Raw genomic sequence first — 52,826 nt, 5'->3', positions numbered from 1 at the left:
GGCTACTTCTGACTAAAGTTATAGCGTCTGCCATTTGCGGAACCCCCCCATTACGTAGACTCCTTGGGTCGACTAAAAGCGGCCACGTTCTGTGGCCAACGTCGACACTTGAGCGTCCTGCTCTTCGAAACAGCGCGAGCCGAAAATCCACTTTGTAACGTGTTTTTCTTTGCAAAGGTAGTTGAGGCCGTGCCAGGCGGCATAGAAAACACTACGAAAGCGATCTTTGCTTGAGTAGATGTTGCACTTGTACCCTTGAGTGAAAGCGAAGTAATGGGCCGAAGCATTGGACATACACATAAAAATATTTCAAAATGGCAACATAGAGTTTTTACAATTTATACTCCATTACATAACTGTATTACTTGGTATAAATACTGTAATAACAAGGATTTTATACTTTCTTATCTTATAAAAAAAGTCACCCTTAGTGGGTGACCTTTCTAAATCCTTTAAATTGTTTTTTATCATAAAAGAAATATACGGTCATATAGATGGATGCAAATAATAGAGGTATTGTGAAATATAAAGGTATAAGACGCATTAAACCGAAGATATTTAAGATGAGAGCAAATAAAGGTAAAATAAGCAATAATAAACGCATGGCCAGCACCACCTTTTTAAACTTGATAAGTCTTTCTATCTATGCGAAGCTTACGAAAATAGACGTGCGACAAAATTGTGAATTAATTCACAATTTTATTTTTTATCACGTAAATACTTACTATACTAAGTATAAATTAAACAAAAAATCCCTTTGTTTGACCAAAAACTTTCACTCATCCCCCCCTTATCTAGTAATAAGTAAAGCAAAAGAGTACATGTCATGAAGACAAGTACTCTTTTGCTTTACTTTATTTAGCATATTTCCAAAAGTAGCCGAATTTTACCGGTACTTTTTCAACAAGCTGCTTGAGTTGAAGTTTTTTCATTTCCTTTTCTGTCTTTTCTATCGACCAATCATATACAACCGCTATTTCTTTTGTTCCAACAAAATCATAGTGGGATAAAAAGTCTATCAGCTTTGGTTTTTTTGCTGGTAATGGTTCTTTTTGGAGCATTTGTTTTAATACCTTTACATAAATTTCATATGGATAAATACCAGAAATTTTTAATCCTGCATCATCTTCTGATTCGTTAAAAAAAACCATCGTCGGAATATATTCGACATCCATTTCTTTCGTGAGTTTCAGATCACATTGCAAGGCTTTTTTTGAGGAATGGGAATAAAGATCCCCCTTAAATTCATCAATATCTAAATGAACGGATTTCGCACAACTGATTAATATTTCTTCTTGTGAAATATCTTGTTTATCAAGAAAAGCGTTCTCTTGTAATTTACGTAAAAACCGCTTGCCTGCTTTTTTTCCTTGTAGCTCAGCTGCTTTAATAGCAATGGAAGTAAGCCATGGATAATGAATCGGATTTTCTATCCATAAATCACCATCACAACTCATTCCAGTTCGACTTGCGGTTTTTTCCCACATATCTTTTAATTTACGTGGTTTTTCAAATTTATCTTTATGCAGATTTATTAATTGCCCACTCAAAATGGTCCGAATTGTAAAGAATCTACCATATTCAATGGTGAGTTTTTTAATATATGGTTCCAATGACCAACATTCTGGACAGAGGGGGGGATCAACAAACAAATATATCTCAATGGGTTTCTTTAAAACATCAATAAAGTGATAATGCGCTGTTTGGTTGCGATCTTGATGTTGCCAGGACCCGGCAGAGTTCCAATTCACAATGATTCTCCTTTCTGTTCAGGTGTATTCATCATGTGATTGGCTGTTAATGTAAGCCGATCAAACATTGCACTTCGATAAGGTTCTTTAATATTTGCTTCTTCCAAAGCACCTGCCATACAGGTTAACCAGGCATCTTTTCTTGTTGGAGTGATAGGGAAGCGTAAATGTCGCTTTCTTAACATTGGATGCCCATGTTCTTGTATATATAACGGTGGACCTCCAAAAAAATGAGTTAAAAATTGTTTTTGTTTCCTTGCAACTTCTGTAAAGTCATCAGGAAAAAGTGGAATTAGATCAGGATGTTTAGAAACTCTTGCATAAAAAGCCTCAACTAATTCTTCAATTTTTTGTTGTCCGCCAATCATCTCATATATGGAGCGCACTGAATCTGTCATATCCTTCATACCTTTCATACCATGTCACTAAAGAAGAATATTATTCTTTATGTTACTATATTGTAACAGTGTTTATAGCGAACTAGCAAATTATGTGTTTTGATGATAAAACACCATGTTTAATAAGGGTTTAACTGTTATTATACAGTGTTCACATCCTATATGGATAATCTTTTAAATGTTTAATGACTGATAGAATCGTTCAATTTTATTTGCAGTAGATCGTTTAGGAATTTGGTGCTCATTAAGTATCTCGTTAAAAACTTTGTAGCCATGTTTTTCTTCTTGTGCTTCTAATTCTAATTCATAATCTGTCTGATTATTATATTCACTTTTGTCTAATACAAGTAGCGTATCTTTATAATTTATTTCCATTCGAAAGGTTTTTAACATGCCACCATATTTCAAATCTTTTAAGTGAATTTGTATAGCATTCAGAGCATTTTGAATTTCTGTTTTTGAAATGTAGTTGCCACTTATCCATTCATTCATTTCTGTTTCTGTTAAGTCAGCATGTGTTTCCAATAACCCAGCACCTTTAGGATTGGGTTGTTTTAATGTTAATTGAAAACTTCTGGCTTTTTCTCTAATACGTAATGCTGCATGATGTTTCTTTAGTTGAAAATCATAAGTTTCAAAATAATGATTAATTTGTTCTGTTGTTGTGAACTTATGTGAACGAAAATGATCAGCAAGGTGGTGATATTCCGCTTTGTTTAAAAGATTCTTAAATTCAATCTCAACTTCCTGTGCCACATCTTCAACTCCTTCTTTATCTTAACTGTAAATTATGTTCCTGTGATTTTATCCTGTAAATGATGTCTATTTTATTTTGAAGGATTGTATCTGAAAAATCAAAGAATACGAAATAGCCTATCATTACTTCTTTTTTTTGAAATATGGTAAAATAATCACTGATAAAGATAAATTAGGTGGTGCTTGAAATGAATTGGAGAAATTTCTTGGCTCCATATTCGCAAGTGGTGGAAGAGTTAAAAGTAAAGCTAAAAGAAATGCGATCTCAATTTGAATATGAATCCAGCCATTCACCAATAGAATTTGTAACAGGTAGAGTAAAGCCTGTATCAAGTATTATAGATAAAATGAATCGCAAGAATATACATATGGAAGATATAGAGACAGACTTACAAGATATTGCAGGTGTGAGAGTGGTTTGCCAATTTGTTGATGATATTTATGATATTATGCACCGATTATGTTCTCGTAATGATTTCGAAGTTATCGAAGAAAGAGATTATATAAATCATAAAAAGGAAAGTGGCTATCGTTCTTATCATTTAATTATTTCCTACCCTGTCGAAACCATTCATGGCGAAAGAAAAATAACAGCAGAGATTCAAATTCGGACATTAGCAATGAACTTTTGGGCGACGAATGAGCATACGCTTAATTACAAATATGAAGGGCGAATACCAGTAAAAGTGCAAGATAGATTAAAACGTGCAGCAGAAGCAGCTTTTAAATTGGATGAAGAGATGGCAAAAATAAAAGACGAAATTCAAGATGCTCAAAGGATGTTTAAGACGAATAAACAAATACGCGAGAAATAATGGAGGTATGAACATGCACTATACAATTTTATCCAGAAGTGATCAAAAATCAGAAATGATTAAGGGACGAATGAAAAAATATTTAGATGATTTTGATTTCGTTTTTGATGAGGAGGAACCAGAGCTGATTGTTTCTGTTGGCGGGGGGGATGGGACTTTTTTAGAAGCCTTTCATTCTTATCAGCATCGATTAAAAGATACAGCCTTTATAGGTATACATACGGGACATTTAGGATTTTACGCTGACTGGGTACCGGAAGAAGTAGAAAAATTAATTATCGAAATAGCAAAAAAACCATTTGAAGTAGTGGAATATCCATTATTAGATGTAAAAATTCATTCGAAAAATGGAGAAGGTTATAAGCACTTTTTAGCATTGAATGAAGTGTCGGTTAAATCAAATGAAGGTACAGTAGTAATCGATGTGCATATAAAAGGCGCGCATTTTGAACGATTCAGAGGAGATGGTTTATGTGTTTCAACACCCTCAGGAAGTACTGCATACAATAAAGCGTTAGGTGGTGCAATCATTCATCCTTCTTTAGATGCTCTTCAAATTGCCGAAATGGCATCGATTAATAATCGTGTTTTTCGTACAATTGGATCACCATTAATTTTACCGAAACATCATGTTTGTGAGTTGTTACCGTTATATCAGGATCGCAATTTTTTAATTACGTTAGATCATTATAATGATATTTACGATAATATTGACAGGATTGAATGTCGAGTCTCTGATGAAAAAATTCGCTTTGCTCGATTTAGAGCTTTCCCATTTTGGAAAAGGTTCATGATTCTTTCATATCTGATGAAAGATAAGAGTTGGTGATCAAATTGAAATGGAATGTAAATGAAGAGCATGCGGGTCTGTTATTAAGAGATTATTTAATGAATGTAGTTGGCATTTCAAAACGGTTACTAACTGCAGTTAAATTTGAAGAGGGTAAATTATTAGTCAATGACCAGGAAGTAAATGTCCGTTATACGCTTAAAGAAAACGATCAGATAGAAGTGGTTTTTCCAGCCGAAAAAAGAAGTGAATTATTAGTAGCTGAGGATATACCGATTGATATTGTTTATGAGGATGTCGCATTATTAGTTTTAAATAAGAAAGCTAATATAGTTACGTTACCATCGCGTCTTCATCCATGTCATACTTTGGCAAATGGTGTTATTTATTATTATGATCAACAACAGATAACATATACGGTACATGTTGTCACGAGATTAGATCGTGATACATCAGGGTTACTATTAATAGCTAAAAACCGCTACATTCATTCCATATTATTTCGTGATCAACATCAACATACAATAAATCGAAAATACCAAGCCATTGTTACAGGGCTATTGCAAGAAAAAAAAAGGTACAATATCCTGTCCTATTGAAAGAGATGCAGACTCGATTATTAAACGCACCGTCTCACCACATGGGAAGCGAGCTATTACACATTACCAAGTAAAAGAAGAACTAAACAATGCTTCCTTAGTGGAAGTCAGCTTAGAGACTGGAAGAACCCATCAAATTAGAGTTCATTTTTCAGCTGTTGGGCATCCCTTAATTGGAGATGATCTCTATGGGGGGAGAAACAACGACATTGGGACGTCAAGCACTTCATTGTCATCAATTAGCATTTAACCATCCGTTGACAAAAGAGCGAATGCAGTTTAATATTCCACTCGCAACTGATATAGCACAAGCATGGCAAAGATTAAAGTAACACATATATCGCTTTACAAACTACCAATTCAGAAGGTTAGCTAAACTTTTCTTGTATAAAAGGTTGTTGGGAATGGACACTGACAATGTGCTCTTCTGGTAAACGAAAGGCGCTTAGGCGATTACCAAAAACACAGCCAGTATCAATATTCACGGTATGATTGACAAACCGTGGCTCTAAGACAGGGGGGGTATGCCCGTAAACAATCCAATGACTTCCTTGATAGTGTTGCGCCCAATCTCTGCGGACAGGTCTTCCATCATGTAGTGTTTCTCCAGTTATATCACCATATAGCACAAATGTTTTTACCTTTTTATCATTACGCCCAATATACTTTTCCGGAATACCTGCATGTGCGATAACGGTATCTATTTTATGTATTACCTGATAGAGTGGAGCCTGTTCATATAAAGTGATCATCATCTTTTTTACTATTTCTTGTTCTTGTGTAGAAAGCTCTTGATACTCAGCAATGGTTGTTTCTAACCCATGTTGTGGTATGACTTTATTGCCTAAAAAATAACGATAAAGCTTATCACAGTGATTACCAGGTACATAAAAACCTTGTTTGAGCTCAATAACAACATGGTAAACGAAACGAATAACATCTAATGAACAAGGTCCTCTATCTGCTAAATCTCCTACAAATGCAAGCTGTCGGTTGTCGGGGGTGATAGATATTCCCTTCAGACCATTGATAACCCAACTTCATTAATAAATCCATTAATTCTTGATAACAACCATGAATATCACCGACTATATCTACTTTCATTGTGAAAAACTCCTATCTGCTTCATTTAGTTTTAGGATTCGTCAAACATATAGGTTTTTATACGATAATAAACACTTAATACGATTCCAATCGCAATCATGTAAGTTAATGTCGAACTGCCTCCATAACCAATAAAAGGTAAAGGAAGTCCTGTTACAGGTAACAATTGAATAGACATACCAACATTTTGGAAAATTTGGTAGGTGAACATGCCAATTATACCTGTTACCATATAACTAGCAAACGGATCTTTACTTTTTAGCGCAATAAAAATTAAACGATAAATTAATAGGAAAAAAATAAGAATTAGTATACTTGAACCGAAAAATCCAAATTGTTCTGCAATAGCAGAAAAAATATAATCGGTATGATACTCCGGAATTTTATAGGTCATTTCGAAGTCACCTATTCCTTTTCCAACTAACTGGCCGGAGCCTATTGCTTTCATTGCATTTAGCGTTTGATAGGCACCTTCTTGACTGTAGTCATCAGGAAACAACCATCCTTGAAAGCGTGCTACCACATGTCCTAAATCTTTATCATATAAAAATTCATTTACTTTATCCGGATAGGTTAGATATACATAGATTATGGTGATAAAACTTAATAATACGGTACCAACAATAGTTAAAATGATTCGCCATTTAATACCTGAAACAAGTATCATGCAGGCTGATATAGCAGATAATACCAATACCCCCCCACCAAGGTCGGGTTGTTGCGCAACAAAGAAGATAGGAACAAGTGCTGCAATCGCTATTTTACAAAGTAACCAAAGGTCCATCTTTATCGTGTGTTCTGGATATTTTTCATTATGAGCTACCATAATATGAGCAAGAAAAATGATCAAGAATACTTTCATAAATTCGGCAGGTTGTATTGTTCCAATTCCGGGAAAACTAAACCAGCCCCATGCCCCCCCTTTTACTTCATGAGCTATACCTGGAGGAAAGTGAAAATAAAGCATAATAAGTGAAATTAAACCTATTCCATAAAGTACCCATGATACTTGTCTAAACCGGTCGTAATCAAACATCATAATTACTGCGATAGCTATCGATCCAGCAATATACCATACGATTTGCTTAACATACATATTTTGAAACAATGGATTCTGATCTAAATATGGATCCAACGTATATAAAGTGAACACACTTATAATTGCTAATAAAATAATGATAAATATTAAAGAATAATCTAGTTTTGCATTTGTATTATTTTCTGACATAATAGAACCTTTCTTTTCTTGAAATTTTAGTCTATTCCTAGTATAGAGTATTATTGTTTCTTTGAGAATAAAAAACAATAAGATTCTTTGACTATTTTAACATGTATCAATGATAAGAATGTGTAAAATTAGCGTAATTTTTTTCGGGATATGTTATTCTTTTAACATCCTAAAATAAAAAGACAAAGTGTGACAGGGGGGGCGGAATAGTGGAACATTTAGAAAAACAAGAGAGAATGGAGATGTGGGAAAAAATACAAAAAGCTTTAATAGATGAACAAATTGATCAGTTTAGGGCAGAATTTTTAGAATTGCATCCATATGATCAGGCGAAAATTTTTGAAGAGCAAGATGGGAATATACGTGTTTTAATTTATTCCTACCTTTCCCCAGAAGAAATGGCAGAAGTAATTGAACAGGTAGATCGTGATCTTGTAGATGAATTTATTATTGAAATGATTCCAGCATTTGCTGCAAAAATATTGGAAAACATGTCAACGGATGATGCAGTAGATATTTTAAATGAATTAGATAAAAATAAAGTGGCCAGCTTCTTAACGATTATGGATAAAAAGGCTTCTGATGAAATAAAAGCATTACTTCATTATGAAGAAAAAACTGCCGGCAGTATCATGACAACCGAATTTGTTGTGATTGATATGGAAATGACAGTGAAGGAAGCAATGCAACACCTAAGAAAGGCAGCACCTGAGGCTGAAACAATCTATTATATCTACGTTGTAAATTTTTATAAAAAGTTAGTAGGCGTTATTTCGTTAAGAGATCTAATTATTGCGGAAGGCGATTGGTTGATTCAAGAAGTAATGAGTGAGCGCGTAGTATCTGTACCGGTAGGAGAAGACCAAGAAGATATTGCACAAATGATGCGTGATTATGATTTTTTGGCATTACCTGTTGTCGATTTTCAAGATCACTTACTTGGAATTATTACCGTAGATGATATTATGGACGTTATGGAAGAAGAAGCAAGTGATGACTATTCAAAACTTGCAGGTATATCAGATGTGGAGCGCAGTGGTGATAATGCATTATCTTCTGCTAAAAAGCGTTTGCCATGGTTAATTATATTATTGTTTTTAGGAATGTTAACAGCCAGTGTTATTGGTCGCTTTGAAGAAACCTTAGATAAAGTAGCAATGTTAGCAGTATTTATTCCACTCATAGCAGGTATGGCCGGTAATACAGGTACACAAGCATTAGCTGTAGCGGTTAGAAGCATTTCAACTGGTGAAATGAGGAAAAAAGGAAATATGGCAGTGATTTGGCAGGAAGCAAAAACAGGATTAATTACTGGACTGTCCTGTGGTGTTATTATTACATTATTAATTGCATTTTGGTATAGTGATGTTTTCTTAGGTATCCTTGTAGGTATTTCCATTATGGCCACCCTGCTGGTTTCAACAGTATCTGGTGCGTTTATTCCATTAATTATGTATCGATTTAATATTGATCCGGCCGTGGCATCTGGACCGTTTATTACTACATTAAATGATTTAACATCTATTTTTATATACTTTGGTCTGGCTACCATTTTTATGAACTTTTTAATATAAGGGGGGGAGAGGAGTTGCTGTAACATGGAACAAGGCGAATCTGTCAGTTCATTAGTGATTGTTATCATCGCAGCATTTTTAACACCAATTTTATTACACAGATTCCGGTTGAAAATGATCCCTGTTGTGGTGGCAGAAATTATAATTGGTTTGATAATTGGACAGAGTGGTTTTAACTTAGTGGAGGAGAGTAATTGGTTACAGACTTTATCGACACTTGGCTTCATTTTCTTAATGTTCTTAAGTGGTTTAGAAATAGATTTTTCGATTTTTTCTAATAAAAAAAGTAAAAGTCCAAATAAGTCAACCACTCATATACCGAGTCCTGTATTCTTAGCAAGTATTGTATTTGTGGGTATTTTAATTTTATCGTTTATCTTATCTTATTTATTTGTTATTTTTGGATTCATCGATAATGTGTACCTAATGACATTAATTATCTCGACAATTTCGTTAGGAGTGGTTGTGCCTACATTAAAAGAAGCGCAAGCCATTCAAACTAATGTAGGTCAAACGATTCTTTTGATTGCTGTTATTGCAGATTTAGTCACCATGATTCTATTAGCAGTATTCGTTTCCTTTTATGGGGGGGATGAGTCAGGTAATATGTGGTTGCTGCTGATATTGTTTGGTGTCGGTATATTACTATATTTTGTTGGGAAGTATTTTCGAAACCAATCCTTTATCGAAACGATGTCAAAAGGTACGATTCAAATTGGGACAAGGGCTGTATTTACCTTAATTATATTCCTTGTCGCATTATCTGAATCGGTAGGAGCTGAAAATATATTAGGTGCTTTTTTAGCTGGAGCGTTAGTATCTCTTTTAGCCCCAAATCAAGACTTGGTTCAGAAATTAGATAGCTTTGGTTATGGCTTCCTAATACCAATCTTTTTTGTAATGGTTGGAGTTAATTTGAATCTGTGGGCATTATTTGATGAACCGAAAGTTCTTGCTTTGATTCCACTATTATTTTTAGCTCTGCTTATTTCTAAAGTTTTACCTGTTGCCATCTTGAGAAAATGGTATGACACAAAAACTGTGGTAGCGGCAAGTATGCTGTTAACTTCTACCTTATCGCTAGTAATAGCAGCTGCAACAATCGGGGAACGATTAGAAATTATTACAGCAGAAATGCATGGTGCACTTGTATTAGTTGCAGTGTTATCCTGTATTATTACACCAGCATTTTTCAAAAAATACTATGTGCACCAAAAGGAAACCGGATATCAGCAGTCCGTCTCTTTTATTGGTACAAACCAAGCAACGATTCCGGTAGTTCGTGAATTAGATCCTAAGGAGTTTGAGACGCACCTTTTCCATACTAGACAAGAAAAGATAGAGGATTCACAAAGCAGATCGATTTTTGATATAAATGAATTAGACAGTTATGAAATTGATACACTTGAAGCTGCAGGAGTTTTTAATAATGATATTGTGGTAGTTTCTACAGGAAGTGAAGAAAGAAACGAAGAAATTGCTGCTTATGCCAAGGGAATTGGAGTAGAACGAGTGATTGCCCGAATAGAAATACCAGCTATTGAAAAGCGACTTAATGAAATGGGTGTGGATGTATTCTCAGTTTTATTATCTGCTAAGACGTTATTGAAAGCAATGATTGAAGCACCTAATGTTGTTAATATATTTACCCAGCAAGATAGTGCTCTATATGAGCTAAACATGAATAATTCTAATTATGATGGAACTATTTTAAGGAAATTTCCTTTTACCGGAGATGTGATTATGGTTAGAATCTTCCGGGGGGAATGATTCGATTGTGCCTCATGGTGATACAGAATTACATTTAAACGACCGGTTAATTGTAACAGGATCCTCAGAATATGTAGAGGAACTCCAGCAGCTATTAGAATATGTGTAACAAATATAACGCCCCCCCTTAACAAAGCGTAAAGGGCGTTGTATTATGATTTCGTTTATCTTATATCTAGTTTTCATACATTCTTGAGAAAAATATGATATATTGATCAAAAGGTGAGTGATTTTCATGAAACGAATTATTTTATTTGATGGTGTTTGTAATTTTTGCAGTAGTAGTGTGCAATTTATCATCAAGCGTGATCCACATCAAAAGTTTCAGTTTGCTTCATTGCAAAGTAATATCGGGCAACAACTTGTTGCTAAACATAATGTTCCTGAGGAAATAGATAGTTTGATTTTAATTGAAGGAGATCAATACTATACAGAGTCAACTGCAGCACTAAAAATTGCGAAGTCGTTACATCGATTCTACCCATTATTGTCGATATTTTTGGTTATTCCTAGATTTGTTCGTAATGGTGTCTACCAGATAATCGCTAAAAACCGATATCGTTGGTTTGAAAAAAAAGATCAATGTATGATTCCAAAACCAGAGGATCGAAAACGTTTTATCGAATAAAAAAATGCAGGGACATATCATCTATTTTCTGCCGCAAAGCCAAATGATGTAACGTATTAAGATGCACATAATCTTCCTTTTATGCAATTAAAAAATCCGAACGATAAGCAATTTTTTTAAGAATTCGCATCATCGCTCGGATTTTATTTTTATTCTAGTCTGTTTTTTTATATTTAGCTTCTTTCCCGCTTGCGACGTTTTAATTCATATATCTTCGCTTCAGCTCTAAAAGCTTTAATAACGGAAAAAATAATCAAAATCATAATAATCGCAAATGGAAATGCTGAAATAATCGAAGCAGTCTGTAAGGCAGCCAGTCCACCTTGCCATAACAATACAGCAGCCGTACCTGATTGTACAATACCCCAGATAACTTTCACCTTAATATCTGGATTGAGATCACCGTTTGTCGTTTGCATACCTAAAACAAATGTAGCAGAGTCAGCTGATGTAATAAAGAAAGTACTGATCAATAGTACAGCCAGTACAGCCATTACCATAGTAAATGGAAAGTTTTCTAGTACTGTAAATAAGGCAGCTTCTGATCCAGCATCATTCATAATACTATAAATATCAATACCTTCAACCATTTCTAAATGGATAGCAGAACCTCCAAATACACTAAACCATAATGCACCGAAAATCGTTGGTACTAACAATACACCCGTAACGAACTCACGAACCGTACGTCCACGTGAAACACGAGCAATAAACATACCGACAAATGGTGCCCAGGCAATCCACCAAGCCCAATAGAAAATAGTCCAATCTTCTAACCAATTGGCATTCTCTTTAATAAAAGGAGCCATCCGAAAACTCATTTCAGGAAGATTTGATATATAGGCTCCTAATGTTGATGTGAAGAAATTCATAATAAAGTTAGTCGGGCCTGTAAATAGTAGGAAAAACATCAAAAGTATTGCTAAAATTATATTTGTCGTACTTAGTATTTTAATTCCTCTGTTTAATCCTGTTAAAGCAGATATCATATACAAAACTGTTACAACAGCAATAATAATTAACTGTAAAGATATTGTGTTTGAAATGGTTCCAGAGACAAATTCAATTCCACTGCCAATTTGCTGGGCACCTAAACCTAATGAAGTCGCTACACCAAATACTGTCGCAAAGACAGCAATCACATTAATTAATGTGCCATATCCACCATTCATTCTATCTCCAAATAGCGGCTTCAGTGTACTACTGATCAAACCGGGCTCTTCTTTTCTAAACTGAAAATAGGCTAGTGCTAATGCTAAGGTTGCATAAACAGCCCAAGGATGCAAGCCCCAGTGGAAAAAGCTATGTTGCATCGCAACTCTAGCTGCTTCTACTTCTGTTTCTGTTGGATAAGGAGGTAAGTGCATGTGCCAAATGGGTTCAGCAGCGCCCCCCCAGAATACCAGACCAATTCCCATTCCCGCGCTAAATAACATACCAAACCATGTTAAATAATTGTATTCAGGCTTGTCGCCATCTTTTCCAAGAACAATATTCCCATACTTTGAAGCAATTAGGAAAATTGAAAAAATTAAAAATCCTGTTGTAACTAATAAGTAAAACCAACCAAACCGTGAAACTAGAAAGTCTTGAATAAGGGTAGTTATATTATTCAAGTTCCAGTTTGGTAATATACTTTCATCGATAATTCCCCCCATAATATAAATAAAATAGAAATTGCAAGGGAAATATAAAAGACTTTTGAGACTTTTCTCATCCTAACCATCCTTTCTATAAAATTTTGACATTTTGTGTATAAGTGCACAATATACCTTACCCTTTTTTGTCACAAAGTATTCACTGGATGAAATAACGATAAGAAGTCTATCAAAAAGTGCCAAACAGTATCAAGTGATAAGATTAAAAAAACTCTTCCAACGATGTGTTGGAAGAGTTATGATACGAAACTAATTACATAACGGAGACTGCTGGCAAACAAGTGATTGCACAGAAGCAAGACAAATCAACAGTAATACAAATGCCTGTACGCTCAAGTCCACTGACTTCTTCATTATCAATCTGCTCACAAGGATCGTGTCCGGCTGATTCATCATTGTCGAAAACTAATAATTCAAGCACTGCACAGCAATCTTCATCGTCAATCTCGCTTACACGGAAGATATAGCTATCAAAGCAGTCAAATCGAGCAGGTCCTCCACCTTGTCTACGAACTTCAGCTCCATAGCCTTTAAATGGCTTCCCTTTTTTATCATACAATATGAAAGGTACAGTGTCTAAACCATTTCCAGACACAGGTGATACTAAATCACGAATGGATTGCGCACAGCTTACATCACAATCTTGGTCTACTACATTATCCTGTGCATCTGCAATGGCGCGAACAACATCACATACACAATTTTTTCCTGCATCTTGAATATCATCATTACAATTTCTTCCCATTCTACTACACTCCTTCAGAAAAAAGATTTCGTTAACACTAATAATCTATGTAGGAAGTGTATTTGCGTATAGACAGATGCCTTGTTTTTAGTTAATTGCACATTTTTTTCTCACAAGAGGTGGGCCAATGACATATATATAAATAAGAAGTACCAAAAGGAGGTATGAAGATCGTGGACTACATTCGAATAAATAATGACTTGCCAAAATTATATATAACACAACCAGAGTTTGCTGAACCGACAAGAACGATGCAATCCCATTACCAATCGACAGCCACTTATGAGAAAAAAGAAGAAAACGTAGAACCTGTAAAAGAGTACAAAGTAAATATGGAACAGCTTAGAAAAAAGAAATTTAAAAGAGATGACTTTGGAGGAAAAAGTAACTTATTACGCTTCGATGCCATTCCATGTGCCAAAAGTGAAGTGTGAAATAGTGACAGAGAGAAAGAAACACGTCGGCTTTATTAATGACTATCAAAATAAAATGGTGCTTGTAAAAGTTGCAAGTAAACCAGAACCTATCTCCATTCCAATAGATCATATTAAAGAAATCAATCTGATTGGTTTTTAATAGGAGGCAAGTGGCACTTATACCCACTTGCTGCATAAGATGTAATGATCAATTACATCAGTATATGTTATTTAGAAATAAAGGAGAAATAAAGGAGTGAAAAGAGTGTCAGATAAAAAGAAAGTAATTTATGTGAAAGATTTAGTGATTAAAGCGGATAATGTGCGAATTGAACCAACACGTCGACGTGATCCTTTCTTTGGTGGCCCCCCCGTAATGAAGAAGAGAGAGAAAATTTGACGAAAAATGAAGTTATCGAAGAAGAGGAAGAAAAAGAAGAAAAAGAAGAAAAAGAAGAAAAAGAACAAGAGCAAGAAGTGGAAAATGATAATAAGGATCGTCCCCCCCCATTTTCTTGGATCTAATAAAGTGAAACAGATAGCACCACTCTAAAGAGTGATAAATTAAAATAAGCTATCTGTTTTATTTTTTTATCATTTGCAGGACAAGTAGCAATAGAAGCCAAATATGAAAAATTAGCTGATAAAAATGATTAGATTTTTATAAAAGTGGGTATATACAAATAAAAAGTGAAAGGAGTTAGGTAACAATGGGTTATATAATGCCAATCGAGAATTATCAGTATCAACAGTATCATCAACGCGTTACCCAACAAGAACACGATCCGTTTCCGATTGAAAGGCTGTATCCGATCCAATCTAGTATGTATTACAATCAGGAAAGATCAAAAGAAGAGCCAAGAAAGAATCTTATTCCGCAGACAAAAGTAAGGAATACAAACAAAAGTAAAGACATAGAAAATGAGCATCCAAAACATAAAATATATTCCGAAGTTACTGGAAAAGGGATCAACTTTCAGGCGAAAGTATAGCCATCTGCTGATGCAAGCTGGTTATACTTTTGTGGGAAACCTTCTTTATGTTTATATTTCCAACTAATATTCTTGAACATATAATTTGCCACCTTTTGCATATTCAGCATAAAATACTTCTTTCAGTGAAGTAATTTCCTGTTTCTTAAGTTCTTGATTTAACCATTGCTCATCCTTATCTAGCTCTTTCAGGTTATCGGTAATTAGCTCACCGTCATTTATTAACATAAAAGGCAATACAACCTCTTCAAGAGGAAGATTTAAGTCGTTTTTCACCGGGGGGGGCTGATAAGCTGTTTTCATTAAGACAGAAACGGTACCATCTGTTTCTAAAATGGCGTAATCAACTTCCTGAACAGTAAATACGTCTTTGGAGCGCAACAGATGTAAGAGTTGATTCATATCGAGTTTCCCCTTTTTCATCACCTCTCTCTGTAGTTTTCCCTTATGAATAACGATGGAAGGACGCCCTTCTAAAATCGATCTCGATCTCTTGAATTTTTGTGTAATAATTTCGGTGATATAAAGCAAAATCCCCCCAAACAAGAATGGCAAATCCAATTTCCCTAATTCCAACTTGATCATCATATAACGCATTACCGACTAGTTCCCCCCCGAGAATAAGGGCCGAAATGAAATCGAACGCTGTCAACTGCTTAATCTGTGTTTTTCCTAGTATTTTGGTGAGGACAAATAACATGATAAAACCAAAGATGGTTTCGATAAAAATAGCTCCGTAGTGCATGATTGGTTCTCCTATCTTTATTCCTGTTTTCTATCAGCATAGACAAAAAATATTCATGTCATACCTGTATTTAATGATAAGTAATTTACAAAAAAACGAATGAATGCTTCTTCTTAAATCAGAAAAAGCATTTATTCGTTTATAGTAATGATTTTGTCATTGTTACATGTGGAATACCGGCATCCATAAATTCCCCTGAGATGGTTTGATAGCCAAGATGCAGATAAAATTCCTCTGCATGTGTTTGCCCATTTAATTTTGATTTACCTAGACCTTTTTCTTTCGCTATTTTCTCCATAAAAAAGATAATTTCCTTACCATATCCTTGGCCACGGAATCGATCAAGTATACAGACACGTTCCAATTTGGCATATCCATCCACAAACCGCATTCTACTGGCGGCAACTGGTTCTCCATCTATGTATCCAATAAAATGCATAGCTTCCTTCTCTAGATCGTCAATTTCTAATTCTTTCGGTACTCCTTGTTCTTCTACAAAAACTTGTGTGCGAACATGATACGCATCTTTCATTTCGTTATCAGAATTGATTATTTTGATTTCCATTTTTGTTTACCCCTTATCCGAGCATATTAATTAAAATTTGTTTTAAATCTTTCTGCCAATACGTCCAGGTGTGATTACCTGCAGCTTCCAGATACTGATAGCTCTCCAATGTTCCGTCCAATAATTGATTAAGTCTACGATTTGGTACTAAAAAATCAGAAACTTCACCAGAAGTAGTATGGACTTCTGTTTCTTCCGTGCCAATCGAATGAAAGACTTCCAAATTATGATATAGGTTAGTCTTTGCAGCTTGAGTTAAAACAGTTTCATTAACAAATGGTGATTGCATAATTACTGTATCAAACGTGTTTGGGAACTGGCTGGCAACCATAAAAGCCAAGGTGCCTGCTAAAGAGTCTCCCATCAATGCTCGCTTAATGGGACTAATATGTAAAGTATCTTCCAGAAAGGGTATCGCTTCTTTTACAAGAAACAGAATATATTCATGGTTTCTTTTCCCTTCAGGATGGTATTTGTCGATCCGATCATACTTGTTTTTATAATGAATCCCAGCAAAAATAGTTGATTCAATTTCCATATCATCATGGAGCTGATCACTTAAGGTAGCGACACGCCCAATTTGAAAATAATCATCTCCATCTTGCATCACACACAGCTGATAATCTTTGAAAGGCGTAAAACCTTCTGGAAGATACCATTTTAGTTTTATTTCCTCTTTCAAATAATCGCTTTTTATAATGGCATCTTCCATTGATCCTTTTCGACGCAAATGATCTCCTCCTTTTCATAAAAAAATTGTACCATAATTATCAGTTGATAAGTTAGAAAAAAAGACTGTTTCAATAAGCAACACACTAAAAAGTAAGAATTACACTATAAAGACATAACTTCTATTATTTTAGTATTTTTCGCGAAATAGGAGCGATACTTAAGCTCTGAATGACTAAGGATATTAAGACAGTTGTAAACGTCACTGCTACTACCCATTCACTATTGAAACCATTTGTACTTTTTGTATATAAAGTTAAAATTAAGAACACTGACATCGAACCTTTTAATCCAGCCCAGGAAATCAGAAAGTGATAGGGCCATGATAATGGGTGTATTATTTTTGTAGTCATATATACAATAAGAATTCTCACGAATACCATAAGTATAAAGATAGCGAAAGCATATAGAAAGTATTCGAGCGAAATGTATTCAGTGATTTCTATACCAATTACTAAAAATAAGATCGCAAGAAAGCTGATTTCAACAATGTCCCAAAAGCCATCCAATGATCTTCTAAAATGATCTTCTTTTATTGCACGTCCATATTCATAGGAAATCATCATTCCACTAGCAACCGTGGCCAATACTCCTGAAACATGAATCGCTTCAGCAATTAAAAAAAGATCCATATGCTAAGATGATGCTTAGCATGATTTGATATTGGCGATGGTGAGAATAATGAATGATCTTACTTACTAAATACCCTAATACTAAGCCAATAGTTAGTCCTCCAATTGAAACAAGTAAAAATTCACCTGTGAAAGATAATAGGGTGAAACTCTGCTTCTGATTGGCAATCGAAAACAAAGTAGTAAATAAGACAATACTTGTTCCATCATTAAGCATAGATTCTCCTTCTACTATATCCGCAATTTCGTCATTATGAGTTGCTTGCTTAATGATGGATACAACGGAAACTGGATCAGTTGGTGTTAAAATAGCAGCTACTACTAAAGCACTGGCAAATCCAAGTGGTGCAATAAGCCATGTTAAAGATCCTAACAGAAATACATTTACAATAATTCCGGCAGTAGCTAGCGTGATAATTAATCCAGCGTTTTTACGAAAGTTCTTAATTGGAAACTGATAGGCCGATATAAACAACAAGGCAGGTATGAAGATATGATAAATAATATCCTCCGTGACATTGACTGAGTCAAAGTAAGGGATAAAGGCAAGTCCAATTCCTATTATCACTAAAACGGTTGGGACTGGGAAATTATCCTGTTTTGTATCAATAGTGAAAACAATATAACCGATTAATAATAAAATAATAATTTGTTCAATTGACATTTTGTTCATCCTCCATTTTATTCTGTAGTTAGTTATTCCCGTTTATGTGGAGTGAAAACTATGTATGAATAAATAAAATGAACACATGCTAAGCAAAAAGGATGTGTGCATAGATGAAAAAAATGCGTACTTTTATAGTGTTTGTATGTGTATATTTTACAGTTGCCTCTACAGTTTATGCTGCAGAAAGCCAGACAGCTTTAGTAACGGATGAGTTATACAAAGATATGGAACAATTGAAGTATCCAAAAGTATCGGAAGTAAATAACCGTGAAATGGAAGTAACAATCAATAAGAATTTTCATGAGTATATTAAAGCATCCTATCAAGAATTGAAGGAGAATAAAAAGCAAGCAAATCAACATGGCTTTCAAGCAGATTACCAAACAGCTTATGAAGTGAAGTATAATACTACGCCACGTTTAAGCATTTTAACAAGCAATTACATTTTTAGTGGTGGTGCTCATGGTAATACAATTGTTCAATCGCTTAATTATGATATTGAAGCAGAAAAACGTGTCTACCTGACCGATATTCTGACAACAGAAAAACAAATAAAAGCAGTACGCGATTACGTTTGGGAATATGCGATTGAACGTCCAGATATCTTTTATCCGGATTTAAAAAAGGAAGACATAAAATTAACTAAGGATACTGCATTTTATTTTGTGGATGATGGGATAATACTTGTTTTCCAACAGTATGAAATTGCTCCATATGTATCAGGAAATCAGGAAATTCATATTCCAGCAGAAGTGTATGAGAAAAGCTGAGATTCAGTAAAGATAATGGATAAATAGGCACGTATTAATTTAAAAATAGGTTGAGACAAAAGTGATTGATACAAATAGAATCCGAATGATATGCAAATTCTCCGATTGAATTTGCTATTATTCGGATTTATGGTGGAAAATAATTGATATGTCCCAGCCTCTTTTTGTTGTCTAAAAAGCAGTGAATTTTCTGATATCGGCATATTTTGGTATCGAATTTATAAAATAGGAAAAAAAAGAATAATTAAATACAAGTTTGCTTATAGGATTAATTTGTTATAAAATAGTAAAAAGATATTGTTTTTGCTTGGGTGGAGGCTGTAGCTGATGAATTTCGAAATTATTTTTGTCTTAGGTGTAGTCATCTTAATGATGATTGCGCTAATAAAAGAAATAACTCGACCAGATATGATCGTATTTGGGGGGGTACTGGTTATTTTTTTAGTAACAGGTATTTTAACACCTGAGGAAGCAGTTGCTGGGTTTTCCAATCAAGGAATGTTAACTGTTGCATTATTATTTATTGTGGCTGGAGCAATACAGAAAAGTGGTCTGGTAGATCGAGGCATGGCTCGTGTATTAGGTACACCTAAAACGGAACAACGAACACTGTTTAGACTTTTAGTTCCTATTTCGGGATTTTCAGCATTTTTAAACAATACACCAATAGTTGTAACGTTAACGCCAATTATTCGCAAGTGGTGTAATGAACATAATATATCACCATCAAAGTTCTTAATTCCCTTATCCTATGCTTCTATTTTAGGCGGAATATTGACATTGATGGGTACTTCTACAAATCTGGTTGTACATGGCTTAATGCTTGATCGAGGAATGGAAGGTTATTCTCTTTTTACATTAACAATGGTTAGTTTGCCTGCTTCACTGTTAGGATTAATTTATCTGGTTACCATGGGCTACAAGCTTCTTCCTAATCATAAAGGGTTAACAGAATCATTTAGTGAAAAGAGTAAGGAATATCTAATCGAAGTTGTTATCGATGAAAACTATCCATTTCTAGATAATCCGTATGTTGGAAAGACGGTGGAGGAGGCAGGTCTTCGTAATTTAGAGGGTCTTTATTTAATAGAGATCATAAGAAAAAAAGAGAAGATTTATCCAGTAAAAAATTCCACCAAAATAAAATCAAATGATCGTCTTATTTTTACTGGAATTATTGATAAAATTGCAGAACTGCAAAATAAAAAAGGATTAAGTATAGAAACAGGTACGAACTTAACACTAGATAAGTTGAAAAACGGAACAGGACAATTAGTCGAAGTGGTCGTCTCACATCAATCATCATTGCTACATAAAACAATAAAGGAAACTCAATTCCGTTCTAAATTTGATGCTGGAGTCATGGCGGTACATCGAAATAATGAACGAATAAACAGTAAAATTGGAGATATTTCTTTAAAACCTGGAGATACACTGTTGCTTCTAACCGGACCCGACTTTTATGGAAGAGTGTTATCAACAAATGATTTTTACGTGGTAACACCAATAGAAGAAGATCATCCACTTTTAAATAAAAATGATACAAAGAGATCATGGTTTTCCATTTTAGCCTTAGTATCTATGATTCTATTAGTAAGTTTTGATATATTATCAATGTTTAAAGCAATGAGTGTACTTGTAATCTTGTATTTAGTATTTAAAATCATTTCTCCGGATGAAGCTAAAAAAAATATCCAATTCAATGTGCTGTTACTTATAGCGAGCGCTTTTGGTGTAGGCGAAGCGTTGTTTAAAACAGGTGCTGCTGATTGGGTAGCAAATAAATTAATATTGCTTGCGGACCCATTGGGTGTGCTTGGATTGCTTATTTTCTTATATGCCTTAACAGCTATATTTACTGAAATGATTACAAATAATGCTGCTGCAGTCTTGATGTTTCCAATAGCATTAGAAGCTGCAAATCGGTTAAGTATCGAGCCAATAGCTTTTCTGGTGCTAATTACAATCGCAGCTTCTGCAAGTTTTCTTTCCCCCCCAATTGGTTATCAAACAAATTTAATTGTTTATGGGCCAGGTGGCTATAAATTTTCAGACTATATCAAAGTAGGTTTGCCGCTTAGTTTGATCGTGATGATAACGACAATTGTAATGGTTCATTTCATTTGGATAAGCTGATTTATATATTAAAAATTATATGAAAATGAAGTAGTAATAATCATAGAAAAGTGCAAAGTATAGGATAACCTTTGCGTTTTTCTATGTGTTTTCATTTCTTTAATAAAAAGACAGAAAAGTTTTCGGGTTGCATGAGCGCAGGGGGGGAAATAAACTAATATCAGCAAAAAGTATCCTTGTTTATGAAGATTACAATTAGCTTTAATAGCTGCTTGATATTGAAAAAATTAAAAATATAATAAGTTTATAGGATAGTACCAATAATTTGATAGAATTTAATAAAATAGTATGAAAAGAGATTGACAATTTCATATAAGTTCTCTATATTAATATGTATTGAAGTTTATTTTTCATGATTCCGTAGCTCAGTTGGGAGAGCGCTACCTTGACAGGGTAGAGGTCGCTGGTTCGAGACCAGTCGGAATCATACTAAAACAAAAGCCGTAAACCTTATTGTAAATAGGTTTACGGCTTTTTCATCATATTGAAACACTGAATAAATTTAACTCATGTTAATATCTGATGTAAATTTGACGCAATTAGAAAAGTTTTGATATTTCGTGAATAATTATCCACCACTTCTTTTTGCATTATCATCAGAATTACTAAAAATTAATCTCTTTTAGTGATTATTGTTTTTTAATTTTCCATATTCCAGTTGCATATTCCTGTATTGTTCGGTCACTTGAGAATTTACCGGAATGGGCGATGTTTATTAGACTTTTTGATAGCCATTTGTCTTGGCTACGGTATGCCTGATCGACTAACTGTTGTGTTTCTACATAGCAGTCAAAATCCTTTAAAATGAAGTATGGATCGTTAGTCGAGAGGATATGGTAATAAATATCCTTAAACTCAACATCCTGATGTCCGAATTCTCCATCTCTCAATTGATGCAAAATCTGGCTTATTCTTTCATCATTTTGATAAACTTCATTAGCAACATACTCGCCATTTCTATAATAATTAAATACTTCTTCGGAACGTAATCCGAAAATGAAGATGTTTGGATCACCGACTAGATTTTGATTTCGACATTCGCTCCATCAAGTGTTCCAATCGTTAATGCACCATTCATCATCATTTTCATATTCCCAGTGCCAGATGCTTCTTTACCTGCAGTCGATATTTGTTCACTTAAATCCGCAGCAGGAATGATTTTTTCAGCCAAGGTTACATTATAGTTTTCAAGGAAAACAACTTTCAACTTTCCTTTCAATGAAGCATCGTGATTAACAATCGATGCAACGGTGTTAATTAATTTGATTACTTCTTTTGCAAAGTAATAACCAGGCGCGGCTTGGCACCAAAAATAAACGTTCGAGGTGTAATATCTAATTGCGGATTTCCCTTTAATTCGTTATACAAATAAATGATATGAAAGATATTCAACAATTGTCGTTTGTATTCATGTAGTCTCTTTATTTGCACATCAAAAATGGATTGATCATCAACGGTAATGCCAGTAGCTTTATGAATGTGTCGAGCGAGTTCTTGTTTGTTTTGCTGTTTAATGTGGCCGAGTTTCTCTAACAATGGACGATCCTTAGCATAACGGATTAATTGAGTAAGCTCTCTTGGGCGATCAATCCACCGTGTTCCGATTGTTTCAGTAATTAAACTTGATAATCGTGGGTTAGCCATTAACAGCCAGCGCCGGTGGGTGATTCCGTTTGTTTTATTGTTAAATCGTTTCGGATATAATGTATAAAAATCTTTCATTTCTTGTGTTTTTAAAATTTCCGTATGTAGCTTAGCGACCCCATTCACACTGAAACTTCCAACAATTGCTAGACGGGCCATGTGTATTTGCCCGTCTGCAATTACTGCCATACCAGGAATTTTTTCTCGAAGCTCAGGGTAATCGAACCAAATACCTTGGCAGAAACGTTCATTGATTTCATTAATAATCATGTATAACCGAGGCAAAAGAGACTTAATCATTCCGATTGGCCACTTTTCAAGGGCTTCACTTAAGATTGTGTGATTCGTATAAGCGAAAACCTTGGTTGTAATTTCCCATGCATTATCCCATCCAAAACCTTCTTCATCCATCAAAATCCGCATTAATTCAGGTATAGCAAGGCTCGGATGCGTATCATTAATCTGAATAACAACCTTTTTCGGTAAATGGATCAATGATCGGCGATTACTTGTTTTATAATCGGCAATGATTTTATTCAGGCTAGCAGCGACAAGGAAATATTGCTGCTTAATTCGTAGCTGTTTACCTTCTTCACTCGAATCATCAGGATAAAGAATACCAGAAATTTGTTCAATCGATCTGTTATGCTCTAAGTGCCGATAATAAAGAGATTCTTCATCCGTGTTTAACGGGGCGGTCGAAGAAGCAGGTTCAGCACTCCATAATCGAAGCGTATTGACTACTTCGTTTTCGTAGCCAACAATCGGAACATCATATGGAACAGCAAGTACATTATCTGTATTTTCGAACTTGAATTCCAATGAGCCATCATTTCGTGTAATAGTATGAACATCGCCACCAAATTTGATAAGAACGGTTTCTGTGGCTCTCCTTGTTTCCCAAGGGTAAGGATCCTTCAGCCAATAATCTGGGAGTTCTGTTTGATACCCATTAATGAAGCGTTGCTCAAACATTCCATAACGATATCGGATGCCATATCCATGACCGGGATACTGCAATGATGCCATGGAGTCTAAGAAACAAGCGGCTAACCGACCTAATCCACCGTTACCTAAGCCTGGATCGCGTTCTTCCTTGTACACCTCTACAGGATCATAGCCAAGCTCCATTAATGCTTCGTTACAAATTTTCCACATACCGCTATTTAGTAGATTGCTTTCTAATAGCCGACCGATAAGAAATTCCATTGATAAGTAATACACTTGTTTTGGTTTCTTTTCGTTGTATTTCTCATCTGTTTGTCGCCAATTTGTTTTTGTCTCTTCATTAACTATTGCGCTGATGACATAATACACATCATTATTTGATGCATCCTTCATTGATTTACCATGAAGTTTTTCGGTTTTACTGATGATCTCTTGAACGAGTTCATCAACTGTCCATTTCGTCAATGTCTGTCAGCTCCTTTATTCGCTTTTCATTCACTTACTTGTCTGAGATGTTGCTATCTATCGGTACATCTAGTGACTCATATAGATTAGCATACTCAGTCGCAGAGTCTTTCCAACTGAAGTGACTTTTGTTCACATTTTTGAGAAGGGTAGCCCATTGATCTGAATCTTGATAAATGGATAGCGAATACTTTAGAACATGTAATAATTCATGGGCATTGTAATTGTAAAAGCTAAAGCCATTACCTGTTCCGGTAAGTTCATTATAAGGGGTTATGGTGTCTTTAAGTCCCCCCCCAGTTTCTCTAACAATTGGTACGGTCTTATATTGCAGGGCAATTAGCTGTGACAACCCGCATGGTTCAAATAGGAAGGCATAACAAAGAAATCTGCAGCTGCATAGATTTGTCGTGCAAGTGCTTCATCAAACCCTAAGTAAGTTACCATTTTTTTTGGTTACGTTCCTGTGCATGGTAGAAATAGTTTTCGAATTCGTAGTCTCCTGATCCAAGCAAAACAAATTGAACATTTTCTTGTAAAAATTCATCGAGAATAGCTTGAACTAAATGAAGGCCTTTTTGTTCAACCAAGCGACTTATGATGACATATAACGGTTTTTCAGCATCTACTGGCAATCCGAGTTTTTCTTGCAGCTTCTCTTTGTTCTCATTTTTCTTAACTCTCGAATACTTATAATTCGCTACAATGTGAGGGTCTTTCATTGGATTGTATTCATCGACATCGATCCCATTAATGATACCTGTTACATCTTGGTCTCTTTCGGCTAAAATTGGATAGAGGCCCTCCCCCCCATAGTAAGGTGTTTTAATTTCTTCGGCATAGGATGGACTGACCGTAGTAATTTTGTCGGCATGGAAAATACCACTTTTCATACAATTAAGTAAGCCATTCCACTCCATACCACCGATATGATCATCAGGTAAGTTGAACAATTCACTATAAGTATCCCTCGGTAATAATCCCTGATATTTAATATTGTGAATCGTGAATACTGTTTTCATGTTCTCTACAGGTGCTAAAATTTTTGCGAATGCTACTGCTAAGCCAGCTTGCCAGTCATGACCATGCAAAATATCAGGTTTAAAATCTAAAACCGATAATGCATCAATAACTGCACGACAGAAAAAGACGAACCGTTCACCATCATCGTAATAACCATAGACGCCTCTTCGCCCAAAGTAATAATCATTACCAATAAAATAATAAACGATATCTTGATATGTTAATTGATAGATGCTCGCTTCCTGATTTCGCCAGCCAACAGGAACTGATATCGACGTAATCCGTTCCAACTGATCCTGCCATTTTGAAGTGATTTCTGCATAAAGAGGAAGAATTACTCTCACATCAGTTCTTTCATTTTTATTCATTACTTGTGGAAGAGAGCCTACAACATCTGCAAGCCCCCCCCGGTTTTAACAAAAGGGTTACACTCTGATGCGACAAATAATACTTTTTTCCCCCCCATAAAATTCACTCCTTATATTTTCCTTCTTTTAGCAACCACAAACGGTTGTTCTTTTGCGCCTTTTAGTTCTTGGCCTCTCGTTATCGTAACATCTTTATCGAGAATGACATTTTCTAAAACAGCTCCTGATTCGATGTTACAACGCTGCATTACAATAGAGTTTTTTATAACAGCACCTTCACTTACTTTTACTCCTCTAAACAAGATACTATTATCTACCTCACCATCAATCACACAACCTGTTGCAACCAACGACTTGGACACTTTAGATTTTTCGAGATACTTTGTCGGTGCCTGATTTCCGATCTTTGTTAATACATGCTCCCCTTTGAAAAATAAATCTTTATAGGCATCTGTTTCTAATAAAGCTAGGTTTTGACGATAATAGCTATCGATAGAATTTATAATAGCACTATATCCATCATAATGATAAGACTGTACATTTAATTGATTGAGATTAGCCTTAATCCCGTCCATAAAGAAATGGTTTTTATAATTAGCAATACAGTCATCAACTAAATCTAAAAGTAATGACTTACGTATCACATATACACCAGTAAAGACATGTGAGTTTTTAGGTTCATTTGCTAATGAACTAACCCAACCGTCTGCATCTGTTTTAACCTTTACGCATGCATCATGCTCAGGAAGAAGCTGATCATACGTTGTGGTCAACAATGTTACATCGGCACCTTTTGTAAGATGATGCTGGAAAAGCTCATGATATACCGTGGTTGAAATAAATTGACTGCCGCTTATTAAGACATAATCCGATTTGCCTCTTAAAAAGTAATCTCGGTTATTATGAAAATATCTTAAGTCACCTTTAGATATATCTGTAGGATCATTCCAGTCTGGTGGAAGGATAAATAATCCACCATGGCGTCTGTCTAAGTCCCAATCTGAACCTGAACCAAGATGATCCATCAATGAACGATATTTACTTCTTGTAAAAATTGCTATTTCATGTATGTCTGACTTAGCCATATTAGATAATGTGAAATCAATTAACCGAAATCGACCTGCGAATGGAACTGCTGCTCCGCAACGAAAGTAAGTTAACTCATTTAGAAAATCATGTTCGTGCTCTAAATTTATTAAACCCATCATTGTATCCATTAAAACACCCCCCGAATTATTTTATTTGTCACTTTAGTCAATTTCATCGTCTAAAGAATTGTTGGTGATTAGGATGTAATAGCTTTTAAATTTTCTTGACTTAGAACAATAGGTTCTTGATCCATACTTGCACTAATTCTTGTATTATCCGGAATGAAAATATTTTCTTGCGCAATGACTTTCTCTAAATATACATTTTTCCCTACTCGTACACCTGGGTGTAAAATTGACTGTTTAATAGTGGAACCTTTATCAATACGAACATTCTCAAATAAAATGGAATGGTTGAGAGTTCCTGATACGACGCAACCGTTATTTACTAGTGAGTGTGCTACGCTAGCGGTTTCCTCAATTAATTGCGGTGGAAAGTTAGAATCATGGGAATAGGTTCGCCAATTAGTGTTATTCAATGAAAGCTCTAAATCTTCTTTTAACAGATCCATATGTGCTTCCCAATAACTTTCAATTGTTCCTACATCCTTCCAATACCCTTGAAAGCGATAGGCGTAAAGCTTTAGATTATCGGCTATCATTGCTGGAAGAATGTTTTGTCCAAAGTCATGTTCTGACTCTGATAATAGAGCATCCTTCTCTAAGTAATCTCTTAATACTTTCCAATTAAAAATATAGATGCCCATTGATGCTAGATTACTTTTTGGTTGGGCTGGCTTTTCCTCAAATTCATAAATACGTAAATCATCTGTCGTGTTAAGGATTCCGAATCTTGATGTTTCTTTCCAAGGTACTTCTAATACGGATATGGTTGCATCGGCTTGCTTTTCCTTGTGATGTCTAAGCAACTTATCGTAGTCCATATGGTAAATGTGGTCACCTGATATAACAAGTAAATATTCTGGATCATATCGATCAATAAAATTCATATTTTTCGTAATTGCATCAGCTGTACCTAAATACCAGTTTCCACCGGTTTGAACAGTGAAAGGGGGGGAGAGAATGGTTAGTCCATCATTCATTCGATCCAGGTCCCACGGTTTTCCAACACCAATATGTTGATGGAGATCAAGCGGTGAATATTGAGTTAATACCCCTACAGTGTACATTCTGGAATTTAAGCAATTACTTAAAGCAAAATCAATAATTCGATACCTACCACCAAATGGTACTGCAGGTTTAGCTACGCTTGTGGTTAATGCCCCCAAACGTTTACCAACTCCACCAGCTAAAAGCATCGTTACGCATTCTTTTTTCATGCTACTCCTCCTCGACAGATAATTTAAGTAACTTGTTTAAAAAAGCAGACTGCTAATGGTGGAACTTTTACTTTAATATGCTGTTTTTGATTGTGCCATTGTTCTTTGATGCTATAGTGCAAGGATGTATTTATTTGATCTGATCCGCCATAATTGGCTGTATCAGAATTGAACACTTCCTGGTATGCACCAGGAGTGGTGACACCAACTTTATAATCGTAATAAACATTAGGCGTAAAGTTACATAGGATGAGTAAATCTTGAGAAGAATCATTACTTTTTCGTTTAAAAGTAATTACACTTTGTTCCATGTTATGTGGGTCAATCCATTCAAAACCTGCTGGATCATGATCTAGTGTGAATAGAGAAGGTTGGTTGCGATAAAAATGATTTAAATCTTTTACATAATCAAATAACGCATGGTGTAAGGGGGGGTAATCAAATAATAGCCAATCTAATTCATGTTGGTCCCGCCATTCAATATATTGACCAAACTCTCCTCCCATAAATAACAATTTTTTACCTGGATGTGCCATCATATAACCAAAAAGCAGACGCAAATTAGCAAATTGCTGCCACTGGTCACCAGGCATTTTGTTTAAGAGAGATTTCTTTCCATGAACTACTTCATCATGAGAAAGAGGTAGTACAAAATTTTCACTATACGTGTACATGAATGAGAAAGTCAGTAAATTATGGTGCCATTTCCGATAAACAGGATCATATTCCATATAGGTAAGCATATCGTTCATCCAACCCATATTCCATTTAAAATTAAATCCAAGTCCACCAAGATAGGTTGGTTTACTTATGCCTGGTAAGTCTGAGCTATCCTCCGCCATCATTAAAGCAGTTGGATAATAGTTGAACACTACTTCATTTAGTTTTTTAATGAAGGCAATTGCTTCTAAATTTTCATCGCCGCCAAAGCTATTTTTAAGCTCTTTCTCGTCATGCCCTCTATCAAAGTTCAACGATGTCATACTGGCAACCGCATCGACACGAAGCCCATCAATGTGGTATTCTTCAAACCAAAAAATAGCATTAGATATAAGAAAACTTTGTACTTCAGGCTTGCCAAAATCAAATGTTAGTGTGCCCCAGGATCTCTTTTCTGCTTTGTCAGGATCTTTATATTCATATAAAGATTCACCATCAAATAAACGTAATCCTTGCTCATCTTTACAAAAGTGTCCCGGCACCCAATCCATGATTACACCTAAACCATTTTGGTGGCATTGGTCGATAAAATATTTGAAGTCATTTGGAGTCCCGTACCTGCTTGTAATTGCAAAGTATCCGGTAATTTGATAGCCCCCCCAAGATAAATCGAATGGGTGCTCTGCTAACGGTAATAGTTCAATGTGAGTGTAACCAAGTTTTTTCACATATGGAATTAGTTTTTCTGCAAGCTCACGGTACGTATAGTAAGAACCATCCTCTTTTGTTTTCCAAGAACCAAAGTGGACTTCATAGATAAGAATGGGTTCATGGTAAGCTTGATTCATTTTTCTTTTTGCTTCCCATTCACTATCCTTCCACATATACTTATCTGAAGAAGGTGTAAGCGATGCGGTCATAGGACGAAGCTCCGCTTGATAGGCATAAGGGTCTGCTTTTAAAAAAGCTGGACCATTACTTGGCGTGATTCTATATTTATATGGAATGTTTAACGGAATATCTGTAAAGAATCCTACCCATAATCCTGCTTCAGATATTCTTTCTAAGGAATAATTGCTTCCGGTCCATTGATTAAAATCACCAGCTACTTCAATCTTGGAAGCATGAGGTGCCCAAACGACAAAACGAAGACCTTGTTCACCTTTGTAATTAGTAAAAAGGCAGCCCAGCAAGTGATGGCTAAAATAATTTGTACCTTGGTGAAACAGAAAAGTGTCTTGGTCTGAAACGGTAATTGTCATGAAGTAACTCCCTTCTTGCAAACGTTGTTTTTTGAATATTCTGATAGAATTTGTTAAAAATAAAAAGAGAGAGAAACCTTCTTACATGTTTCTACTAAAATAGCGAAGATAGAAAATCATAGACTTCTGCTTTTTTGCTAGATGAAATCCATGTCTCTTATTTTAAGTATATCATGTTTAAAAGACTGTATGGGTATATTTTCACCAATAAAATTGCTATTCGACAGTATAAGTGGAGAGGCGACAATACCAGTGTTTTTCCGCATCGCAGATCTAGAACTCATCTGTGATCGAAGTGATTCATGATATAATTATGTTATGGTTTCTATCGACTGCGATGTTAAAAGCAATAAACCTGAAGAAAAGAGTTTTTCCAAAAAGAAATGAGGAACATAATCATGGGAAACATCATTGCGTGGCAGGATAAAAAAGATTTGGTCACTATTGATTTTAATGAAACCAATGAATGGACTGAATTAGATCCTGTTATTAAATCAGAAAATAAAGAGATCGCTGTTCAGTCTATCGATTGGCTTAACTCACAAACTGCTAGATTAACTTTGCAAAAAGATTTGCCACTTGGTAGTCAAGCAAAGCTTATATGGGGAGAAAATGAATGGCCGATTTATCCAAGAAATATTGTTAAGACTCGATGGTTCGATCAAACCTTTGATGCTAGTAGTGAACAACTTGGTCCTGTGTACTCTAAAGAAAAAACATCCTTTTCTGTATGGCACCTACTGCTAATAAAATGGATCTTGTTTTACAAAAACATAGAATTAAAATGAGCAGAAAGCCGAATGGGGGGGTATGGCATACACTGGCAGAGGGTGATTGGAATAACAGCCCATATCATTTTGCTGTAACAGTAAATGGAGAAGAAGTGCTCGTAAATGATCCTTATGCGAAAAGTATGACTGCAAACAGTGAGCAGAGTGCTGTCATTGATTTGAATTCAACTAATCCAGTCGGGTTTCGAGATGTTAATTATTCAAAAGTATCAAAACAGGATGCAATTATTTATGAATTACACATCAGAGATGCGACGAGTTCGAAGCACAGTGGTGTGAAAAATAAAGGGAAGTTTCTTGGCTTAACAGAAAAAAACACGCGTAACGCTAAAGGTTTCTCAACCGGTTTATCCTATATAAGTGAATTAGGATGTACTCATGTTCAACTCCTGCCTGTTCAAGACTTTGCTCGTGTCGATGAGTTACATCCACTGGAAAGTTATAACTGGGGCTATGATCCATTGTATTATTTTGTGCCAGAAGGAAGCTATTCGACTAATGCGAATCATCCGTATTTAAGAATTAATGAATGTAAGGAAATGATACAAGCATTTCATGAAGAGAATCTATCCGTTATTCTTGACGTTGTTTACAACCATGTTTTTCGTTATGAACATTCCGCTTTCGAAAAGTTAGTTCCTGGTTATTACTTTAGACATCACCAGGATGGGGTTCCAAGTAATGGAAGTGGGACCGGTAACGATATAGCGACAGAACGAAAGATGGTACGTAAATTTATATTGGAATGTATCGATTATTGGTTAACTGAATATAAAGTGGATGGATTTCGTTTTGATTTGATGGGTTTAATGGATATCGAAACAATGCAGACAATTAGGGAGAGGTGCCTGCAAGAAGATCGCCCGATTCTTTTGTTAGGGGAGGGGTGGGATCTTGATACACCACTTCCTCCAGAGCAAAAGGCTACGAATGCCCAATCATCTCAATTATTAGGAATAAGTTTTTTTAATGATTTATTCAGGGACTCAATGAAAGGAAATCTTTTTGAGGCAGAGAATGTAGGCTATGCGAATGGAAATGGCTACTATCTTGAAAGGATTGCTCAGTTAGTTTCAGGCTCTTGCCATCACAAGTTTGGCAAAATTTTTTCAAATCCACTTCAATCGATTAACTTTGTGGAATGCCATGATAACCATACACTTTGGATAAATTAGTTATATCAAATCCAAGTGCATCAGATTTGGTAAAAAAAAGAATGCACCAGCTTGCTACAGGATTAACACTTATAAGTCAGGGAATTCCCTTTTTACATGCGGGGGGGCAGGAATTCTTTCGAACAAAAAATGGGGGGGATGAAAATAGTTACATTTCAGGTGATGAGATTAATCAGCTTGATTGGGAAAAGCGTGGAGAAGAGGATGAGAATGTTCAGTGGGTTCGTCAACTTATCTCTCTTCGTAAAAATTATCATTTGTTTCGATTAAGTACGGCCGAAGAAATATTCTATCGATTACACATTATAAATGCAAAGGATCCCGTATTTGGTTACATGCTATTTGGGGGATCAGGAAGATTTTGTTATCTTTGTCAATCCAACAGATAAAAAAGTGGAAATTCAGATGCCATCATACGGTAGATGGGAAAAGCTAATTAGTAACATATCGGGTTCCATTGCGCCAATTAATAGTTTACTTCAAACGAGTACTGATATTGGGGCATATGAATTGGCTATCTGGAAGAAAAAGCGGATATAGAGTAGTACAATTTTAAATCAGAGATGTAAGTGTTATATGAAAATAAATAATATCAACGCTTTATCTTGACAGGACAGAGATCGTTTGATCGGGACCAGTCGGAATCATTTAAAAATAAGAGGCTGAAAATCCTATTATCCAGGGTTTTCAGCCGCTTTTATTAAATCTATTTTCACTACTATATTACTAAAAGAAACAAAAATTAAAGATAGGTGAATATTCAATAACGATAACCCTGTTCATTACTGTAATAAAGTATTGACTAAGTGTTTGTTCACTAACTTTCTATTTTTTCTTCTCTTTTGACATATTCTTTAAACATCGAATGATAAACGATATGTTCACGTGTAAATTTAGTAGGACTGTCTAAACCAGCGACAGCCGCTAAATTAAATAGATCCTGTCTTAATGTTACCAGATAATTAGCTGCACGGTATTTTTTTTCGTCAATAGCTAAAGCTTCTTGGAGCTTCTTATCTGTGGTGGCTACCCCAACAGGGCATGTGTTGGTATGACAAACCTGTGAGAAATTTCCATCCTCATCTCTGACTCCAAATAAACCAGCACTGATTTGCATGATGATGTCTACATCACCCTACAGATGGTATGGTGAAACACTTCCCTCGCCGGTGTTCATCCATGTAGCACCAGCCATTCCTAGTCCCTTTGATAATGCTGTAATAGCATTTTCACCTAATGAACCATAACTCATGGCCGATTGACCAATTAATCCTTTTAATTGAAAAGGATGAGAAGTATGTTCACCAATAACAACACTTTCTTCGTCTGATAAATAGGCAGCGTTTATTTCTGCTTGGGTGCGATGTTCTTTTCGATTAAAAGTTTTTCCTGATCAATATGATAGAGATGCGTTTGCAGTTTCTTAGTTGTATCCATCTTTAATTCTTCACTTAGTGCAGGAAACATACTATTGACAAGATATAAACCATCCTTCTCGAAGTCGCGTTCAGCACCATATCCTAACATGCTCGTGTTATATTTACCTGCTTTTACTACATATTCAAATTCTTTTCGGTTAAATGGTCTGCCTTCTCTATCGTTATAAAATAAATATTGTCGCAACTCTGGACCCATTTTTTCTATTATATATCTCATCATGCCAAGTAAAGGATAGTTTCGCAGTACAGAATGTTCTTTCTGCTTATTGTCATGGAAGTATATTCGTAAAGCTAACACGCCAGGGACAAAAGTAATTAATAAAAGTAAAGCTATTAATACTATGATAATCCATTGTTCCATCATGATTCTTCGCCTCCATTATAATAAGTAGGTAGATACACAATAACTATGATTAAAATCCAGATCACATCAACAAAATGCCAATAATATTGAAAAATAGTGTGTTTCTCATAGTAGAGAAAATCTGGAATTTTTTTGACTTTACGTTGAAAGTAAACCTGACATATCCAGCCCAGTCCGAACAAAACATGTGCCGCGTGATAACCTACTAACACATAAAAAGAAGAAAGAAAAACATTTGTTGAAATTGTATAACCTTCCTGCCAATATTTATAAAATTCGTGGACAGAAGACCCAATAAATAATAAACCAAGAATAAAGGTTAGGAGAATACCAATGTTAAATTTCTTATAATTGTTGGTTGCCATCCCTTTTTCACTAATGTAAAGCGTTAAACTGCTGGTTAGTAAGAAAATAGAAGCAATAATAAGTGACCGTGCTTCAAATACCTCAGAAGGATGTGGATCATTTCCTCCAGGTGTAAATAGAAAATAGGTGGCAAACAGGATAATAAACATCGTTGCATCGATTACCAGGTACCAGAAAAATCCTAATCGCTTATCCTTCAACAAAGTCCTTAAATCTTCCTTTTTTAAATTTTTCTTTTGATAGATTTCTATTCTTTTATCCTGCCAGGAAAAGAATATTAGGGTTACAAGAGCTGCAAGTCCAAAGAATATGCTCGCTATAAACCATTTGTAAATCATGGTGAAACAAAACAGAAACAAAATCACAGCAAGTATAACAGGTAAAAAACTTGTAGTAGAGACTGGATCAGGTCTGCTATTTGATGTAGTTGTTATCGATTGTTTGTTCTCCTTGGCATTCCATAAAGGATCCAGACTTTCGACAACCGGTGCAGGTGTAAATATATCCTCGGGTGGGGGGGGAGAAGGTACTGTCCATTCTAACGTCCGGCCATCCCACGGATCTGCTGTAACATGCTGCTCTGACCGATGTGTTCTATATATATTCCAAGCGAAAAACAGCATCGCAATCCCCCATCATAAATGCACCAATTGTACTGATGGCATTAAATAAAAACACACCATCTTCGGGCAGGTATGTGTAAACACGGCGCGGCATCCCCTGAAGACCGGAAAAATGCATCGGTAAAAAGGTTAAATGAAAACCAATAATAAATAACCAGAAGTGCCATTTACCTAATCCTTCATGTAATTGCTTCCCTATTATTTTTGGATACCAATAATAAATACCAGCAAAAATGCCTAAAACAGTTGCACCAAGTATCGTGTAATGAAAATGGCCAACCACAAAGTAGCTGTCATGAAACTGAAAGTCAGCTGCAGGAATTGATAGCATAACTCCCGTCACACCGCCCATAACAAAGGAAGGAATAAAACCAATCGCAAATAGCATTGGAACAGTTAATTGAATTCTTCCACCCTTGATGGTAAATAACCAGTTAAACACTTTAATTCCGGTTGGAATAGCAATCATCATCGTCGAAATAGCAAAGAAGGTATTGACGAAGGGGGCCTAATCCAACGGTGAACATATGATGTACCCATACCATAAAGCCTAAAAAGCCGATTAAAATAATGGATAGAACCATAGACGAATAGCCGAAAATAATTTTCTTGGAAAAGTTTGAGATGACATCGGAAAAGATCCCGAAGGCTGGTATAGCCAGTACATATACTTCTGGATGACCAAATATCCAAAATAAATGCTGCCAATAGACGGGATTCCCCCTGATCTCCACCAAAAAAGCTTGTGTCGAATAATCGATCAAACATAAGCAAATATAATGCAACGGATAATGCACTGAAAGCAATAACAATCAAAACAGAGGTAATAAGTGTACTCCAGGCAAATAAAGGCATACGGAACCATTTCATTCCCGGTGCCCTAAAGCGAATAATGGTAATCAGCATATTAATCGCTGTAAGCATGGTGCCGATACCAGATAATTGGATACCAAATATGTAAAAACTGTTACCAGGTCCTGCTGTAAAGGTATCTGTACTTAATGGTGTATATGCTGTCCAACCGGCATTTGCAGGTGAGGCTAGAAAGAAAGACACATTAAATAAGACTGCCCCCGCTAAAAAACAGCCAAAAACTTACTGAGTTCATTATAGGAAATGCAAGATCTTTTGCTCCGATTTGCAATGGTACAACAACATTCATCAAACCAATTAACAATGGCATTGCTACAAAGAAGATCATGATCGTTCCATGTGTGGTAAACAAACCATTATATTTATCTTGTTGAAAAACCCAGAAATCAAGCTGAGGTGCTGCTAGCTGTGTCCGAATCAGTAAAGCGTCTATTCCACCGCGGAAGAAAAATATGACTCCACTCAGCAAATACATAATACCAATTTTACGATGATTGGTTGTGGTAATGTAATCTATTATGAGCCCCCCCCATTTTTTCTTTTTGGTCAAATAATAGAATAGCCCTGCTCCTATAATAAGTGAAAAAACCCAGGCAACTATTACATCTGAGTTCTGATATAAGTTAAAGTTAGATAAATCAATAGTCACGTAAACCCTTCTTTCACTTGTTAGACTTTTTATCTAGCCAACTATTAAATTCATTTTCTGTTACCACATGCGTGGTGAATCTCATTTTTGTATGGTCAGTGCCACAAAATTCAGCACATTTTCCTTGGTATGTTCCTGTTTCTATCCCTTTGATTTCCATTGTGTTTTCTTTATGTGGCAAAACATCGACTTTTCCACCAGAGATGGGACCCAGAAGGAGTGAATAACATCGTTTGACTGAAGATGAAATACAATGGTTTTATCACTAGGAAGGTACAATTCATCTTGAGAAACCTTGCCATTGTCATAAACAAACGACCACGAAAATTGCTCTGCTTTCACCTGAATATGAACGGTATCCTTTGTATCTTTTTCGTGTGCTTCACTATTTGGCGATTGCGAATAGGTTACAATTACGGTTGGTACTGCCAGGATGGTAAGCAATACTATCGGGATAATTGTCCATGTCCATTCTAGTTTTTTATTACCTTTTGTTTGTACGGGTTGGTCATGACGACCACTGATATCACGATACTTTCTTACAAAAAGAAAAAGTAAGACGAAGACCGTAATTAAAACGAGCAACATAATTAAGAAGCTAAAATGAATTAAATCGGTTTGCGTACTAGCAGTGTCACTTTTGGGATTTAGGACTCGAATGTCACAGGCGCTCAGCAAACTAATCAAAGTGGTTATAAAAAATACATTTTTTAATACTCTCATTTTTATAAAGCTCCTTAAAACAATCGCTTAAGAATTGTTTTTAGTGGGGGCATATCCCATTCTCTTTCATTTTCCACTAATTTTTTCCAAAGGTGTTTAGAGTAAGAAAAAGCTTGATCCCATTCTATTTTTCCTGGCAGTGGGGCACGATCTTCAATTTCAACATCAATGATGGTTGGAAGTTGTTGATTTTTGGCAGCTTTTAAAGCAGCTTCTAATTCCTCCACACTATTGACATGAAAACCATTTCCTCCACAAGTAATGGCGAATTTGCCAAAATTAACATTTTCTAAGTCAGTCTCATAAGGGATATTTCCAATTAATTCTTGTTCATATTTAATCATGCCTAGTTTTTCATTATTTAGAATGATAATGGTCATTGGCAATTGATACTTCACAGCGGTTAAAAAATCCTGCATCACCATTGAAAAGCCACCATCTCCACAAATGGCAACCACTTGCTTATCCGGTTCATTTAATTTGGCTGCAATTGCTCCTGGTAAACCACAGCCATTGTGGCTAACCAGCTCGAGATGATAAACTGCTGATTTTTCATTCTTAAAAAGCGAGCTGTCCAGGCAGTTATATTTCCTACATCGACTGATAATATCGCATCGTCTTCTATATAACGATTTAAAGTATGCAGGACATCCGGTCCCTGGAGTTTATCTCTTTTTGTTGTAACGATGTCTTCGATATGTTTCCACCAGTTCTGCATATTCTCCTGACAGGCTCTAAGAAACTCTCGATCATTTTTATAGGAGAGTTGTTCATTAAAACGAAATAATACCTCTTTGGCGGATCCGATTAATCCGACGTCAACAGGATACCATTTTCCTATATTATTCGGATTGATATCAAGTTGAATGGCTGGGGCACTTTCCGGTAGAAATTCTCGATATGGGAAAGATGTTCCGATTAATAATAATAAATCTGCTTCATGCATCGCTTCATAGGATGGTTTGGTTCCAATTTGACCAAGGTTTCCGAGGTTTAATGGATGTTCATCTGGCAATACTCCCTTACCTCGTAAGGAAACCACAACGGGAGCTGCAATTTTTTCAGCAAATTCTGCTAGTTCTGTTCTTGCTTTGAGTGCCCCCCCTTTTCCTGCTAAAATAACTGGTTTTTTTGCCTTTTGTATAAGGCTGACTGCTTGCTTAATGCTTTCTTTATCAGGAAAAAGAGTATATTCGGGTTTGACTGAAGAACGTAAAGGCGTTTTTTTAATTGATTCTTTAAATATATTATCAGGTACCGTAAGAACTGCTACTCCTTTCTTATTTGATGCTTCTCTAAATGCTTGTTTTATCAATGGAGCCATCTGCTCACCAGAAGTAACCCGGTGATGAAATACCGCTACATCATCGAACAGTCTTTCCAAATTGACCTCCTGAAAATTATCGGTACCGAGTAAGTAATCAGAAATTTGACCTGTAATTACCACCATTGGAGCTCCATCTGCTTTGGCATCGTACATCCCATTTAACAAATGAATCGCCCCCCCAGGTCCACCAATAGAAACACAAACACCAACATTATTTGTAAATTTCGCTTCTGCTGATGCTGCGAGGGCAGCGACTTCTTCGTGTCTAACTTGAATGAAATAAATATCGTTTTTTGAATGTCGAAGTTCTTCGATTAAATTGTTGACGGAATCACCGGGATATCCATAAACATGATTCACATTCCACTCTTGTAAGGTTTCTATTACTGCTTCTGATGCTTTCATTCCTAACAACTCCTGTGATATAGATAAATTGGTTTCCTAAATTTCTATAATTCTCTACCCGTCTTTTTATAGGATAAACACACAATTGTAATGTTAGTCAAAATCAGTAATAGTGTATTGTATTTGGTATGTATGCCAGATGTTTAATAGGCGTTAAATAGTGAAATATTAAATAATAAAAGTGAAAGTATAGGAGGCTATAGTGTGGATATAAATGTGTATGTATATATTATTTTGGCACTAATTGTTAGTATCATTGCTTTAATTCTGACTGTGAAGCAGCTTGGCAGAAGTGATGCAAATTATGATGAAGAAACTAAACCTCAAGTGAAGAGACTTACCATGATCTATTTAATAGCTATATTTGGTTCAATCATTGCACTTGTGATATATATGAGTGTTACTTAGATCTATATTAGAAAAACCGTTGAAATGGAAGCTGACGAGTGGGGGGGCGATGGTTATGCAGTAATAACATTTTATTGTTACCTCATAAGTTAGGGAACATTGTATTCCTATTATGCAATTAAAAAATCCGAATAATAAAGAATTCTAATTGCAGAATTCGCATATCATTCGGATTTCATTTTTATCAATATACTCTTGTTTCAGAATTTTTATTATATTTTAGAAGATTAAGTGTTTTCATAAGGGTTGATTGTTTGGATATTTCCTGCCTCATCATACTCAATTTCTGTAAATTTAATCGAACGTTGATGATTGATCCCTTTTGATAAAGAAGCATCATGGTAAAATAGATACCATTTTTTATTGAATTCTAGAATAGAATGATGGGTAGTCCAGCCAATAACAGGATTTAAGATGGTACCTTTGAATTCAAAGGGTCCATAAGGATTATCACCTACTGCATATACGATTTTGTGAGTGGTTCCAGTAGAATACGATAGATAGTAACGCCCATTATATTTATGGACCCAAGCTCCTTCAAAAAATCGCCGATCCTCGTCACCAGCAAGAATAGGATTACCCTCATTATCGATAATCGATATTTCTTTTGATTCTTCTTTAAATGACAGCATATCTTCCTTAAATTCTGCGATGCGTGGTCCGTATGCTGGTTGGTCTGGTGCAGGTTCCTTACCGTTTGGATTATGGCTGCCTGTTTGCCATTGCTCTAATTGACCACCCCATAGTCCACCGAAATAACAAAAGGCCTTATTATCATTATCCACTAATACAGCAGGATCAATGCTAAAGCTGCCAGGAATATAGCTTTTTTCAGGTGCGAATGGTCCAGCAGGATTTTCGCTAGTGGCAATGCCAATTCGAAAGATTCCATCATAATCTTTTGCGGGATAGATTAAATAATACTTACCATTTTTGTATGCTGCATCTGGTGCCCATAACTGCTGGCTTGCCCAGGGAATGTCTTTGACATGAAGAACTTCACCATGATCCTCAACTGGAGCGCTTTCATTTTCCATTGAAAAAACATGATAATCTTCCATTGCATATTGAGAGCCATCATCAAAAGATTCACCATCATGCTCTAAATCGTGTGATGGATAGATGTAAATTTTTCCGTCAAATACATGGGCAGAGGGATCAGCTGTATAAATATGTGTTACTAATGCTTCATTTTGTTTGGATTGTTTACTCATAAAATTTCCTCCTTAGATAGATTCCATCATTAGTATAACTGATCAAAGGCTACTTTGTACAGTCGAAAAACTAAGTTGAAAGTTTAAAATATAAATAAGTTTCTAGATAAAATTTTTTTGACAGTGTTTATAATAATATAACAAGAAAGAAACCGCCTATTTTTGAATGTGACAGACGGTTATAATTTATAACTGATTTATCGATGAAAAGTCGATCGTGAGACAAGAGGATTTCCTCGTAAAAAGCAGATATCAATGAAAACTCCGACGCAATCAGAAAGGATTTGATCAATATAAGTTTATTTAGATCACTTAAAAGTATTAAAACACAATTTTAAAATCTATCTAAGTTTTCTCACAATGCGATAACAGTAGTACCTTGCTGCATTTTATACATTTGATAATAGTTACCGTATTGTTGTAACAATTCGTGGTGTGTTCCTTTTTCAATAATAGTTCCTCTCTCTAACACAATAATTTGATCAGCGTGCTGAATCGTAGAAAGGCGATGGGCAATTACTAGCATTGTTCTACCTTTTGCCAATACCTTCATTGCTTCTTGAATAAGTCCTTCTGTTTCTGTGTCGATGTTGGCAGTTGCTTCATCAAGAATGAGAATGCTTGGTTCAAATGCTAATGCTCTGGCGAATGACAGTAACTGACGCTGACCTGTAGAAAACTCACTTCCATTTTCTCCAACGGCTTCGTCGTATTGCTTCGGTAGTTTTTCGATAAATTAATCGGCACCAACAGCTTTTAAGGAAGCAATTGCCTTCTCTCTAGTGATCGAAGGATCATTTAACGTAATATTAGATAGCACGGTACCGGTAAAAATAAATGGATCCTGTAATACAATTCCAATATTTTTTCTCGCTTTCTGTCTGTACAAGCTAGAGATATTGGTATCATCAATTTTAATAACACCTTTTTGCGGATCATAAAAGCGGAATAACAGATTCATAATGGAACTTTTCCCTGAACCGGTATGTCCAACAAGTGCAGCAGTTTGCCCTCGCTAAATATGAAAATTGATTTGATGTAAAATGTAGTCAGTATCGTCATATGCAAAATCAACATCTACAAATTTAACGTCACCTTTGATCGATGTTGACGCTATTGAAGGGATTTCCTCACCATCTTCATCCAATAACTCAAAAACTCGCGCTCCGGCAACTCTTGCTTGTTCTAACTGTGGCAGCTGATTAACGATTTGCATAACAGGCTCAAATAAACGAGTAAGATAATCGACAAAAGCTTATAGTACTCCAGCAGTAATTATACTTTCACCAGATAAGGAAGCAGAGCCGAAAAACAAGATAAATGCTACAAATGCAATGCCCGCGGATGGCGTTGACCAGGTTAAAGGAAGTTAAAGCATTGAACACAATTAATTTCTTTTGGTAAGTAAATTGACGATTATTCAATACTTCAAATTCATCTTGTGTTTTTTTTGTACGTCGAAATGCCTGAATAATTGGCATTCCTTGAATTGACTCATTAATCGATCGATTAATATCTGTATTGGTAGTAAGAATCACTTCATTATAATTGCTTGCATATTTTTTATAAAGTTTCATCCAGACGAAGAGCAGGGGGGGAACAAGCACCAGACAGATACTCGCCAAAGTTGTATTCAGTAAGAATAGCGCGATAAAAATACCTGTCATGTAGATAAACCCATTCACAAAGGTTTTCAGTACCTTCACATATAATTCTTTGATCGCTTCCGTATCATTCGTTACTCGTGCAACTATCTTACCGGCTGGTCGATTAACAAAGTATTGCATAGGTAATTCTTCAATATGTCTAAACACATCATTACGCATCTTCTGAATAATTTTATTTGCAGATACTTGCAACAAATAAGTTTTGGTATATTGAAAAACAGAGGCAATTAAAATTTTCCAAAAAATAAAAAAAAAATAAAAATACTACGCCTTTAAACGTAGTAAATTTTATTTAAGATATTGTTTATTGTGGTGTAGTAGGGGGGGTAGGGGGGGTTGATGGCGAAAAGTTATGTGAAATATAATCATATATAGCTTGAGTAATTGTAACATCTCTACCAATTAACCCTTGATTTCCAAATAACACATTAAATTCTAATATATAATATTTGCCACCACTAACAATAATATCGAATCCAGCATGGTTAATATTTAATGCTTTGGCAGTTTTTAAAACGAGTTCCAATGCCTGCTCTGGTATAAACTGTGAACAGACTGATCCACCTTGGGAAACATTGTGTAAAAATTCCCCTTGTTGTCCAATTCGCCAATAGGCAGCATAGATTTCTTCACCGATGATACAAACGCGTAGATCTTTACCGTCATTAGGTAAATATTCCTGAATATATAAAACTTTATTACTAGAGGTATATTCCCGAAATTCTGATTCTGCATCTATTAAAAATACGCCGTTTCCCATTGAGTTTTTTGCTTCTTTAGCGACAAAAGGGAAGGGGAAAGTCTCTAGAATAGATTGGATATTCGCTTCTGTATTAGCAAGTATTTCTGTGTATGGCACATATTCTTTTGCTACCGTCCAAAGTGCACGAGTCATTTCTATCTTATTCGAACCTAACTGAATTGTTTCGATACTAGGGAATATTTGCTTTTTTAGTCCGTGTACGAGAGATGGCACTTGCCATGTTTCAGGAAACAAAACTAAGTCTGCTTCTTCCAATTTTTCTAATTCTTTAAACATTAAATCTGGCTTTATATAAGTAACCCCAGGAATACCAATTGTTCGAAACGCATTACAGGAAACTAATTTCATCTTTCATTTCTCCATCTCTATTAAGTTATCAATCTAATAGTAGCATGGTTTTTGGAAAAAGCTACACTAATTTTTAAAATATATCCATTTCATTTAGATAAAAATCATAAAGAGTTTTCCTCTTTTTCAGTATCTCCACTGTCAGTACCAGTGTTATCTTCTGAAGTATTTTTTTCTTTATCATTGTTTTGCTTTTCAGCTTCTTTACTCATTTCAGTTTTTTCGTTATTACTGTTATTACTTGTTTCCTTGTTCTCTTGATTTTCTTGATTCTGTTCGGTTTCTTGTTCTATTTGACTTTCTTGATTCTCTGACTGATTGTCTTCTTTGTCTTGTGAAGTTTTTTCTTTATCGTCCTTTTGATCTTTTTGTGTGTCGTCGTTATTATTTGTTTGATTAGGATCATCTGCGTCGTTAACTGAAGTATCTTCTTTTTTCTCTTGCTTTTTATTAACATTTACATTTTCTGTATTTTCCTTATTTTCTTGATTTTTCTTTTCCTTTTCTTCCTTCTTTGCTTCTTTCTGTTTTTCTTTGTTTTCTTTCTTGTCTTTATTTCTTTCTTCCGTTGGCTGCGACTCTTGTAGATCTTTTTCCTCATTGTCATTTTCTATCTTTGGTTTAATAGGTATATATTTTGTTGGTAATTCTGTACCTTCTACAAATAATTCTGTAGTAATGCTATTGGCAGGCGTATAGACAGAAGCTAGTTTACCATTTCTTTTGTCTATTTCAACTTCTATAACGCTATCTGGTTTTGTGAAAGGTGTTGAAGCAATATTTTTTGATACTTCTGCCATTATCTCTTTGAAAAGTAATTTAGATAGTCGAGCATCTTCTTTTGTCACATATTGCTCGGTTGTAGTCGATTGATATCCTGTCCAGACTGCTGCAGTATAATCTGTAGTGTAACCTACAAACCATGAGTCCCTGGATCCGTTTTTAATTCCTTCGGGCGGATTAGTTGTACCAGTTTTTCCTGCGAGGGGGGGAAGACCTTCAATATTGGCGAGAGTACCTGTACCTTCTTGAACTACGTCAACAAGCATATCTGTTATCATATATGCCGTATATTCTTTCATTGCTTGGCTAGGCTTTGACTGATATTCCACAATATCGCCACTAGGATATTCTATTTTGGTAACACTATATGGTTCGTGATATGTTCCTTGATTACCAAAGGCAGCATAAGCACCAGCCATATCTAATGGAGATACTCCATCTTTATCACCGAAACCACCAATCGCATAGGATGGATAGGCATGTTCTAATTCAATTCCCAAGTTACTAGCGAATTCTAAGTTTTTGTCGTTTTCGATCTCTAAGAAGGTTTTTATAGCAGGTATATTATATGATTTCACTAAGGCTTCTCTCATCGATACCATGCCGTGGAATTGATCATCATAGTTTTTAAATGTTTTATCATTAATCTCAATTTCTTCATCTTTAATTTGATGATAAGTAGATTGTTGCTTGTATTCAATAGCAGGACCATAATCTAATATCGGTTTAATGGTGGAACCTGGTTGCCTTTTAATATCTGTCGCGAAGTTAAAGCCTCTTTTCACATTTTGGTTTTTAGGATCGCGGTTCCCGCCAATAGCTCGAATAGCTCCAGATTTAGTATCTAATAGCACTACACCAGCTTTAAAGTTATCATCTGGAAACGGAATTGCATCTGTCCCTGTCATTACTTTTTCTGTATAAGTCTGTGCGTTAGGATCAAGAGTGGTGTGAATCTTTAACCCACCAGTAAAAATTTCATTTTCAGAAATGTCATTTGCTATTAATTCCTCTATTACATAATCAATAAAATATTGGAATGATTGCTTTTTTTTCTCGGTATACAAGCTGTTATTTATTTTAATCTCTTGTGCTTCTTTCATTTTATCTGAAGAAATAAAATTATTTTTCTCCATAAAAGAAAGTACTGTATCACGACGTTCCTTCGCAATTTCTGGATGCTTAAATGGGTCATATCCGCTAGGGCGTTGAGGCAAACCTGCTAATAATGCAGCTTCTGCAACCGTTAATTCCTTCACATTTTTATGGAAGTATACTTCTGCTGCTGCTCCGATCCCATATGCTCCATGTCCAAAGTATATTTTGTTTAAGTAAATTTCTAATATTTCATCTTTGGAATATTTATCTTCTAGCTTAAGTGCCAAATAGGCTTCCTGTACTTTTCTTTCTAATGTTTTTTCAGAGGAAAGATACGTGTTTTTTACCACCTGTTGTGTGATGGTACTGCCACCTTCAGCTCCCCAGCCTTCCTTTATATTTGCCAGAATGGCTCCTCCAACTCTTTTAATATCAATGCCACCATGCTCTCTAAATCTACCATCCTCAATTGCTATAAATGCTTGTTGGACGTTTAAAGGAACATCCTCAATTGCAACTGGTAATCGATATTCTTTGCCAGAAATTGTAGCAATCTTTTCTCCATTCATATCGTATATAATAGAGGATTGGGCGTTTTCTAATTTATCCTTATCTAATCTAGGTGCATCCTTAATAAGTGCAAAAACTGTTATACCTCCGATAATCAGTAAAGAAATGGAGATAAGAAAGGCAATAAATAAAAGTTTTATGAAACCTTTTTGCTTATTAGTTGTATCCTTTGCTGTCAAATCTATCAACCTCTCTAATAATACTTCCTTATTCAAAATACCCAAAAAGTTAACTTTATAAACGCTTTAGAGGATTAATAGAAAAATATAATTTATTTGTGGTAAAGATGTATCCTACATGAAACTCTGGTTGTGAGAAATACTTTTTGTGTAATTTCTTGGAAAGATGACTTACTTTATAAACAATAACCCTTTATTAGTAAATTGAGTTATCATTTCTGCTATCTGTTTCGGTGATTCCTGAGTATCCATATCGAGCCATTCTTTGATAACATGAATAGCACCACTTATGATAAACGTACTAAAATAATTAGCCTCATTTGACTTCAAATGAATAGCTTTGTTTAATAAAAACTGCCTCGCAATAATCATCACTCTTTTTTCAAAACTTGTTCCGGTATTTTGAAGAAGTAATGTTTGACAAATTTCCTTTCTGTTTTGGATGTATTCCAATAATTTTTCTGTCATCTGAATTGATTCCTCTTCTTCAACGAAACTGCATTCATTTAAGTATCTATTCATTTCTTCGATGATTTCTTCTTCAATCTGATAAAGTAAATCGAATTGATCCGTATAATGGGTGTAAAATGTGGAACGATTGATATCTGCAATTGCACAAATTTCCTTTACTGTTATAGAGGAAAATGCCTTTTTATTTAATAATTGGATGAGGCTGTCTTTTAATGCCATTCGGTATATTTTTTTCTGCGGTCTATATTTTTGCTCAAAGGAAACCCTCCTAAATGTGAACTTTTTGTAACAATACAACATATACGTTAAATATGTTGGAAAACATACAGAGTTTATAAAACTGTTTGTTGAATATCCAACACGGTGTCTATATAATGATAAAGTGTAATCAAGATAAATGCAAGGGAGGATGAAGTACGATTGACCTTTCAACTAAAATAATAAAACATAAAAAATCAATAGTGATCACATTTTTATTAGTTACTTTAATCAGCGCTATCGTTCAATTTGGCGTTTCGGTTAATTATAACATGGCAGATTATTTACCTGATGACGCACCATCTACTGCTGCGATGGAAGTAATGGAGGGGGGGAATTTGAGACCGGGGGGGTAGAAAATGCGAGGGTCATGTTATATGATGTCACTGTTCAGCAAGCACTTGACTATAAAGAACAGTTAGAAGTCATCGATGGGGGGGTAAGTGAAGTGACATGGCTTGATGATGCCGTCGATATCAAAACACCATTGGAAATGGTCGATCAAAATATTATAGAAACATATTATCTGGATAAAAATGCTTTACTTTCGTTACATATTCGTGAAGGCGATGAAGTGGCGATCACGAATGCGATATATGAGTTGATTGGTGAGGACAATGCCCTGGCAGGTGGAGCTGTTGATACAGCTGTTTCCCAACAAATGGCTGGTTCAGAATCAGCCTATGCTGCTTTATTATTAGTGCCAATTATCATCATTATTTTAATTCTATCTACTAATTCATGGATGGAACCAGTTTTCTTCCTTACAGCTATTGGTGTCTCGGTACTAATTAATCTTGGGACCAATATTTTTCTGAGTGAAGTATCGTTCGTTACCCAATCTGTTGCACCGATTCTACAATTAGCTGTTTCGCTGGATTATGCGATCTTTCTGCTCCATAGTTTTTCTGATTTTCGTAACAGGGAGAGGAACCTACTAATGCAATGCGCTTAGCGATGAAACGATCGTTTCCTGCTATAGCTGCAAGTGCCTCTACCACGTTTTTTGGATTTATGGCACTCACCTTCATGAATTTTGAAATTGGCTCTGATTTAGGGGTGAATTTGGTTAAAGGAATTGTGCTTAGTTTCATTAGTGTGATGGTTTTCTTACCAGCATTAACAATTACCTTCTATAAATGGATTGATAAAACGGAACATAAACCAATTGTACCTATCTTCAAAAATATTGGGAGAAGAGTGTTGAAATTCCGGATACCAAGTATTATTCTTGTTTTTATTATCGTAGTACCAGCTTTTTTGGCACAAAATAATACAGACTTTATTTACGGTACTGGTGAACAGCCGGACAATATGCGCGTGGGGGAAAGATGAGAGAGCTATTGAAGAAGTATATGGAAAATCAACACCACTTGTTTTGTTAGTTCCAAAAGGAGATATTGCCAAAGAGGAAGAATTAGTACAGGAATTAGAAAATGTTGAAAATGTTTCTAGCGTGTTAGCCTATGTCAATACCGTTAGCGCTGCTATTCCTCCTGAGTATTTAGAAGAGTCGATGATAAGTCAATTTTATTCTGATAATTTTGCGCGAATCATTCTGAACACCAAGACGGACTCAGAAGGTGAGGAGGCTTTCGCATTTATTGATAAAGTAAAAGATATGGCCGAGAATTATTATGGAAATGATTCATATGTGCTTGGAGAAAGTGTTACGTTATATGATATGAAACAGACAGTCGAAGCGGATAATCTGGTCGTGAATATTCTTACGATTGTGGCGATAGCGCTTGTATTACTAGTAACGTTCCGCTCGATTTCCATGCCAATAATCCTGTTATTAACCATTCAGGCGGCTGTTTGGATCAACTTATCGGTGCCTTATTTTATGGATACATCGCTTGTATATGTCGGATACCTGATTGTTAGCACAGTCCAATTAGCCGCAACGGTGGATTACGCGATTTTATTATCAGAAGCCTACAAGGAGAATCGAAAAGAAATGCCAGCAATGAAGGCCATTAAGAAAACAATTAATGAAAAAATCTTTTCCATTCTAATATCTGCTTCTATTTTATCAAGTGTAGGATTTATATTAGCCTGGACTTCCACAAATCCGATTGTGTCATCAATTGGGTTATTGCTTGGAAGAGGAGCATTGCTAGCATTCATATTAGTGGTATTTTTCTTACCGGCTATGCTTGTGATATTTGATAAACTAATTAAGGTAACAACTTGGAAAGCAAACTTTTATAAGGAGAAAGGTTGATTATGATTAAAAAAAGAATGTTAGTAATGTGGATTATTAGTCTGCTGATAATGGCAACTGTACCCGTTCATGCTGCTAATTCTGCAGTCGAAAAAGATGAAGTAGTTTATACTACTCTACAACCTAATGGTAGTCAGCAAGAAATGTATATAGTCAATAGTTTTAAAGTCGAAAACACGGAAGAAATTGTTGATTATGGTAACTATACAACTGTAAAAAATCTTACCGATCTATCTGAAATCGTTAAAGAGGATGAGAAAGTGTCGTTTTCAACATCAGAGGATACGTTTTATTATCAAGGTGATCTGGAAGGGAAATTATTACCATGGAAATTTGATATTTCTTATCAACTCAATGGTAATAATATATCAGCAGAAGATTTAGCAGGGCAGGATGGTCATTTAAAAATAGAGATTCAAACGTCAGCAAATGAACAAGTGAATCCGATTTTTTATAATAATTATTTATTGCAGATTTCGTTAACGTTAGATGCTGGTAAATATCAGGAAATAGTTACTGAAAATGGTACGATAGCAAATGCAGGTAAAAATAAACAAGTAACATATACCGTTATGCCCGAACAGGAAGAAACATTGGTCCTAGAAGCAGATGTTACAGATTTAGAATTAAATGCCATTGAAATTTCGGGTGTACCTTCTGCACTGTCGATTGAATCACCTGATGTTGATCAAATCACAGGGGGGACTTTGAGAGTTTAACAGACGCAACAAAAAAAATAGATGATGCTGTTGGAGACTTGAAAACAGGTATTGCTGATTTGAATAACGGCATGGCCGATCTAACAAGCGGATCAGCTGACTATAAAAATGGCATAGCTGAATTAAATAATAGTTCCACTGAACTGTTAAACGGATCAGCTGCGATTGATAAAGCTTTAGTCACTATGAAGGATTCATTAAATCAGGATATGAGTGGTGCCGATTTTGGAAAATTGCGGGTGGGATTAATCAAAATCTCTGAAGGAATGAAAGAGGCTGCAACAGGCTTAACAACTTTACGTGACAATTATACCAAAGCTTATCAGAAATTAGATGAATCAATTCATGCGATTCCAGCTCATGAAATTTCTGAGGAAGAGATAAAACGTATAGCCAGTAAATTAGAGGAAGAGCAGGACCGGAAAATTGTGCAGAAGTTAGCTGAAACGTATGGGGCAGCTCAAAAAGCAAAAGGAACGTATGAGGCCACCAAAGAAGTATTTGCAGCGGTTGATCCTACGCTAAACGAAATAAGTGGCGCGCAAACAGAAATGGCGACATCCCTGGAAACAATGGCTAGTGAAGTAGCTAAGGCAAGTGAAAAAATCAATATTCAAGAATCGATCAAGGAATTACAAAATGGCTTAGGCAAATTGTCAGATAACTATAAGTCCTTCCATGGCGGTTTAGTCGAATACACTCATGGTGTAAGAGAGTTATCTAACGCATACCAAAGTATTCATCAAGGTGTTACAGATATTTATCATGGAACAACTGAATTGGAAAATGGAACAACTGAATTACGTAACGGTACTTCTAAATTGGCTGATTCTACAAGCGAATTACCTGAACAAATGCAAGAAGAAATTGATAAAATGATTAATGAATTTGATAAATCTGATTTTGATGCTGAATCTTTTGTTTCTGAAAAGAATGAGAATATTCAATCCGTTCAATTTGTGATTAAAACAGAAGCAATAGAGAAAGAAGAGCAGGCAGAAGAACAACAAGAAACAGCGAAAGAGAAAAGCTTCTGGGATAAACTCTTAGATTTATTTCGCTAATAAAAAGTGACGGTTGAAACATGCCGTCACTTTTTTACATGTGATTGTTTATCATGACTTTTTTCAATGGATGGTATTCAAAGAGCTTTCCTTCATATAAAAGTTCAAAGGCAATGCTTTTTCTGAAATCATCTGGAGTCACCATGGCTGGAAGCTTATCCCAGAGTTTTATGCCAGAACGAAATAAAATATCAGCAACAAACTGAGAGCAAAAATAGGAATTACTAAATTCAACTGGCTCTTTTAACGAAACTCCAATAACTCCTAAAATATTATAAAGAAATTTATGATTATTTTTAATAAATACTTCTAATATTCTTTTCATTTTTTGTTTTTCACGCTCTGTTACCTGAAGCCGATAGATGACACAGCTTGTATTCGGATACTTACTGTACGTACCAGTAAAAATATCTTCTTTCACAAAACCTCCATGTAAAGGATTTGTTGGTTTTTTCCTGCCGAAGCTATACATTTCTTTCAGCTCGGAGTCAAACGACAATGAAGCATGATTATAAGGTGCCTTTGTATACGTTTTTATGACATTTGTAAATAAGGTTCCTGTATCTGATAACATAATATAAACATATTCTTGATTCACGATATCACCAACTTAAAAAATATTCTCTTTTCATTATAAAGCAATTCCTGTAAAATGGATGCAGTTTTTAAAAAAAGAATGGGTGAGATTATCTTGCAGGAAACAATTTGGACTTTATCGATTATTTTTATTGCATTATTTAGTGCCTCAATAGCTATTAAACTTGCACCGAAATTTCAGAAACATAAAGATTTTGACACACTTCAATCACGGATTAAAACATGGTGGGGGGGAATGTTTGTGATTTTTTGTTTTGCAACATTATTTAATTCGACGGTATCTCTTATTGCCATTATGATTCTTTGTTATTTTGCGCTGAAGGAATACTTTATGATGATGAAAACGCGTAAATCAGATCGTCGTATTTTTCTGTGGGCCTATTTAATGATACCCATCCAGTTTTACTGGATCTATATTGGCTGGTATGGCATGTTTATCGTATTTATACCTGTGTATGTGTTTCTTTTTTTACCGTTACCACGAATAATAGGAAAAGGGACAGTAGGTTTTTTGCGATCAGTAAGTTTTACTCAATGGGGGGGATTAATGTTAATGGTATTTGGTATCAGCCATCTTGCCTATTTTCCTGTGGCAACACCGTTATATGGACCGAATCTTGTCTTATTTCTAATTATATTGACACAGGTAAATGATGTTATCCAATATTTAATTTCGCTTTATATCGGTAAACATAAAATAGCACCGACAGCAACCCCCCCTATCTTACCTGGGAGGGATTTATTGGCGGATTAATTATTACGACATTGACTTCTTATTTCATATACTCGTTATTAACACCTTTAGATCTAATGTTTGGAATTATTTCAGGAGTGCTGATAAGTGTGGCAGGTTTTTTTGGAAGTGTAACGATATCGGTATTAAAGCGTGATTTATTGATAGGGAATAATAAGAATATCGAAAGTGTAAAAGATAGATATTTAAATAGAATTGATAGTTTATCCTATACTGCCCCCCGATATTTTTTCATGTCGTTCGCTATTTTTTTGAATTCATGTAATCAAAGACATGCACACCTTTAAACTAGGTGTGCGAATTTTAAAGAATGGATTAGTTTACTAAATAATATCCGTCTGTTGTTAAATAATTCTGCAGATCTTCTAATGCTTGTTCAGGATTGATTCCTTCGACAACAAATTGCACATCACAATCTGCGCTAGTTAACAATGAAAAAGCAACCAGTCCAGGTAAATCATGTAGAGAAATCATTTGATGATTACCAAGAATATAGATAGAACCATTATAATTTTTCTCATATTGAAAAAAAGATATTATTTGTTTCATGCTTAGCTTTTCTTCAAGTGTTACTTGAGTAGACAAGAATTTTTTCATGATGTTCATCCTCCTAATATTGGCTTACTGAATATATAGCCAGAATCCCATACTATGAAACGCCTGTTTATATTAAAAAATGATGTCAAATGTAACAATTAGTTTAAT

43 protein-coding genes, 1 tRNA gene and 12 pseudogenes are annotated in these 52,826 nt (G+C 35.3%); 25 read left to right on the top strand and 31 right to left on the bottom strand.

Going from position 1 to position 52,826, the window contains the following annotated elements:
* Positions 1-427 precede the first annotated feature (427 nt).
* The 4 genes from JCM21714_RS21700 to JCM21714_RS12625 all read right to left on the bottom strand — a co-directional run bounded on the left by JCM21714_RS21700 (position 428) and on the right by JCM21714_RS12625 (position 2,905).
* On the bottom strand, positions 428-604 hold the full coding sequence (locus JCM21714_RS21700; RefSeq protein WP_235182828.1) for a hypothetical protein: 177 nt from the start codon (positions 602-604) through the stop codon (positions 428-430).
* A gap of 250 nt (positions 605-854) precedes the next feature.
* Positions 855-1,751, bottom strand: coding sequence for a ClpXP adapter SpxH family protein (locus JCM21714_RS12635; RefSeq protein WP_035724822.1), 897 nt, complete (start codon positions 1,749-1,751; stop codon positions 855-857).
* The gene (locus JCM21714_RS12630; protein WP_035724828.1) at positions 1,748-2,149 is read right to left on the bottom strand and encodes a globin domain-containing protein; all 402 of its coding nucleotides are present in this window, start codon (positions 2,147-2,149) and stop codon (positions 1,748-1,750) included. Before JCM21714_RS12630 ends, JCM21714_RS12635 begins: the two co-directional genes overlap by 4 nt.
* A 174-nt stretch (positions 2,150-2,323) precedes the next feature.
* Positions 2,324-2,905 (bottom strand): CYTH domain-containing protein, encoded by a 582-nt coding sequence (locus JCM21714_RS12625; protein ID WP_035724820.1) that lies wholly within the window; start codon positions 2,903-2,905, stop codon positions 2,324-2,326.
* Positions 2,906-3,093: 188 nt separating this feature from the next.
* On the opposite strand from JCM21714_RS12625, the gene yjbM reads away from it, so the two are divergent.
* From yjbM to JCM21714_RS24785, 5 genes and pseudogenes are all read left to right on the top strand, one after another.
* On the top strand, positions 3,094-3,720 hold the full coding sequence (gene yjbM / locus JCM21714_RS12620; RefSeq protein ID WP_035724818.1) for a GTP diphosphokinase: 627 nt from the start codon (positions 3,094-3,096) through the stop codon (positions 3,718-3,720).
* Positions 3,721-3,733: 13 nt separating this feature from the next.
* Positions 3,734-4,539: pseudogene (locus JCM21714_RS12615) on the top strand (NAD kinase).
* A gap of 6 nt (positions 4,540-4,545) precedes the next feature.
* Entirely contained in the window at positions 4,546-5,109 is a 564-nt protein-coding gene (locus JCM21714_RS24795) for a pseudouridine synthase (protein WP_439644468.1), read from the top strand.
* Complete coding sequence (locus tag JCM21714_RS24790; protein ID WP_439644467.1) at positions 5,057-5,359, top strand: pseudouridine synthase; 303 nt, start codon at positions 5,057-5,059, stop codon at positions 5,357-5,359. The genes JCM21714_RS24795 and JCM21714_RS24790 overlap by 53 nt, the downstream gene beginning before the upstream one ends.
* A complete protein-coding gene (locus tag JCM21714_RS24785; RefSeq protein ID WP_439644470.1) occupies positions 5,298-5,441 on the top strand; it encodes a hypothetical protein in 144 nt (47 codons plus the stop codon). The genes JCM21714_RS24790 and JCM21714_RS24785 overlap by 62 nt, the downstream gene beginning before the upstream one ends.
* A gap of 36 nt (positions 5,442-5,477) precedes the next feature.
* Here JCM21714_RS24785 and prpE read toward each other — a convergent pair.
* Together prpE and JCM21714_RS12600 are read right to left on the bottom strand one after the other, a co-directional pair.
* Positions 5,478-6,213: pseudogene (gene prpE / locus JCM21714_RS12605) on the bottom strand (bis(5'-nucleosyl)-tetraphosphatase PrpE).
* A 31-nt stretch (positions 6,214-6,244) separates the two neighbouring features.
* Positions 6,245-7,441 (bottom strand): FtsW/RodA/SpoVE family cell cycle protein, encoded by a 1,197-nt coding sequence (locus tag JCM21714_RS12600; protein ID WP_035724817.1) that lies wholly within the window; start codon positions 7,439-7,441, stop codon positions 6,245-6,247.
* 209 nt (positions 7,442-7,650) lie between these two features.
* On the opposite strand from JCM21714_RS12600, the gene mgtE reads away from it, so the two are divergent.
* The 3 genes and pseudogenes from mgtE (at position 7,651) to JCM21714_RS12585 (ending at position 11,413) form a co-directional block, all read left to right on the top strand.
* Entirely contained in the window at positions 7,651-9,015 is a 1,365-nt protein-coding gene (gene mgtE, locus JCM21714_RS12595) for a magnesium transporter (protein WP_035724814.1), read from the top strand.
* A 24-nt stretch (positions 9,016-9,039) separates the two neighbouring features.
* Positions 9,040-10,894: pseudogene (locus tag JCM21714_RS12590) on the top strand (monovalent cation:proton antiporter family protein).
* 126 nt (positions 10,895-11,020) lie between these two features.
* The gene (locus tag JCM21714_RS12585; protein ID WP_035724812.1) at positions 11,021-11,413 is read left to right on the top strand and encodes a thiol-disulfide oxidoreductase DCC family protein; all 393 of its coding nucleotides are present in this window, start codon (positions 11,021-11,023) and stop codon (positions 11,411-11,413) included.
* A gap of 173 nt (positions 11,414-11,586) precedes the next feature.
* Here the strand turns inward: JCM21714_RS12585 and JCM21714_RS12580 are convergent.
* Together JCM21714_RS12580 and JCM21714_RS12575 are read right to left on the bottom strand one after the other, a co-directional pair.
* Positions 11,587-13,130 (bottom strand): annotated as a pseudogene (locus tag JCM21714_RS12580) (glycine betaine uptake BCCT transporter).
* Between the two features lie 194 nt (positions 13,131-13,324).
* Complete coding sequence (locus tag JCM21714_RS12575; protein ID WP_035724810.1) at positions 13,325-13,816, bottom strand: CotY/CotZ family spore coat protein; 492 nt, start codon at positions 13,814-13,816, stop codon at positions 13,325-13,327.
* A 164-nt stretch (positions 13,817-13,980) separates the two neighbouring features.
* Here JCM21714_RS12575 and JCM21714_RS19885 point away from each other — a divergent pair, with 164 nt between their 5' ends.
* The 5 genes from JCM21714_RS19885 to JCM21714_RS12565 all read left to right on the top strand — a co-directional run bounded on the left by JCM21714_RS19885 (position 13,981) and on the right by JCM21714_RS12565 (position 15,224).
* Entirely contained in the window at positions 13,981-14,250 is a 270-nt protein-coding gene (locus JCM21714_RS19885) for a hypothetical protein (RefSeq protein WP_148295035.1), read from the top strand.
* Positions 14,240-14,392, top strand: coding sequence for a CotO family spore coat protein (locus tag JCM21714_RS19355; protein WP_500784400.1), 153 nt, complete (start codon positions 14,240-14,242; stop codon positions 14,390-14,392). The genes JCM21714_RS19885 and JCM21714_RS19355 overlap by 11 nt, the downstream gene beginning before the upstream one ends.
* 105 nt (positions 14,393-14,497) lie before the next feature.
* The gene (locus JCM21714_RS23125) at positions 14,498-14,632 is read left to right on the top strand and encodes a hypothetical protein (protein WP_268748355.1); all 135 of its coding nucleotides are present in this window, start codon (positions 14,498-14,500) and stop codon (positions 14,630-14,632) included.
* A complete protein-coding gene (locus tag JCM21714_RS23120) occupies positions 14,629-14,757 on the top strand; it encodes a hypothetical protein (protein WP_268748354.1) in 129 nt (42 codons plus the stop codon). The genes JCM21714_RS23125 and JCM21714_RS23120 overlap by 4 nt, the downstream gene beginning before the upstream one ends.
* A 185-nt stretch (positions 14,758-14,942) precedes the next feature.
* Entirely contained in the window at positions 14,943-15,224 is a 282-nt protein-coding gene (locus JCM21714_RS12565; RefSeq protein ID WP_035724806.1) for a hypothetical protein, read from the top strand.
* Positions 15,225-15,287: 63 nt separating this feature from the next.
* Here the strand turns inward: JCM21714_RS12565 and JCM21714_RS12560 are convergent.
* From JCM21714_RS12560 to JCM21714_RS24270, 5 genes and pseudogenes are all read right to left on the bottom strand, one after another.
* Positions 15,288-15,969 (bottom strand): annotated as a pseudogene (locus tag JCM21714_RS12560) (DUF421 domain-containing protein).
* Positions 15,970-16,108: 139 nt separating this feature from the next.
* Positions 16,109-16,534, bottom strand: coding sequence for a GNAT family N-acetyltransferase (locus tag JCM21714_RS12555; protein WP_035724805.1), 426 nt, complete (start codon positions 16,532-16,534; stop codon positions 16,109-16,111).
* Positions 16,535-16,547: 13 nt separating this feature from the next.
* Complete coding sequence (locus JCM21714_RS12550; protein ID WP_035724803.1) at positions 16,548-17,264, bottom strand: alpha/beta hydrolase; 717 nt, start codon at positions 17,262-17,264, stop codon at positions 16,548-16,550.
* Positions 17,265-17,388: 124 nt separating this feature from the next.
* Positions 17,389-17,895, bottom strand: a complete 507-nt coding sequence (locus tag JCM21714_RS24275; RefSeq protein ID WP_369403586.1) for a cation:proton antiporter domain-containing protein — start codon at positions 17,893-17,895, stop codon at positions 17,389-17,391.
* Entirely contained in the window at positions 17,873-18,559 is a 687-nt protein-coding gene (locus JCM21714_RS24270; RefSeq protein WP_369403585.1) for a cation:proton antiporter domain-containing protein, read from the bottom strand. The genes JCM21714_RS24275 and JCM21714_RS24270 overlap by 23 nt, the downstream gene beginning before the upstream one ends.
* Positions 18,560-18,672: 113 nt before the next feature.
* Here JCM21714_RS24270 and JCM21714_RS12540 point away from each other — a divergent pair, with 113 nt between their 5' ends.
* The 3 genes from JCM21714_RS12540 (at position 18,673) to JCM21714_RS12530 (ending at position 21,895) form a co-directional block, all read left to right on the top strand.
* Entirely contained in the window at positions 18,673-19,332 is a 660-nt protein-coding gene (locus tag JCM21714_RS12540; protein ID WP_035724801.1) for a DUF3298 and DUF4163 domain-containing protein, read from the top strand.
* Positions 19,333-19,659: 327 nt separating this feature from the next.
* On the top strand, positions 19,660-21,468 hold the full coding sequence (locus JCM21714_RS12535) for an SLC13 family permease (RefSeq protein WP_035724798.1): 1,809 nt from the start codon (positions 19,660-19,662) through the stop codon (positions 21,466-21,468).
* 354 nt (positions 21,469-21,822) lie between these two features.
* A tRNA-Val gene (locus tag JCM21714_RS12530) sits at positions 21,823-21,895 on the top strand.
* 202 nt (positions 21,896-22,097) lie between these two features.
* On the opposite strand, the pseudogene JCM21714_RS12525 reads toward JCM21714_RS12530, so the two are convergent.
* The 6 genes and pseudogenes from JCM21714_RS12525 to glgB form a co-directional block, all read right to left on the bottom strand.
* Positions 22,098-24,453: pseudogene (locus JCM21714_RS12525) on the bottom strand (glycogen/starch/alpha-glucan phosphorylase).
* A gap of 106 nt (positions 24,454-24,559) precedes the next feature.
* Positions 24,560-24,877: a hypothetical protein gene (locus JCM21714_RS24265; protein ID WP_035724795.1), complete on the bottom strand. Its 318-nt coding sequence runs from the start codon at positions 24,875-24,877 to the stop codon at positions 24,560-24,562.
* An 88-nt stretch (positions 24,878-24,965) separates the two neighbouring features.
* On the bottom strand, positions 24,966-25,916 hold the full coding sequence (locus JCM21714_RS12515; protein ID WP_369403584.1) for a glycogen synthase: 951 nt from the start codon (positions 25,914-25,916) through the stop codon (positions 24,966-24,968).
* Positions 25,917-26,026: 110 nt separating this feature from the next.
* Entirely contained in the window at positions 26,027-27,133 is a 1,107-nt protein-coding gene (gene glgD / locus JCM21714_RS12510; protein WP_035724794.1) for a glucose-1-phosphate adenylyltransferase subunit GlgD, read from the bottom strand.
* Between the two features lie 68 nt (positions 27,134-27,201).
* Entirely contained in the window at positions 27,202-28,344 is a 1,143-nt protein-coding gene (locus JCM21714_RS12505; RefSeq protein ID WP_035724793.1) for a glucose-1-phosphate adenylyltransferase, read from the bottom strand.
* 23 nt (positions 28,345-28,367) lie between these two features.
* Positions 28,368-30,266, bottom strand: a complete 1,899-nt coding sequence (gene glgB, locus JCM21714_RS12500; RefSeq protein ID WP_035724791.1) for a 1,4-alpha-glucan branching protein GlgB — start codon at positions 30,264-30,266, stop codon at positions 28,368-28,370.
* Between the two features lie 398 nt (positions 30,267-30,664).
* Here glgB and JCM21714_RS18475 point away from each other — a divergent pair, with 398 nt between their 5' ends.
* From JCM21714_RS18475 to JCM21714_RS21695, 4 genes are read left to right on the top strand one after another with little or no spacing between them, the layout of a single operon-like run.
* Positions 30,665-31,054 (top strand): hypothetical protein, encoded by a 390-nt coding sequence (locus JCM21714_RS18475; protein ID WP_052000596.1) that lies wholly within the window; start codon positions 30,665-30,667, stop codon positions 31,052-31,054.
* A complete protein-coding gene (pulA, locus tag JCM21714_RS12495; protein WP_235182826.1) occupies positions 31,051-32,232 on the top strand; it encodes a type I pullulanase in 1,182 nt (393 codons plus the stop codon). The genes JCM21714_RS18475 and pulA overlap by 4 nt, the downstream gene beginning before the upstream one ends.
* Positions 32,220-32,621 (top strand): hypothetical protein, encoded by a 402-nt coding sequence (locus JCM21714_RS18470; RefSeq protein ID WP_052000592.1) that lies wholly within the window; start codon positions 32,220-32,222, stop codon positions 32,619-32,621. Before pulA ends, JCM21714_RS18470 begins: the two co-directional genes overlap by 13 nt.
* 4 nt (positions 32,622-32,625) lie before the next feature.
* Positions 32,626-32,772 carry a hypothetical protein gene (locus JCM21714_RS21695; protein WP_235182825.1) on the top strand — a complete coding sequence of 49 codons (147 nt, stop codon included), beginning with the start codon at positions 32,626-32,628 and terminating at the stop codon, positions 32,770-32,772.
* Between the two features lie 277 nt (positions 32,773-33,049).
* Here JCM21714_RS21695 and JCM21714_RS19345 read toward each other — a convergent pair.
* From JCM21714_RS19345 to JCM21714_RS12470, 5 genes and pseudogenes are all read right to left on the bottom strand, one after another.
* Positions 33,050-34,032, bottom strand: a pseudogene (locus JCM21714_RS19345) (glutamate synthase-related protein).
* Positions 34,032-36,540: pseudogene (locus tag JCM21714_RS24780) on the bottom strand (cbb3-type cytochrome c oxidase subunit I). The pseudogenes JCM21714_RS19345 and JCM21714_RS24780 overlap by 1 nt, the downstream one beginning before the upstream one ends.
* A gap of 19 nt (positions 36,541-36,559) precedes the next feature.
* Positions 36,560-36,706, bottom strand: a complete 147-nt coding sequence (locus JCM21714_RS24250) for a hypothetical protein (protein WP_084040759.1) — start codon at positions 36,704-36,706, stop codon at positions 36,560-36,562.
* Positions 36,688-37,269, bottom strand: a complete 582-nt coding sequence (locus JCM21714_RS12475) for a cytochrome c oxidase subunit II (RefSeq protein WP_035724790.1) — start codon at positions 37,267-37,269, stop codon at positions 36,688-36,690. The genes JCM21714_RS24250 and JCM21714_RS12475 overlap by 19 nt, the downstream gene beginning before the upstream one ends.
* A gap of 14 nt (positions 37,270-37,283) precedes the next feature.
* Positions 37,284-39,001 (bottom strand): annotated as a pseudogene (locus JCM21714_RS12470) (pyruvate oxidase).
* A 204-nt stretch (positions 39,002-39,205) separates the two neighbouring features.
* Between JCM21714_RS12470 and JCM21714_RS12465 the strand changes: the two are divergent.
* Positions 39,206-39,409, top strand: a complete 204-nt coding sequence (locus tag JCM21714_RS12465) for a hypothetical protein (protein WP_035724789.1) — start codon at positions 39,206-39,208, stop codon at positions 39,407-39,409.
* A 227-nt stretch (positions 39,410-39,636) separates the two neighbouring features.
* Here the strand turns inward: JCM21714_RS12465 and JCM21714_RS12460 are convergent, their stop codons facing one another.
* From JCM21714_RS12460 to JCM21714_RS12440, 5 genes and pseudogenes are all read right to left on the bottom strand, one after another.
* A complete protein-coding gene (locus tag JCM21714_RS12460) occupies positions 39,637-40,623 on the bottom strand; it encodes a glycoside hydrolase family 43 protein (RefSeq protein ID WP_035724788.1) in 987 nt (328 codons plus the stop codon).
* A 355-nt stretch (positions 40,624-40,978) separates the two neighbouring features.
* Positions 40,979-42,524: pseudogene (locus JCM21714_RS12455) on the bottom strand (ABC transporter ATP-binding protein); the annotation flags it as partial.
* Between the two features lie 70 nt (positions 42,525-42,594).
* The gene (locus tag JCM21714_RS12450; protein ID WP_035724787.1) at positions 42,595-43,401 is read right to left on the bottom strand and encodes an ATP-grasp domain-containing protein; all 807 of its coding nucleotides are present in this window, start codon (positions 43,399-43,401) and stop codon (positions 42,595-42,597) included.
* 104 nt (positions 43,402-43,505) lie between these two features.
* Positions 43,506-46,031, bottom strand: a complete 2,526-nt coding sequence (locus JCM21714_RS12445) for a transglycosylase domain-containing protein (RefSeq protein WP_235182824.1) — start codon at positions 46,029-46,031, stop codon at positions 43,506-43,508.
* 171 nt (positions 46,032-46,202) lie between these two features.
* Positions 46,203-46,721 carry a TetR/AcrR family transcriptional regulator gene (locus tag JCM21714_RS12440; protein WP_052000587.1) on the bottom strand — a complete coding sequence of 173 codons (519 nt, stop codon included), beginning with the start codon at positions 46,719-46,721 and terminating at the stop codon, positions 46,203-46,205.
* Between the two features lie 311 nt (positions 46,722-47,032).
* On the opposite strand from JCM21714_RS12440, the pseudogene JCM21714_RS12435 reads away from it, so the two are divergent.
* The 3 genes and pseudogenes from JCM21714_RS12435 (at position 47,033) to JCM21714_RS21680 (ending at position 50,770) form a co-directional block, all read left to right on the top strand.
* Positions 47,033-48,987, top strand: a pseudogene (locus JCM21714_RS12435) (efflux RND transporter permease subunit).
* 2 nt (positions 48,988-48,989) lie between these two features.
* Positions 48,990-49,706 carry a hypothetical protein gene (locus JCM21714_RS21685; RefSeq protein ID WP_235182823.1) on the top strand — a complete coding sequence of 239 codons (717 nt, stop codon included), beginning with the start codon at positions 48,990-48,992 and terminating at the stop codon, positions 49,704-49,706.
* Positions 49,707-49,744: 38 nt separating this feature from the next.
* The gene (locus JCM21714_RS21680; RefSeq protein ID WP_235182822.1) at positions 49,745-50,770 is read left to right on the top strand and encodes a hypothetical protein; all 1,026 of its coding nucleotides are present in this window, start codon (positions 49,745-49,747) and stop codon (positions 50,768-50,770) included.
* 34 nt (positions 50,771-50,804) lie between these two features.
* Here the strand turns inward: JCM21714_RS21680 and JCM21714_RS12425 are convergent, their stop codons facing one another.
* Positions 50,805-51,344: a hypothetical protein gene (locus tag JCM21714_RS12425; RefSeq protein WP_439644469.1), complete on the bottom strand. Its 540-nt coding sequence runs from the start codon at positions 51,342-51,344 to the stop codon at positions 50,805-50,807.
* A gap of 117 nt (positions 51,345-51,461) precedes the next feature.
* Here JCM21714_RS12425 and JCM21714_RS12420 point away from each other — a divergent pair.
* A pseudogene (locus tag JCM21714_RS12420) lies at positions 51,462-52,386 on the top strand (phosphatidate cytidylyltransferase).
* Between the two features lie 50 nt (positions 52,387-52,436).
* Here the strand turns inward: JCM21714_RS12420 and JCM21714_RS12415 are convergent.
* On the bottom strand, positions 52,437-52,718 hold the full coding sequence (locus JCM21714_RS12415; RefSeq protein ID WP_035724783.1) for a hypothetical protein: 282 nt from the start codon (positions 52,716-52,718) through the stop codon (positions 52,437-52,439).
* Between the last annotated feature and the right edge of the window lie 108 nt (positions 52,719-52,826).

The organism is Gracilibacillus boraciitolerans JCM 21714, from assembly GCF_000521485.1.
Lineage (GTDB): Bacteria > Bacillota > Bacilli > Bacillales > Amphibacillaceae > Gracilibacillus > Gracilibacillus boraciitolerans.
This window is presented reverse-complemented; position numbering and strand designations above follow the sequence as displayed.

Excerpts from the sequence above, each read along its gene's own strand:
- JCM21714_RS12565 (WP_035724806.1), top strand. The coding sequence starts at position 14,943 with ATGGGTTATATAATGCCAATCGAGAATTATCAGTATCAACAGTATCAT.
- JCM21714_RS12535 (WP_035724798.1), top strand. The coding sequence starts at position 19,660 with ATGAATTTCGAAATTATTTTTGTCTTAGGTGTAGTCATCTTAATGATG.
- JCM21714_RS21700 (WP_235182828.1), bottom strand. The coding sequence starts at position 604 with ATGCGTTTATTATTGCTTATTTTACCTTTATTTGCTCTCATCTTAAAT.
- JCM21714_RS12630 (WP_035724828.1), bottom strand. The coding sequence starts at position 2,149 with ATGACAGATTCAGTGCGCTCCATATATGAGATGATTGGCGGACAACAA.
- JCM21714_RS12505 (WP_035724793.1), bottom strand. The coding sequence starts at position 28,344 with ATGAAAAAAGAATGCGTAACGATGCTTTTAGCTGGTGGAGTTGGTAAA.
- JCM21714_RS12440 (WP_052000587.1), bottom strand. The coding sequence starts at position 46,721 with ATGGCATTAAAAGACAGCCTCATCCAATTATTAAATAAAAAGGCATTT.
- JCM21714_RS12515 (WP_369403584.1), bottom strand. The coding sequence starts at position 25,916 with ATGAATAAAAATGAAAGAACTGATGTGAGAGTAATTCTTCCTCTTTAT.
- JCM21714_RS12475 (WP_035724790.1), bottom strand. The coding sequence starts at position 37,269 with ATGAGAGTATTAAAAAATGTATTTTTTATAACCACTTTGATTAGTTTG.
- JCM21714_RS18475 (WP_052000596.1), top strand. The coding sequence starts at position 30,665 with ATGGGAAACATCATTGCGTGGCAGGATAAAAAAGATTTGGTCACTATT.
- JCM21714_RS24250 (WP_084040759.1), bottom strand. The coding sequence starts at position 36,706 with ATGGAAATCAAAGGGATAGAAACAGGAACATACCAAGGAAAATGTGCT.
- JCM21714_RS12540 (WP_035724801.1), top strand. The coding sequence starts at position 18,673 with ATGAAAAAAATGCGTACTTTTATAGTGTTTGTATGTGTATATTTTACA.
- JCM21714_RS24270 (WP_369403585.1), bottom strand. The coding sequence starts at position 18,559 with ATGTCAATTGAACAAATTATTATTTTATTATTAATCGGTTATATTGTT.
- JCM21714_RS12585 (WP_035724812.1), top strand. The coding sequence starts at position 11,021 with ATGAAACGAATTATTTTATTTGATGGTGTTTGTAATTTTTGCAGTAGT.
- pulA (WP_235182826.1), top strand. The coding sequence starts at position 31,051 with ATGAGCAGAAAGCCGAATGGGGGGGTATGGCATACACTGGCAGAGGGT.
- JCM21714_RS19885 (WP_148295035.1), top strand. The coding sequence starts at position 13,981 with ATGAAGATCGTGGACTACATTCGAATAAATAATGACTTGCCAAAATTA.
- JCM21714_RS12415 (WP_035724783.1), bottom strand. The coding sequence starts at position 52,718 with ATGAAAAAATTCTTGTCTACTCAAGTAACACTTGAAGAAAAGCTAAGC.
- JCM21714_RS12425 (WP_439644469.1), bottom strand. The coding sequence starts at position 51,344 with ATGTTATCAGATACAGGAACCTTATTTACAAATGTCATAAAAACGTAT.
- JCM21714_RS12600 (WP_035724817.1), bottom strand. The coding sequence starts at position 7,441 with ATGTCAGAAAATAATACAAATGCAAAACTAGATTATTCTTTAATATTT.
- JCM21714_RS24275 (WP_369403586.1), bottom strand. The coding sequence starts at position 17,895 with ATGGATCTTTTTTTAATTGCTGAAGCGATTCATGTTTCAGGAGTATTG.
- yjbM (WP_035724818.1), top strand. The coding sequence starts at position 3,094 with ATGAATTGGAGAAATTTCTTGGCTCCATATTCGCAAGTGGTGGAAGAG.
- glgD (WP_035724794.1), bottom strand. The coding sequence starts at position 27,133 with ATGGATACAATGATGGGTTTAATAAATTTAGAGCACGAACATGATTTT.
- JCM21714_RS21685 (WP_235182823.1), top strand. The coding sequence starts at position 48,990 with ATGATTAAAAAAAGAATGTTAGTAATGTGGATTATTAGTCTGCTGATA.
- JCM21714_RS12575 (WP_035724810.1), bottom strand. The coding sequence starts at position 13,816 with ATGGGAAGAAATTGTAATGATGATATTCAAGATGCAGGAAAAAATTGT.
- JCM21714_RS24785 (WP_439644470.1), top strand. The coding sequence starts at position 5,298 with ATGGGGGGAGAAACAACGACATTGGGACGTCAAGCACTTCATTGTCAT.
- glgB (WP_035724791.1), bottom strand. The coding sequence starts at position 30,266 with ATGACAATTACCGTTTCAGACCAAGACACTTTTCTGTTTCACCAAGGT.
- JCM21714_RS12450 (WP_035724787.1), bottom strand. The coding sequence starts at position 43,401 with ATGAAATTAGTTTCCTGTAATGCGTTTCGAACAATTGGTATTCCTGGG.
- JCM21714_RS12555 (WP_035724805.1), bottom strand. The coding sequence starts at position 16,534 with ATGGAAATCAAAATAATCAATTCTGATAACGAAATGAAAGATGCGTAT.
- JCM21714_RS12460 (WP_035724788.1), bottom strand. The coding sequence starts at position 40,623 with ATGAGTAAACAATCCAAACAAAATGAAGCATTAGTAACACATATTTAT.